Here is a 50,841-nt window from a genome sequence, read left to right on the forward strand (position 1 = left end):
CTGTGTCCCGCGGGGGGGGGGGGGGGGGGGCCGGCGTCGCGGCCCCCCCCCCGCGGCGGGCCGGGGGGGGGCCGCGCCCCCCCGCGCGGGCGGGGGCGGGCGCCCGGGCCGGCGGCTCGCTGCCGCCGATCGCGCGGATCCCCGTGGCTGAGAGCAGGTAGCTGACCGCATTGGCCACCACGGTCATCACCGGGCCGAACAACCCGATCGCGGCCGTGCCGACCGGCGGTCCGAGCACGGTGGCGGTCCAGGTCGTGGACTCGAACCGCCCGTTCGCGACGAGCAGGTCCTCCGGCCGCACGAGCGCTTTCAGATACGCGCCGCTGGCCGCGTTGAAGGCGATGTCGGCCGCCCCGACGACGACGGACACCACCAGGAGCTGGACGAAACTGAGCAGGCCGAACGCGTACGCGGCGGGGACGCTCATCAGTGCCACGAACCGGGTCAGGTCCATCGCGACCATCACCGGCCGTTTGCGGCGAAACTCCACCCACGGCCCGAGCGGCACCGCCACCGCGGCCCCCACCGCCAGCCCCGCGGCCGCCAGCGCCGACACGGCGGTCGGCCCGGCGTGCAGCGCGAGGATCGCGATCAGCGCGAACGCGTCGAACGCGAGCCACGTGCCGAACGTGCTGACCCCGTACGCCGCCCACAGCCACCCGAACTGCCGGCCCAGCCGTCTCTTGCCCACCATGCTCAGCGCACCCCTCAAAGTCCCACCTGAACAAACCAACGTTGACCAGTGAGAGCAAAGCCCGTGGCACGACAGCAGGTCAAACAACCAATCTGCCAGCACGTCACAACCAGACGTTGTGCACTGAGGTGGATCGGCATGGACCGCACGGACCGCGGCGACTCCGAGGCCGGCCGGGCGACGATCGAACGCGCCCGAGCGCTGATCGGCCACCGCGTACGGGTCTACCGGCTCGACGAGCGGATGGCGTCGAACCACAAGTTCGAGGCACGCGTCGTCGCGCACCCCGCCGGCTCGCGACTACCGGCTGAGCGAGCCGAGTGCCGCCGCGTCGTACGGCTTGAGCTCGTCGAAGCGGTTGCCGAGGACCTTCGCGGCCCACTGCGGGTCCTGGAGCAGGGCCCGGCCGACGGCGACCATGTCGAACTCGTCGCGTTCCATGCGGTCCAGGAGGTTGTCGATGTCGCCCAGGGCCGCTCCCTCGCCCGCGAAGGCGCGGATGAAGTCGCCGTCGAGGCCGACCGAGCCGACGGTGATGGCGGGCCGGCCGGTGAGCTTCTTGGTCCAGCCCGCCAGGTTCAGGTCGGAGCCCTCGAATTCGGGGAGCCAGTAGCGCCGGGTGGAGGCGTGGAACGCGTCGACGCCCGCCGCCGCCAGCGGGGCCAGGATCGCCTCCAGCTCCTCCGGGGTCTGCGCGAGCCGGGCGTCGTAGGCCTCCTGCTTCCACTGCGAGTACCGGAAGATCACCGGGAAGTCGGCCGCGACGCGCTCGCGGACCGCGGCCACGATCTCCGCGGCGAACTTCGTACGGGCCACCGCGTCGCCGCCGTAGGCGTCGGTGCGGCGGTTGGTCCGCTCCCACAGGAACTGGTCGAGCAGGTAGCCGTGGGCGCCGTGCAGCTCGACGCCGTCGAAGCCGATCCGCTCGGCCTCCGCGGCGGCGTCGGCGAACGCGCCGATGACGTCGTCGAGGTCGGCGCGGGTCATCGCCTTGCCGGTCCCCTCGGTGCCGTCGACGCGGATGCCGGAGGGGCCGACGGCGGGCGCGTCGGCGTACGGTGCCTCGCCCTGCTTGCGCACCATGCCTATGTGCCACAGCTGGGGCACGATCGTGCCGCCCGCCTCGTGCACGGCCGCGGCGACCTTCGCCCAGCCCGCCAGCTGGTCCTCTCCGTGGAACCGCGGCACCTGATCGCTCTGCCCGGCGGAGTCGTGACCGACGTACGTGCCCTCGGTGACGATCAAACCCACACCCGCGGCGGCCCGGCTGGCGTAGTACGCCCGCACGTCCTCGCCGGGCACGCCGCCGGGGGAGAACATCCGCGTCATCGGAGCCATCACGATGCGGTTGGGGACGGTCAGGCCGTTCAGCGTGATGGGGCGGGACAGGATCTCGGCCGCGCGGGAGGCGGTGGACGTGGTGACGGTCATGCGGGTCCTCCGGGGTGAGGCTGTGGCTCGTCGGAGCGATAACGAGAAGTGCATAGTACACATCTTATGTATCATGCATATTGCAGTGGTCGGCCCGCCCGCCCTCGCACGGAGCGGTCCGCGAAGACCACGTCGACCACGTCGGCAGAGGTTCGCCGGTGCGCGGGTCGGCGATAATGGAGCGCCGGAAGAGTGGGAGGCGCAGTGCTGGAGAAACTGGAGCGGGAGCTGATGCTGCTCTCGCGGCACCAGGTGCTTGCCCGGCGCGAGCGCGACACCGAACGCCTGGAGCGGTCGGCGTACCTGCTGCTCAGCCGGATCGACACCCAAGGCCCCATGTCCATCGGACAGTTGGCGGAGGCCTTCGGGCTCGACACCTCGACCGTGAACCGCCAGACGGCCGTACTGCTGCGCTGCGGACTGGCCGAGCGCGTCGCCGACCCGGACGGCGGCATGGCCCGCAAGCTGCGCATCACCGCTGAAGGCGGACGCCGGCTCGCCGAAGACCGCGAGGTCAACCGGTCCTGCCTGGCCCGGGTGGTCGCCGACTGGTCCCCCGAGGAGGTACGGGAGCTGGAGGACGCCCTGGTCCGGCTCAACCACAGCGCCGAGGCCCTCGAAGGTCGATGCTGGCCGCGTACGGAGGAAGACGGGACCCGCACCGCATGCCATCCGGCGGTCCCGCACGAATCCCCGAACCCTGTTCCGCAGGCACCCACGACTCCCGCCCCGTGACGTAGGCGCCGGCGCTGGCGCGGGTCCTGCTCCGCACCGATGGCGAGACGAGACGAGACGAGGAACGCCGAGCTGGACCCAGCACTGGCTCAACGACCTCCCGGAGCTCTATACGGCAGGCTCCTGAACGGGATCCGTGGATTCGGCGCGATCTGGACGGTCGGCCGGGGCGGCGGCACGCAATGCCGCCTCGACCCGGCGGTTGCTGGTCATGGTCGCGGTGACGGCGGTCATGGTGAGGAGGAGGCCGGCGGCGGCGTAGAGCGGGGTGCGCACGTCGTACGTGGTCGCCAGCCAGCCGCCGAGGAAGGCGCCGAACGGGGCGGCGCACATGGCGAGCATGCGCGAGGTGGAGGCGACCCGGCCCATCAGGTGGCCGGGGACGATCGACTGCCGGAGGGAGGGGGCGAGCACCATCGTGGCGCCCATGCCCGCCCCGCAGACGGCGAGCGCGAGGCCGGCGGCGAACGGGTTCGGGGCGGCGGCAAGGCCCACGACGGCGAGTCCTTCGACCGCGGCCGTGCAGGTCAGCGCGGTGCCGGTGCCGAGCCGCCGGCCGAGGAAGGAGGCGATGCCCGCGCCGAGCAGGCCGCCGGTGGCCTCCGCCGTGAGGAGCAGGCCGAAGCCGAAGGCGCCGATGCCGAGACGGTCGTGGGCGAAGAGGGCGAGTACGGTCTCCACGGCGAGGAAGGCGATGTTCCCGACGGCCGGACGCAGCGCGAGCCCGAGCAGCAACCGGTCCCGGAAGACGTACGAGGCCCCGGCGCGCGCCTGCCGGAGCAGCGACTCGCGGGCCTGCGGTACGGGCTTGGGCGCGGCGGGCAGTGACCGTACGAGCAGTGCGGAGAGCGCGAACGACACCGCGTCGGCGAGCAGTGGAACCGCCCGTCCGAGCGCGAGCAGGGCGCTGCCCGCGGGCGGCCCCGCGAAGCCGGACGCGGCGGTCTGGGTGCCGCGCAGGCGGGAGTTGGCGCGTTCCAGGAGCGCGGGGTCGCGGCCGAGCAGGTCCGGCAGGTAGGCGGTGGCGGCGGTGTCGAAGAAGAGTCCGCCGAGGCCGAGCAGGAAGGCGACGGCCGCGAGCAGTGGAATGCTCAGCACGTCGAGCGCGGCGGCCGCGGCCGGTATCGCGAGCAGCACCGCACGTGCCGCGTCCGCCACCCACATGGTGCGGCGGCGGTCCCAGCGGTCCACCAGCGCACCGCCGAGCACCCCGAAGAGCAGCCACGGCAGGGTTCCGGCGGCCGTGACGACGGCGAGCGCCATCGGATCCCGCGTCAACGTCAGCGCGAGCAGCGGCAGCGCCGCGTGCATGACCCCGTCACCGAGCGAGGACACCGTCTGCGCGGTCCACAGCCGCCCGAATCCGGTCGGCAACTTCCTTGTCTCTGACGTCACTTGGCGTCCCCCTCTACCTGCTGGCGCGGTGCCGGGTGGAACAGTGCGAAGACGAGCGACGCGTCCGGCAGCGACGGATCGGACAGCTCCCGGTACTCGTCCGCCAGCGCCTGCAGCCGCGCGCCCAGCTCCGCGAACTGCTCCCCGGTGAGCCGCAGGTGCGCCATCCGTACGTGCCGCTCGCCATCCGCCGGCGCCGCCTCCAGGTCCGCCACCGCATGCCGCATCAGCACGTCCGGCCCGCCCTCGCCCGGATCCGGCAGCACGATCGCCCGCGCCGCCATCGCGTAGTACCGCTCGGTGACCCCCCGGACCTTCCGCGTCCGCACCACCTTCACCAGGCCGGCCCGCTCAAGCAGCCGTACGTGGTAGCTGGAACTCCCCTTCGCGAGGCCCACCCGCTCGGCGATCTGCGTGATCGTCGCGGGCTCGAAGCGGAGCACGGCCATGATGCGGTGGCGCGTGAGGTTGGAGACGGCGCGTAGCTGCTCGTCGGTGGTGACGTGGAACGTCTCGGGAAGATCATCGGTAGGCATGGGTCTAATGGTCAACACTTCTTGACCATTAGACAAGGGCATTTTTCTCTTGTGGTGTGCGGGTCGGATGCAGGACTCGCCGGCGGCAAGGATCCGGCCGACGTCGTAGCGGGCGGCGGGCCGCTGGCCCTTCGAGCCGAGTGGGCGTCCGGGGCAGGGCGGGCGGGTCTTGGTGCACCGGCTGGCGCGCCCCATCTCCGCGTGCAGGTTCCTGAACCCCTGGCGGACGCGGGCGGGACCGAGATCCGCGCGCTCCCGGTCAGCCCGGCGGTCGTGTGCAGGACCCAACGGGACGCGGTCTGGGGGGTGGTCCGGTCGGATGAGGAGTCAATCCGGCAAAGGGCTCAACCTGCCGCTCATGAAACCGTGTTGTCGGCTCCGAGTTCGGCGTTCCTCCGAGGCGTCGCTCGACGACCCGTCTCAGGGCAGACCCGGAAGGCGGAACGCTGCCCGGGGCTGCCCTGAGGACCGGTTCACTTCCTCCAGAACAGGTGGTGCGTCACGCCGCTCGGGCTGGGAACGACCTCCAGGTGAAACCGGTCGAGCAGCTCGTCGGGGGATTCCCAGAGCCGTAGTCCCGACCCGAGCTTCACCGGCGAGACCACCACGTGCATGGTGTCGACGAGGTCGGCGTCGAGGAACTGCCGGATCGTGGTCACTCCGCCGCCGAGCCGGACGTCCTTGCCCCGCGCCGCTTCCCGGGCCATTTCGAGGACCGTGGCAGGGTCTCCTTCGACGAAGTGGAACGTGGTGTCGGAAAGCGTGAGCGAAGGACGCTTGTGGTGTGTCAGGACGAACACCGGAGTGCGGAACGGGGGCTCGTCACCCCACCAGCCCTGCCACTCATGGTCCTGCCAGGGCCCGCGCTGGGGCCCGAACTTGTTGCGGCCCATGATCTCCGCGCCGATGTCGCGCGCGTAGTCCCGCGTGAAGTAGTCGTCCAGGCCCCGGCTCCCCCCAGGCTCGGTGCGCACGGGCCAGCTGGCCGTGGCACCGGCCCAGGCGAACAGCCTCTCGGGCTCGACATGACCGAACGGCCTCTCAAGGGTCTGGTCCTCACCAGCACCGACACCGTCACTTGAGACGGTGAAATTCTGGACTCTCAATAGCTGAGCCACACGTTCCTCCTGCGATGGGGCGATAACAGTGGTGAGACTCTCCCGACCGGACAAACTCATCGTCGGATCCGGTGCCGACTCTAAGTCCGCCGGCGGGTCCGTTCCGGCATGCCGGCCCGGGCCCCTCCTGCTCGCCTCATACGCTCGACGCATGAGGGACAACGAGATCAAGCTCAAGGCCATCGCGGCACTCACCGGGCTGCGGAGCGGTGTGGGGACGGACTACGTGTCACGGCTGCTCGGGGAGGTGACTCCCACCGAGTTCCTCGTGCCCGCCACCGGTGATCCCGAGGAGATCGGACGCGCCGTGCTGGATCAGCTCTCCCGCCCGCTGAGCGCCCTGATCAATGGGTTCGTGCTGGCTTTCGAGGTGGTGGCGGACTCCTACGACGCCACGGACTCGCAGACCTCGACGGAGGAGCTCCTGCAGGCACTCGCACTTGAGCTGGCGAGCGACGCCGACTGACCGCCTCCGGCATCGGGGCCACGCCCGGCAAGGGCCGCCGTGCTCGCCGACCGGGCTCCTGCTATGTGCTCAGGTCGCACCGGACTGCCCGGCTCCGGTGGGCAGTTCGCGCCGTGGATATAGATTGAGCCGATGACTACCGCACCCGTGATCCTCTTGCTGTCCGGAAGCGTACGGACCGGCTCATCGAACGAATCCGTGCTGCGCACCGCCCAGGCCGTGGCCTCCTCGCGGTTGCGCACCGTCTTCTACGAGGGGTTGGCCGCGCTGCCCCACTTCAACCCCGACGAGGACACGGAGCCGCTCCCGGCACCCGTGGCCGCGTTGCGCGCGGCGATCGACGAGGCGACCGCGGTCCTGATCTGCACCCCGGAGTACGCGGGCACGCTTCCCGGTTCGTTCAAGAACCTGCTGGACTGGACGGTCGGCGGAACCGAGATCTGCGACAAGCCCGTGGCCTGGGTCAACGCGGCCGCCCCCGGCCGGGGCCTGGGCGCGCAGGCCACGCTGCGGACCGTACTCGGCTACACGGGCGCCGACATCGTGGAGTCGGCCTGCGTGACGATGCCGGTGGATCGCCGGATGGTCGGAGCGGACGGGACCATCACCGATGAAGGGGTGCGCGAAGAGCTCGGCAAGGTACTCGACCTGCTGGCGGCGTCCCCCGAGCCGGCGGGAGCGAACACTGGGTGAAGAATCCCTGGAGATCGTTCGAATCCGTCGGCCGGCCCTTAACCTGCCGTCATGCGAAGGCTGTTGAAGGTCGTATCGGTGCTCAGCCTGCTGCTGTGCCTGTTCGGCATCTTTCTGGTGTACAGGCACAGCGGGGCGACCCCCGAGTGCGGCGGTAAACCGATGAGTCCCGGGGACGTCTGCCGGCACATCGGGGGGAACGGCGGCGGTTCGGACACCTATGAGGAGCTCCAGGCCTCCCTGGAGGGGTCCGTTCCGATCGACCGGGGGATCGCCTACGTGAGCGGCGCGGTGTTCATCGCCTCGGTGGCCGCCCGGATGGCCCTGCGGCGGAGCGCGAACGGCGGCCGGTAGGACCGGCCGCAGGCCCGGTCCGCGGCCGACCGACCGCTTGGCTGAACGCTCCTCTTCATCGGCTGACCGTGACTTCGAGGGCCGACCGCAAGAGGTGGCGTTCGAGCGACGCCGCGACGCCGTCCTCGTCGTTGCTGGTGGTGATCTCGTCGGCGACCGCCTTGAGGCTGTCGTGGGCGTTGGCCATCGCGACCGCGTGGCCCGCCCAGGCGAACATGGGAATGTCGTTGGGCATGTCCCCGAAGGCGATGGTGCTCTGCGCGTCGGTGCCCAGGGCTTCCGCGGCCAGGGCCAGGCCGGTTGCCTTCGACAGGCCGAAGGGGAGGATCTCCACACAGGTCGGGCCGGCCATGACCACGGTGACGAGGTCACCCACGGCCTCGCGGGCGGCTTCGGTGAGCTGGTCGTCCGTCAGGTGCGGATGCCGGATCATGACCTTCCCGATCGGCCGGTCCCACAGCCGCGCCACGTCCTCGACCCGCTGCCCCTCGGCCGAATCCATCGGCGGCAGCGGGTACCCGGGGCCCACCAGGATGGGATCGGCGAGTTCTACGGGCATCACCGCGACGGCCAGGGGCCCGGTCAGGGCCTCCACTTCGGACAGCGCGTGTGCCGCGAGCCCGCGGTCGAGGGGGACCGACGATACGAGGGCGTCGCGCCCGGCATCGTAGAGCTGGCCGCCCTGTCCGCAGACGGCGAGGCCCTCGTAGCTGATCTCCGCCAGCGTCGGTTTGGCCCACTGGGCGACCCGCCCGGTCACCACGACGTGCCGGGCCCCGGCGGAGACGGCGGCGGCGAGGGCGGCCGTGGTGCGCGGGGAGACGGTGTGGTCGCTGCGTACGAGGGTGCCGTCGAGGTCGGTGGCGATGAGCTCGTAGGGGAAGGGGGTCATGGATCAGGTCTCCTGTGCGACGGCGGGGTCGAGGTCGGTGGGAAGCGCCGGGGGCCGCCGGCTCCGCGGGGTGGGCGAATGGCCGGCGGCCCGGGGTGGCGGGGATCAGAGCGCGCCGTTGCCCTTGATCAGCTGCTGGTACCAGAAGAAGCTGTCCTTGCGGATGCGGCGCAGCTCCTTGAGGTCGAACTCGTCGCGGTCCACGTAGATGAACCCGTACCTCTTCGCCACGCCCTGGTGGGTGGAGATCAGGTCCATGGCCGACCAGGGGTGGTAGCCGATGACGTCCACCCCGTCCGCGACGGCGAGGCGCATCTGCTCGATGTGCTCGGCGAGGTAGGCGATCCGGTAGTCGTCGTGGATCTCGCCGTCCTCGATCGTGTCGTATCCGCCCAGCCCGTTCTCGGTGACCATGATCGGCAGCCGGTAGCGGTCGTAGACGTCGCGCAGCGTGGTGCGGAAGCCGACCGGGTCGATCTCCCAGCCGAACTCGGTCCTGGCCAGGTGCGGGTTGCTCACGGCGCGGAAGACACCGGCCTCGCCGACCGCGAGCTGCTGGTCTCCGCCCTCGTAGGTGACCGCGCCGTCTTCGAGGGGCGCGGCGACGGTGGCGGTCGTGTAGTAGTTCAGCGCCAGGTAGTCGGCGCGCCCGGCCGCCAGGACCTCCAGGTCCCCTTCGGCGATCTCGGGTGCGATGCCCCGCTCGGTCATCCAGGCCCAGGCGGTCGGGTTGTAGGTGCCGTACGCGGCCATGTCGAGGTACAGCCAGTTGCGGATGGCGTTGTAGTCGGAGGCCGCGAGGACGTCCTCGGGCCTGCTGGTGGCCGGGTAGACGACGGAGATGTTCGGCGCGGGGCCGATCTTGGCGGCCGGGAGCATGTCGTGGCACGTCTTCGTCACACGGGCCTGGGCCAGCATCATGTGGTGGTTCTGCTGGTACAGCTCGCGCTTGGGGTCGTCCGAGGTGGTGGCGCTGGTGCCGATGGCGGCGCCGTGCAGGATCATCATGTTCTGCTCGTTGATGGTCAGCCAGTGCTTGACCTTGCTGCCGTACTCCTCGAACAGGACCTCGCAGTAGCGCGCGAAGGCGTCGATGGTCGAACGGGAGGTCCAGCCGCCCTTGTCCTGGAGCGCCTGCGGCAGGTCGAAGTGGTAGACGGTGACGACCGGCTCGATGCCGTGCGCGAGGAGGGCGTCGAAGAGGCGGTGGTAGAAGGCGACGCCGTCCGGGTTCACCGGGCCGTCGCCGTCCGGGACGATCCGGGTCCAGGCGATGGAGAGGCGGTAGGCCTTCAGTCCCAGCTCGGAGAAGAGCCGCACGTCCTCCTCGAAGCGGTGGTAGTGGTCGGCGGCGACCTTGAAGTCGGTGGTGCCCTCGGGGTAGTTGCCTCGGGCGTCCTGGACGGACGGGCCCTTGCCGTCGGTGTCCCAGGCACCTTCGACCTGGTAGGCGGAGGTCGCGGCGCCCCAGAGGAAGTCGGGGCGGAATGCGGCGGGGGTCTTGTGGTCCATGTGCGGATCTCCTTCGGGGGTACGTGGATCGGTGCGCGGGGCGGTGTCGTCGGGGTCAGCCCGCGGGGGTGAGCTCGCGTTCGGGGGTGAGGGACAGGAGCACCGTGCTGTGCTCGACTTCGCGGTCCTCGGTGGTCCGTACGACGCCGGTGCCGGCCGCGTCGAGGACGATCACCATCGTGGTGGTGTCGTAGCCGGCCGCCTCGACCGCGGCCAGGTCGACCTCGCAGAGCGGGTCCCCGAGCCGGACCCGGTCGCCCTGCTGGACGGCGGTGGTGAAGTGCTCGCCGCCGAGCCGCACCGTGTCGATGCCGATGTGGACGAGGACTTCGACGCCCTCGGGCGAGCGCAGCCCGTAGGCGTGCGGCAGCAGACTGACGACGGTTCCGTCGATCGGGGCGTGGACCGTGCCGGAGGTGGGGGCGACGGCCGCGCCGTCACCGAGGGTGCCGGAGGCGAACACCGGGTCCGGTACGTCGGCCAGGGCGACGACTCTGCCCTCGACCGGGGCGGCGACCTCGAAGGGCTCCCCGGCGGCGGGGCTGCCGTCGCCGGCCGCCTCCTCACCGGCCGCCTCCTCGCCGGGCTGGTCCGTGGCGTCCTCGGGGATGTCCTTGAAGCCCAGGGCCATGGTCAGGCCGAAGGACAGCGCGACGGCCACGCCGACGCCGATCAGCTGGAGGGCGAAGCTGCCGACCTCAAGGTAGGCGGAGAGGGAGAGCAGGCCCGGCATGATGTACGCGGTCGAGGCCGAGCCGCCCGCCGAGGCGATGCCGCCGCCGACCGCTCCGGCGACGCAGGCGTAGACGAAGGGCTTCTTCAGCCGCAGGTTCACACCGTAGACGGCGGGCTCGGTGATGCCGGCGAGGAAGCTGCTGACGGCGGCCGGGCCTGCGAGCTTCTTCAGGGTCTTGCTGCGGGTACGGAGCATGACGGCGACCACCGCGGCGCCCTGCGCGGCGGATGCGGCGACTAGCGGACCGTAGAGCAGCGAATGGCCCTGTACGGCGAGGTCGTTGGCCATCATCGGGACCAGGCCCCAGTGGATGCCGAAGACGACCATGATCTGCCAGGTTCCGCCGAGGACGGCTCCGGCGATGGCCGGGCTGAGACCGAAGAGCCAGCCGATGAGGCTGGAGGCGCCCTGGCCGGCCCAGTCCGAGGCCGGGCCGATGGTGAGGAGGGTCAGCGGGACCATGACGGCGATCGTCAGCATCGGGGTGATGAAGTTGCGGATGCTGGAGGGCAGCGCCTTGTCGAGGCCCCGTTCCACGAAGCCCTGCACGTACACCGCGAGGATGACGGGGATGACCGAGGAGGCGTAGGCGACCATCACCATCGGGATGCCGAAGAAGGAGACGGGGTCCCCGGCCTCGTTCATGGCGCCGATCGTGGGGTAGACCAGCGATCCCGCGATGGCCATGGCGGTCCACTGGTTGGACCCGAAGCGCTTCGCGGCGGTCACCGCCAGCAGCACCGGCAGGAAGTAGAACACGCCGTCACCGGCGGCGTTCAGGACGGTGAACTCCTGCGAGGTCTCGGCGACCAGGCCGAGCTTGGTTACCAGCACGATCGTGGCCTTGAGCAGGCCCGCGCCGGCCAGGGTCCACAGGAACGGCGTGAAGATGCTGGAGATGACGTCCACGAGCCGCGTCAGCGGATTGCCGCGCGGAGCCGAAGCGGGCGCCGAGCCGTCCTTCGACCGGGACGCGTCCGCGCCGAGGCCGGAGATCCTGGTGATCTCGGCATGGGCCTTGGCCACGTCGTTGCCGATGACCACCTGGAACTGGCCGCCGCTCTCGACGACCGTGATGACACCGGGGGTCGATTCGACGGCCGCCTTGTCGGCCTTGGAGGCGTCCTTGAGGACGAAGCGGAGCCGCGTGGCGCAGTGCACCAGGGACTCGACATTGGATTCGCCGCCGACGCCTTCGAGGACGGCGGGAGCCGTCTTTCCATAATCCACGATGAGTGCTCCCTGCATCGCGCTGTACCGAACTCGGAACGTCTTCGGCCCGAGGTGCCTCCAGTCTTGGCCAGGTCAAGGAATGGCAAAGGAGGGCGAAGGTCCCGAGATGGCGCGCCTTTATGCCCGTCTCAACGCACCTCCTAACCACCGCTCCCCACAGGGGAGTTCCTTGTGTGGCGACATCGCCCGGATCGGGCCCTTCACTCTTCGGGAAGGGGACCTTCGGCCCCTGTCCCGGGTGAGCGGGCGGCGGAAGAGTTCGCGGCGAGGGCCCGGTCCCGAGGCACGGCCTCCCGGGTTCCTCGGACACCCCGATCCACCGAAGGGAACTCCCCTCATGCGCCCCGCTCGTCGCAAGACCCTCGCCGTCGCCGCCGCCTGCCCCATGGCCGTCACCACCGGGGCGGCAGCCGCCTCCACCTCACCCGGGGCCGGGGCGGCGGGCCCGCTGGCCGGGATGCGCATCCTCATCTCCAACGACGACGGAATGCAGGCCGCCAAGCCCAACCACGCGGACGGCCTCGGCGCGTACGAGATGCGCCGCGCGCTGTGCGCCGCCGGAGCCGACGTCGTGGTGATGGCGCCGTGGCAGGTACAGAGCGGACGGGGCACCGCCGTCACGAACCACGGCGTACTGACACTCCAGCAGCGGGAGCGCATGCCGGCCGGATACGAGAACGACTGCGGCGGCGCCCCCTCGGGCGCCCCATCTTCGGTGTCTGCCTCGCCGACGGCGCCTGCGGCCCCGACTCGCCGAGCGCGACCCCCGCCGACTCCGTCAAGCTGGCACTGCGCGGCGGGCTGTCCGCCAAGGCCGGCTGGGGCAGTGGCCCCGACCTGGTGGTCACCGGCATCAACTCCGGGCTCAACGTCAGCTCTTCGGTCAACGACTCGGGCACGGTCGGGGCCGCGATCGCCGCCATCGACATCGGCGTCCCGGCGGTGGCCTTCAGCGCCGCCGCGAAGGCCGGACCGCCGGTCTGGACCCGAGTCGGCGCCGGCGCATACGCCTACCACGGCTACGTACCGAGCGGGAACGGGAACGGCTTCACCATCGCCCTCGGCGACTGCGAGTCGGCCAGCCCCGGCAGCGCGGAGTGCGTGGAGGGCCGCCCGGACGCCGACTCGACGGCCGCGCTCGGCGGGGCCATCTCGGTCACGCCCGTCACGTCGGACCGTACGTACGGCACACCGATCGACGGGAAGAAGGAGCTCAGGCAGACCGAGCAGTACGTGGAGTCGCCGGCTCTAACGGCGGAGCGACGAACCGTCCCAACCAGGTGCGGCCTTGGGGAATCACTCCGTCGTCGACATCCGCGAAGGCTCAACTCAGCCCTCGGGCGGATTCCAGGTGTCCGGCATGGAGCTGTGGTGCTCCACCGGGTCATCCGTCCCGAAACGGGCCCAAAGCAGGAACCCGCCAAGACCCAAGACAAGCATGCCACCCGGTATGAGCACGACAAGAAGCCAGTCCGGCATGCCGCCCCCATCCGCCGCCAAGTCGACAGCACCATCCGCGGGGCCACGGCGTGACACCCGTCGGGGCCTAAGACGTACGTGGACGCCCGGAAGGTTCTCCGACAAGCCGCCGACGCGCAGCGGCCAACGACCGGACCGTCGAGCTTGTCGAGCAGTCCGCGCGGGCGGTCGCTGTGCGGCTGGACGTCTGGAGTGTCAGTGGCTGCTGAGAGCATCGGGGCATGACTGACCGCACTGCTTCGATCGCCGCCTACTGGGATGCCGCTGCGGCGGCGTTCGACGACGAGCCCGACCACGGGCTGAGGGCTGACAACACACGGGCCGCGTGGGCCCGGCTCCTGCGCTCCTTGATGCCGGCCGGGCCAGTCGACGTTCTCGACATCGGCTGCGGCACCGGGTCCATGTCCTTGTTGTTGGCCGAGGCCGGGCACCGGGTGACCGGGGTCGACCTGGCGCCGCGGATGGTCGAGCAGGCTCGCACGAAGTTCGAGGCCGCCGGCCTTGACGGCCGTTTCCTGGTAGGTGACGCCATGGTGCCCCCGACCGGGGAACAGCGGTTCGGTGTCGTGTTGTCGCGGCACCTGGTGTGGACGCTGCCCGATCCAGAGGCCGCCTTGCGCGACTGGGTGACACGTTTGCGGCCGGGAGGCCGGCTGGTGCTGGTCGAGGGGCGTTGGCGTGAGGCGGGCCGGAGCGGCGTCCCGTATGTGGACGGATCCGAATCGCTGCCGTGGAACGGCGGAATCGACGCCGAAGACCTTGCTTCGGCCGTGCGCCCTCTTGTTGGCGCCGTGCGCATTGAACCGCTCAGCAGCGAGCCCGATTTGTGGGGTGGTCCGGTGCCAGACGAGCGGTACGCCCTCATCGCCGACCTCTGATGCGTTGAGGAGGGAGCAGGCAGAGGCGGCTTCATGTTCGGCGCGACGCGGTTCAGGCTATGAGCAGGCGGAGGCCGAGATCTGCCGCATCCAGGTCGGCGAGGTCGCGGTTGCGCTCGGTCCACCGGCCGGAATCGAGGTCGTCACCGAGGCTTCGTACCGCCCGCTGCTCGGCCTCCGGCCCGACCCTCGTCCATACCGACATCGCGCGGCGCACGTGATCCTCCAGATACGCCCCCGGTCGGCGCCAGTACGCTTCGAAGAGGCCGTCGGTGCAGTCCCACGGGATGGGGACCGGCTCCGCGCGGGCGCCGATCGCGTCGGCCATCCCGCCGAGCGAGGGAAATCCAACGAGGACGGCGGCGAACTCGGGCAGGTAGTCGCGGGTCAGCCAGAACCGGTCGGCCCATCCGGGCTCGTCGGTGTCGAACGTGAGCACCACCACGCGGCGGGCCACGCGCCGCATCTCGCGCAGCCCCGCTATCGGATCATCCCAATGGTGAACGGTGGAGACGGCCATCGCGGCGTCGAAGGACTGGTCCTCGAACGGCAGGCTCTCCGCGGTGGCGGCCACGCACGGCGCCGCGCCGACGGGCCGCTGCTCCCGCATGACCGCCGACGGTTCCACCGCAGTCACGTCCCGGTCGGAGGGCTCGTAGGAACCGGTGCCGGCCCCGACGTTCAGCACCGTCCGCGCGTCCCCGAGCGCGTCCAGGATCTGCGCGGCGATCCGCGGCTCGGTGCGCCGCGTCGCGGTGTACGCGCCGCCGATCGCGTCGTACAGTCGCGCACCGAGCATCTCCAGCCGTTCCTCCGGTGCCACCTTCAGTCCCTTCGCCCGGGCCTCCAGTTCCCTGTCGATGGCCGCCACCATGGCATCGGCGCTATCACGCCGTTCCAGCAGCAGACCGCGCAGCCGGCGCAGGTGCGCGACCGCGTCGGTGGACGGGTCGCCGACCAGTTCCGCGACCTCCGGCAGGCCGAAGCCCAGCCGCCGGTAGGCCAGCACCTCCCTCAACCGCTCCACGTCGCCCGCCGAGTAGGCCCGGTACCCGGCCGGGGTCCGTGCCGACGGACGCACGAGTCCGATCTCGTCATAGTGATGCAGCGTGCGGACGCTCACGCCACCCAGCTCGGCCACGCGCCCCACGGTCCAGTGATCTTCCACGGCACCGACTATGCAGCCTGACGCCACGTGAGGGTCAAGCCTGCGTTCGGGCCGGGCCGGGCCAGACCAGACCGGGCCAGACCGCCCGGCCGCCCGGCCGCCCCTGGAAACGGCGCATCAGCCATCGCGCCAGTCCCCCGCCGTACCTGCTGAGGATCAGCGGAAGGTACGCCGGCGGCGCCGGGCCAGGACGTAGGTTCCCGCGCCTGCGGCGGCCACGGCGGCTCCGCCGACGAGCCAGGAAGCCCGCCCCTTGGCCGCCTTGGCCGCCGGCTCTGCCACCTGGTCCCGGCAGGAGAGGCGGGCCGCCTCGTCGATCGGCGCTACCCGGTAGCGCGCCCAGACCTCGTCACGGCCGACCCAGCGGACCTCGTACAGGCCGGGTACGGCCTCGCAGCGGATCACCGCGGTGGCCGTCAGGACCGCCTTCTTCCCGCTCATGACGGGGCGGCCGGTGAAGCCCGGCGAGGTGAGGGTGTTCCCGTAGCCAAGGTCCGCGTCCGAGCCCGTGGGCGTCACCTCGTCGCCGGGCTTGAACGTCCGGACGTCCCAGGACGACTGCGGCCAGGAGTCACCCACGGGCCAGCGCTCATCCGGCTGTTCCTGGGGAAGGGCCGCCACCTTTCCGGGGCAGGCCTCGCGTTCGGCCTCGGTGATGTCCTCGACCTTGACGGTCACCCAGACCTCGCCCTTGGCACCCTTGGCGGGCCCGCCGGGCCCGGTCCGCTCGACCTCGTAGATGCCCGACGGGGTGTCACACGCCACGGTGGCCACGGCAGTGATGAGCGGATCGTTCATCCTCAGCGTCCCGTGCTCGATGAAGATCTCGGAGCTCACCCAGTTTCCGTTCATCCCGACCAGGTACGAGGCCTCCGTGAACGTGAGCCGCTCACCGGGGCGCGCCGACAGCTGCGCACCCACAGGTGGTGAGGGGGCCGGCGGATCCGCGGTCCGCGCCGCGAAGGCATTCCCCGCGGGCGGCATCAGCAGCAACGCCAGCGCGGTGGCCGCGACGAGCCTCACCGCCATTGCACCCATTTGCCGTCTTTCCATATCTGCCGAGGTCTTCCAGCTCTCAACACGGCCTGCCCTCTCGTGGAACTGACGCACCAGGTGTCACTCCCGGTGTCGTGGGCGGTCGGCGTACCAGTCGACGCGTGTCTGCGGAGTGACCGGCAGGGCTTCGAGCTCGACATCGTCCAGGATCTGCTCAGCGGTCCCCTTCGAGGAGCCGACGTAGGTGGACAGCAGGTCCGAGTCGGTGGTGACCACCCAGCTACGGTCCTGCGGCCACCAGAATTCAGGGCCGTCCGAACCCACCCTGTCCGCGACTTCTTCCCGTACGGATTCCAGACCGGCCAAGGAGGCACTCGGAGTGGAAATCGATGCCGGCATCCTCGGCCTCACGCCTGCCACCTGCGGATACGGCCCGACCCGTCCGTGGCTTCGAAGCCCATTCTCGTACCTGCGTCATGGCGCCCATTCTCCCGGCGCGTTGCCAGCCTGCTCGCGCAGTGCCAACCACTCCTGAAGCTCGATCAGGTTCCCTTCGGGATCCTCCAGGTACGCGACCCGTATCCGGTCGCCCATCGGGCCCGGGTCCCGAGCGAACTCCGCTCCCCGCGAGGTGAGTTCGGCGTGGGCGACGTCCAGATCGTGCACCCGCAACACTACCAGCGAGCGGAATCCTTCCGGCTCCGCCCCCAGCCTCTCCAGCACGTCGGCCATCTGTGCCCGGTCCTGCAGCGCGATCGCGGCGTGTCCGGTATCGGGGCTGAGCTTGGCGTACGGGCCGCTCTCGGCCTCGAATTGCGGCTTGAGCCCGACCACGTCCCGGTAGAAGCGGTAGACGGCGGGGAAGTCGGACACCAACAGGCGTATCTGGGTGAGTTCCATACTCATCTTTCTAGCCCAGTCCCGCTGCCCGCGCCTGCGCATCCGGTTGGGCCGTAACGCCCGCCGGTTGCATCGGGTCGACATCCGGCGTGACCCGGCTGGAGCGGCAGCGGTGCGGGCGGCCGACGACGGCAACGAGAGAGGTCAGGTGACCAGTCTGCGTTAGGTTCACCCCCATGAACTCGTTGGCACAGATATACGACAGAGAGTTTCGGGTGCGGGGTCTGCGTGAACAGGGGTGGGGCCGGGGCCTGATGGCCGTAGCCGCGCTCATCTGGCTATGGCTGGGCTACTTGCTCGTGTTTCCCTTCAGTGTCGATCAGGGCTTGAATCTCAAGCCCGTCGCGTGCGAGTCCCGTGCGTTCCACCAGGACGGGAAGCACGCGGAGTCGTACCGCGCGGACGCGGGAGAGCGTTGTGACGCCGAACGCGACTGGGGGCCGATCACCGCCGGCCTCCTCCTCTCCCTCCCCCTGGCAGCTCTCGGCACGGGCTTGTACGTGTCGGGCAAGTCGACGGTCCGTATCGCCACGTACGCCGCGGAGATCGTCCGGCTGAACGCCACCAAGGAGTTCTGAGAGGCTGGCTCGTTCTTGTCGGGTCGGGGGCTCGGTCTTGAGTATCCGCACTCATGCCGTCGGGCCGTTGACGGGCAAGGATGAGGGGTCCCCGCCCTCGATTCACCGGAGCCCTTTGATGCATCCGACGCACCCGGCCCGCGCGGTGCCCGCGCATCCCTACGGTCCGCCGTCACCCGCGCGGCGTCGCCCGCACGGCGGGTGGTACGCCGTACCGGCCGCCATGACGATCGGCTCGCTGCTGCTGTCCGTCTACGGCGTCCTGTGGGGCCTGGTGGCGAGGGCGGCCAAGCACATCGTGTGCGACTCGACCACGAGCTGCGCGGCGACACCGTACGAGGCGGGATACACCACCCCCGGGTGGCCCGGCTGGACGTTCGTCACGGCCGGGACGCTGTTCGCCCTGGCGCTACTGGTCTGCGCGGGGCTGCTCGCGGCCCGCCGCGGCGGGCCCTCGCAGGTGGCGGCACGAACGACAACGCCGTGAACGGCAACGCCGCGCAGGAGGAGACCGGATTGCCCGGCGGTACTGGACTGTTCCTAGCGGTGTGACCGGCCGGTTCGCGCGGTCGGGGTACCGCGCTGTACGCGGCACCCAGGCGCCAACGCCAGGCCGGCCGCCCGGGATGATGAGTACCGGACCCGGCCGACCTGAGTACGCCCACCCGTGCGACCGGCCGTTCGTTGCTGCTTGGCTGTCCCCATGCAGCACGAGACGGCCACCGCCCTGAACGCCGACCACTCCGACCACTCCGACCACTCCGACCGGGCTCCCGCCGCCCGCCAAGTGGCGATGTGGACGACAGCTCTGACCGTGACCCTGATCCCCGTGGCCTTCCTCTTCGGAGGGCTCGCCGGAATGGCCACCGAGGCCCGCCCCCAGAGCGTGGCCGTCATCACGGCCTGCTGGTGGGCATCCTGGACCGCCACCCCGCTCCTCGTAGTGACCTCCCGGCTCCCACTGCGCCGCGCCGCCTGGGCCGGGGCCTGCTACTGGGCCGGGTGGACCGCACCCCTCCCGCCGGCCGCCACGATCCTGCTGACGCTCACCCTGTAGCCCCCCCACACCGTCGGGCGAACCTACGAGCGCCTCGCCGGACGGACCCTTCGGCCATGACGGCTGGTCAGCGTCGTCTTCCAGGGACGCCGTTGTCAGTGGCGGGGGTTACGTTCGGGGTGTTGCGAGGGGCGTTTTCCGACAGGAGTGGACGATGATCGAGAGCAGTGTTCAGCCCGCGCTGAGGGTGGTGCTGACCGATGTGAACGAGCGCGTGGTGGAGGCATGGCGGGCGGCGTTCGCGGACACCCCCGGCATCGAGATCCGCAGGGGCTCGATCCTCGACGAGGACGTCGATGCCTGGGTCACCCCGACGAACTCCCGGGGCCGGATGGACGGCGGGGTCGACGCCGCCATCAAGCGTCACCTCGGATCCGCCATCCAGCTACGTGTGCAGCGCGCGATCCGCGACCGGTTCGCCGGAGCCCTCCCGGTGGGCAGCGCGGTCTGCGTCCCGTCGGGGGCAACCGCTCCCCGGTACCTCATATCGACGCCGACCATGGTGCGGTCCTCGCAGAACGTGAGTGCCACGCTGAACGTGGCACTGGCGTGCGCCGCCGCGTTCCAGGCCGTCCACCGGCAGAACCGGCAGGCGCCGGGCAGCATCCGCTCCGTGGCGCTGGTCGGGATGGGCGCGCAGACCGGTCGGGTCCCGGCCAGGGTGTGCGCCAACCTGATGTGGACCGGGTTCACGCTCTTCCACGACCACTGGTTCGAGGATGACGACGAGTTGCGCGCCACGATCATCGCTCAGCTCAAGGGCATCGAGAACGCCCCCGTCGAGGAACGGGTACGCATCGTGCCCCCGAAGGCCGTTGAGCCTGCCCCTGCCGACCACTTCGCCGACCAATCCTCCGATCACTCCCCCGGTCACTCCGCCGGCCAGCCCGACGCGAGCGACGACCCCTTGGTCCTCACCGAACTCTTCGACGGAGGCGGTGAGCCTTGGCTTCCGCTCCTGAAGCCCGTCATCGAGGGGCTGCCGGACGCCGCCCGCTTCATCGGGAAGGGCCGCAGTCCTGAGATCGTCCCGGTCCGTGAGCTGACCTTCCAGGCCCTCAAGCCCAACCCGCCGCACAAGTGGAAGGTGGTCGCCTTCGGCCAGAACCCCTACCCACGGCCGGAGAGCGCGACCGGCATAGCCATGTTCGACAACGCCTTCAACGACTGGAAGGACAGCCAGTTCGGCAGGGTCGTCAGCATCCGCTGCATCATCAAGGCGGCGGCGATGTGGAAGTACGGCATCGCCAAGAAGACGCCCATCGCCGACATCCGCGCGCTGTTGAAGGAGCGGGACACCGTACAGCCGCCGGAGTGGTTCCAGGCGATGCTCACGCAGGGCGTGCTGTTGCTGAACGCCTCGCTCACGGCCAGCGGCGACGGGGCGCTGGGCACCGACCAGCACACGGCGTTCTGGCGGCCCGTCGCCGAACGGATCGTGGAGGAGATCCTCAAGGCCAAGCAGGACGCCGACGAGGAGGACCGCGGGGTCGTCTTCGCCTGGTGGGGTGCGCACGCCCGCAACCTGAAGAGGGTCGTCCTGCGGCTCCAGGAGAAGTACCCGGACGTCGAGGTCCGACACATCGACCACACGAACCCGGCGGCGCAGGGCGACGTCTTCTGCGAGGGCGACCACTTCGCCATGGTGAACGAGGCTCTCGCATCGCTGGGCGCCGACGTGATCGACTGGCTGCCGAGCAAGGGGTGGAACGCGGGGGCGGCCGGTGCGGACGGGGCGGTCGCGGCGCGCATGGGCACTTTCATCGAGTCGACCATGAACCTGCACCAGCTGTACCTCGACCGCCTCACGAGCGTCAAGGACGAGGGCCTGGTCCTCCCCGCGATCACCGGCGTGTTCGATACCCCGCTGATGGACTTCCAGGACGCCGTCGCACCGGTCGCCGAGACGTTGTCCGGACTCGCCGGACACATCGTCCGGTCACGCGACTTCGGCAAGCGGCGGGCCGACGAGACGTCCGGCAGCCTGTCCGCCGACGCGATAGCCGCCCTCTACCTCTACACCTGCGAGTCCGCCTTCTACCGCGAGATCAACGCGGTCCTGCGCTCCCCCGACCGCAGCAGGGTCACGCCCTACCTGCCTTACCTGCGGCTGCTGTTCTCGGCGGTGTCGGCACTGCCCGCCCACACGCAGCCGCTGTGGCGCGGTGTGTCGCTGGACCTGCGGGCGCAGTACCCGGTGGGCCGGACGGTCACCTGGTGGGGCGTCTCCTCGTGCACCTCCGAGCTGAAGGTGGCCCGGTCCTTCCTGGGCAGCCGCGGCAAGCGGACGCTCTTCGAGGTGACGCCCGCCCAGGCGGTCGGGATCCGGAGCTTCTCCGCCTTCACCGGGGAGGAGGAGTACATCCTCACGCCGGGCACGCAGCTCAAGGTGACGGACGTGAAGAGCGAGCGCGGCGGACTGTGCACGGTCAGGCTGACCGAAGTGGACGCCGCTCCCGTGGTGTCCTGACCGCCCCTGCGGGCCACGCGCCCGCACTGCCCGGTGGGTCCGCTCACTCCCGGGGCGTGCCTTCGCTTCGTACGTCGGAGCCCTGCACCAGCAGGGTGGACAGTCCGTCCAGGAGGCGTTCGAGGCCGAACGAGAAGCGGGCCTCCATGGATGGGCCGGTCAGGTCATCGGCGAGGGCGACCAGGCTGGGGAAGGAGTCCTGGGGCAGCCGGCGGAGCTGCTCCCCCACAGCGCCGGCGGCCTCTTGGCGGCTGGCGCCCATGGCCTCGGACGCGGAGACCGGCCCCTGTTCCTGGAGCACGAAGCCCTGGACGAACGCGCCGGTCACGTAGCTGATCATGGCGGCGTCGGCGTCGGAGAATCCGGCCTCCCGCAGGCGGCCGAGCTGGTCCTCCATCAGGCGCAGCAGGTGGGGGCCCGGAGCGAGCCGGCCCGCGACGACCTTGGCGGCGTCGCGTTTGCCGAGCAGGTGCCGGCGGTAGCGCACGCAGTACTCGCGCAGCTGCTCGCGCCAGTCTCCCTCCCGGGGCGGCGCCTCGGCGTCGGCCATGAGCTCGTCGGTGAGCAGGTCGAGCAGTTCCTCCTTGTTGCGCACGTGCCAGTACAACGAGGCCGCCTTCACCCCCAGTTCGGCGGCGACCTTGCGCATCGACAGGCCGTTGATGCCCTCGCGCTCCAGCACCCGCAGGGCCGCCTGAACGAGCGCCGGTCGGGTCAGCCCCGGCTGTGACTGTCCGCCATCAGCACTGCTCTCCACGGCCATCGGCCACCTCCGTCCGCGGGTCCCGCCGGGAATCCCGCTTGCCAACTAACACCGTTAGGGGCAGTCTAGCCGCACCGACCAACCGACTAACACCGTTAGGGAGCGCGATGATGAAGCCGCCCGCCCCACACAAGGGGCTCGTGCTCGCCACACTGTGCGCCACGATGTTCATGGCGATGCTCGACAACGTCATCGTCAACAACGCACTGCCCCGCATCGGGCAGCAACTGCATTCCGGCGTCACCGGACTCCAGTGGGTGGTGGAGGGCTACAGCCTGGTCTACGCGGCCCTGCTGCTCACCGGCGGCACACTGGGCGACCGGTTCGGCCGCAGGCGGATCTTCCTCACCGGCCTGGCCGTCTTCACGGCGGGCTCCGCGGCGGCGGCGCTGTCCGGCTCGACCGGCACGCTGATCGCCGCCCGGATGCTCCAGGGCCTCGGCGCGGCACTGCTCACACCGGGCAGCCTGTCCATCCTGCGCCACGTGTTCACGGACGAGAAGGAGCGCGCCAGGGCCGTCGGCCTCTGGTCCGGCGTGTCCGCGCTGGGCCTGGCCGTCGGCCCGGTCCTGGGCGGGCCGATGGTGGACGCCTTCGGCTGGGCCAGCGTCTTCTGGATCAACGTCCCCATCGGGGTGGCGGGGCTGCTGCTCGCGGCCCGGGTGCTTCCCGAGTTCGCGACCCGCGCCAAGCGGCTCGACCTGCCGGGCCAGACGCTCTCCGCACTGGGATTCGGCTCGCTGGTGTACGCGCTCCTCGAGGGGCCCACCCGCGGCTGGACCGACACCCGAGTGCTCGCTCTCGCCGCCGTGGCGACACTGGCCCTGCCCGCCTTCGTAGCGGTCGAGGCCCGCAGCGCCGACCCCATGCTCGACCTGCGCTTCTTCCGGGACCGGGTGCTCACCGGCGCCGCGGTGAGCGGGTTCATGATCAGCTTCGGCATGTTCGGAGCCGCGTTCTTCCTGCCGCTGCTCATGCAGGACGTGATGGGCTGGTCCCCGTCGGACGCGGGCCTCGCGGGCCTGCCGATGACCGTGATGATCGTCGTCGCCGCGCCGCTGTCGAGCGCGCTCACCTCACGCCACGGCCCCCGCCTCCCGCTGGTCACCGGCCTGGCCCTGTGCGGCACGGCGCTCGGCGCCCTCTCGCTCTACGGCGCGGACGCCCGCTACCCGCAGTACGTCTGGGTGCTGCTCACCATGGGCCTCGGCATGGGGATGACGTTCACCCCCGCGTCCATCACGGTCATGCAGCGCGTCGACCCGGCGCGGGCCGGCATGGCCTCCGCGACCCTCAACACCCTGCGCGAGATCGGCGGCGTCATCGGCGTAGCCGTTCTCGGGGCCGTCCTCACCAGCCGACTCACCTCCAACCTGACCGAGTCGCTCCACCGGCTCGGCGCGCCCGCCGGGCTCGGCCACCACCTCCCCGGCACGGCCCCGGACAGCGCCGCCGCATTCCCCGCGCCCGTCCGCGACGCCGTGAACGCCGCGTTCATCGACGCCCTGCACCTGGCGCTGCGCTGCGGCAGCGCCGCCCTGGCAGCCGCGGCACTCCTCGTCGCACTACTCCTCCGCGCGCGACGGGGCGTCACCCCGCCGCCCACCGCCGGCCAACCGGCCCCGCGGCCGGAGGCGGCGCACCGGTAGGCACCACGGGGATGGACAGGTCGGTCATCGACATATGCCGGTTACCGAGCTATCGTGACGCTCGTGAACGATCAAGCTCTGCGCGAGCCGACCCTCCTCATCCTCACTGCGATCGCCGACGCCCCACGGCACGGATACGCGATCGCGCAAGAGGTCGAAAAAATCTCGGAAGGTCGCATGAAGATGCGTACCGGAACGCTGTACGGGGCCCTGGAGCGGCTCCTCGAACAGAAACTCATCGCCGTCCACGAGGAAGAGGTGGTCGACGGCCGCAGGCGGCGCAGCTACGCGCTGGCGCCGCACGGGCGCGAGGTGCTGGCCGCCGAGGCGGCCCGTATCGCCCGCACCGCCCAGGAGGCGACCCGGCGCCTGGGGCTCGGGGCGACGGCCGCGCCCGGCCTGCTCGGCTTCTCCGACGGGACGGTGTCGGCGTGACCGCTCTGCTGAAGCTCTACCCGGCCGCCTTCCGCCGGGAGTTCGGCGACGAGATCGCCGAGGCGTACCGCGAGGCCACCCACGGCGCGGGCCGGGCGGCCCGGGTGCGGGAGGCCCTGGACGTCACCGGGCACGCGCTGCGCATGCGACTCGGGCTCAGCTCGGCACGGCGCCCCGGGCGGCTCGTGGCGGCGCTGGCCCCGTTCGCCGCCGTCGCGGTCGGCGCGCACGTGATCTGGTGGATGGGGCTGATCCTCGCGACCGCCGGAGCACCCGACCTGCCCGGGGAGTTCGCCGTCCCCTACGTCCTGCTGGCAGCCGCCTGCTTCGTCATCGCGCAGGGCGCCGCGATCGCCCTCGGCGGCCGCTGGGCCGCGGGCACCTGGACGATGCTGACGGGCTTCGTGGCGATGGTCCTGCTCGACCTGCTCCGGTCGGGCGGCGGCCTCGCGGGAACGGTCTTCTTCAGAACACCCCTGCTCCTCGTCCTGCTTGTGGCCCTGCTCTGCCCGGCGGACCTGCGCCCGCAGCCGCGTATCCGTACGGCGGCCGGGCTGGGCGCCGTCGCGCTGTGGACGACGCTCCTGACCGCCGCGCTCACGCTGGGCCCCCTGCCCGACGGGGCCGGCGGACTCCGATTCGCCGTACCGGCGGCAGCCGGGCTGGCCCTGGCCGGGCGGCAGACGTTCGCGCGGCTGCGTACGGCGCCCGCCGTCCTCCTCGCGGCCCTGCCCTTCTTCGTCCTCGGCATGACGGTCTGGAGCGGGGACGTCTACACCGGCCCCGCGCTGCTCGGCCTCCTCCTCATCACTGCGGTCACGGTGAGCATCCGCCGACGCCGCGGCGGCCGGAACCCGGCCACCGAGGCCTGACAGCGAGCGCGAGCCGCCCAGCGATCGGCCGCACCCTGCCGTGGGCGGGCGACGCGGGGCGGCTCTGCCGCCCGTAGAGGCGGGGTGCGCACGGGCTTACCCCGCCTCTACGGGCGAAGGTCGCGTGGTCCGCGCGCGACGAGCGGGCGGCCGCCGTCCGTCGGTAGGAGAACGATGAACCGCCAAGAACCGTCCTCGACGCGGGCCAAGCCAATCGACGCAGCGGCATCAAACGCCTCGGCGGCGGGCGACGGCCTCCTTGCGGCACCGCAGGCACGACTGCAGGGCCTCGGCATCGAACAGGTGCAGGGAGCGGGTGACGCAACGCGCCGAGATACCGCACAGCGTCCCGCGCGAGCCGATCGCGTGGTCGACACCGCGAACGACCAGCCATCGTTCGTGACGGGGATCATGCGGAGGAGCTTCCCACAGCCGTCCGTCCGGGCCCCTGCGGAGGCGCGCTGGGAATGGTCGCACTGCGGGGAGCGTAGACGTGAAAAGTGAACTCGACTAGCGTTTCGCGGATGGACCCGGAGCGTGCCGCACGGCTCGACAACATCCGTACTCCGCGCGGCCGTTACGCGAAGGGCGTCCGCCGTCGCAACGAGATTCTCGCGGTGGCTCTGGAGGTCTTCGCGATGCTCGGCGAGAAGGGTGCGCTGATCAAGGAGATCGCCGACCGCATGGGCATGTCCCAGGCCGGCGTCCTGCGCTACTTCGGCTCGCGCGAGGGCTTGTTGATCTGGGCCCTGGCCGAGCGCGACAGGCTCGCCAAGGAACGGATCGCCCAGGAGTCCTACGGAGACCCGGTCTCACCGATGGCCGCGACGCTGCGCCGCAGCGGCGATGTGGCCGGTCTGGTGCGCCTGTACGTGAGCATGGCGGCCGCGTCCGGCTTCCCCGACCACCCGGCGCGCGATTTCTTCGAGGTCCGCACCGGCGACATCCTCATCGCCCTGCGCGACGGCCTCGCCGAACTCCAACGCGAGGGCCGCATGCGCCCCGACGTCGCCCCCGAGGCGATCGCCCGGCTGGCCCTTGCCGCCGCGGACGGCATCCAGCACCAGTGGCTGCTCGACCCCACCGTGGACATGGGGGGCGTCATCGACACGATCGTCGCGTTGGTCGTGGACGTCGCACCGCCCTCCTGACGCCCCCGCACTGCCCCGCACCGCACCGCCCAGGTCAGAGCCTCCATCCGGCGGCGCCGCACGGCAGCCGCGTACGCAAAGGAGATCGTCCTTGACGCACGGACCGAGCCACCTCCCCGGCACCGTACGAACGGTGCCGCTCCCCTCGCGTACACGGCCGGGCTCCCGGAGCGGACGCGGCAGGCGTACAGCGGCGTTGGCGATGGTCCGCGCGTCCCGCCGGGCCGCCGCCTGTGCGATCGTCGCGGTACTGGCGCTGTCGGGCTGCAGCCGAGCCGGCGGCGACCGGTCCCCGGAGGGACGGGCCGTGGCCACACCGGTACCCGAGGGCGACGCGTTCTACGACCCGCCGCATCCGCTGCCTCCGGGCAAGCCCGGCGCCGTAATCCGCCAACGCCCTTACACCCCGCCCGAGTTGAAGCTGACGCTGCCGTCGCACACCGTGCTGGTGATGTACCTGAGCACCGGGACCGACGGCAAGCCGGTGGCGGCGAGTGGGCTGGTGACCGTTCCGGACGGGCCCGCACCCGCCGGCGGGCGGCCCGTCGCCGCCGTGGACCACGGCACCATGGGCATCGGCACGACGTGCGCCCCGTCCCGCATGCCGGCCTTCGCCGGACTGGAGGACACGAGCGCGGTCGCGAAGCTCCTCGCGCGTGGATTCGCCGTCGTGCAGCCCGACTACGTCGGCCTGGGGGTGACCGGGGTCAGGCATCCGTACCTCAACGGCAAGTCCGCCGCGTACGCCACGCTCGATCTCCTCCGCGCCGCTCGCGGGATCGACCCGGGGGCGAGCACGACAGCGCTCGTCTACGGTGGATCACAGGGCGGGCACGCGGCGCTGTGGAGCGCGCACTACGCCGCCGAGTACGCGCCCGACCTCGACCTCAAGGGCGTGGTCGCCAATGCACCGGCGGTCGGATTCGAGTGGATGCCGGCCCTGTTCGCCCAACAGAGCCCGGTGGCCACGCCCTACGCCGGGATGCTGCTGATGCTCATCGACGGAGCCTCGGCGGCCGACCCGGCGGTCAAGCCCGCCGAACTCCTCACCCCCGACGCGCTGGCTGCCGCCGACCGCATCTGGACCGAGCCCTGCGTCACCGGCGACACCGAGGTCCCGCCCCCCACGGACATCCTGCGACCCGGCGCCGATCTGGGACCGCTCAACGCCACCCTCAAGGCCAGCGCCAGCAACGAAGTCACCACCAGCGTCCCGGTGTTGTTGCCGCAGGGCGGCAACGATGTGTTGAGCAACCTCAACCAGACGCTCGCCCGGGAACTGTGCGACAAGGGCGTGAACCTGGAGTTCAAGTACTACGCCGACCAGGGGCACACCATCAGCGACGGCCCGCTGGACGACGCGATCGCCTGGCTGGACGCCCGGCGCGCCGGTACGCCGACTACCGCGAGCTGCGCGTTCTGAACGGGGTTGATGCGGGTGCGGCTCATGCCGTCAGCGCTGGAGTCGCTCCGTCAGGGCGCGGAAGATGAAGAAGTTCGGGATCCGCCGTACGGGCGTGGTCGTGAGGCTGCTCCAGCGGCCCGCGACCCGGACCCTCACGAACCCGTCCTGTACCGAGACCTCCTCGATCTGCGGCCAGGGCACCGACTTGTCACCGGAGCCGATCTCCGCGGACGTCAGCCACAGGGGGCCGAAGTCGAGGCGCTGCCCTGCGATGATCCGGTCCGCCGCCTGAGGGAACTGGGCCTCGGTGACGGCCAGTTGGATCACCGGCCCCCATTCTTGGGGGTTGGCGAATCCGCCGCTCAGGGTCATCTGTTCGCCGGTGGTGTCGGTGACCGTGTACGCGTACGTGATGTTGGTGGTCTGGCCGTAGCGGGTGTGGCGCACGATGTTCTGGAGCACAGAGGTGTCGGCGTTGCGGACCGCCCGGACGCGCCCTCCATGGGCGATCGTGAGCCCGTGCTCGTACAGGTCGAGCCGTGAGCCCTCGTTCCGGCTCGCCGCGCCGCTGTATCTCACGATCGCGAAGAGGAAGATGAGAAGCGGTACGGCCAGGACCATCGCCAGGGCCGGGTATCCGGTCGCCAGGCTGATCACCGCGAGGACCGCGACGATCACCGCACCGACCGAGACGCAGCCCGCGTGTCTGCGCTGCGCCGCCGCGATCGACGGGTAGGCGGCCCGGTGCCGGCCCAGCCCCTCCCGTACCGCCAGCCGCCCGATCTCCTGAACGAGCGCATCCCCATGGGGCGCAGCCTGGCTCATCGTCGAATCCCCCGTACCCTCCGTGCGGCGAGCAACTGACCTTACGGTGATCCAACATTGGGCACGGGGTAGTGGTTGTCAATGAAACGAAGGCGGATGTGGCGGACACCTCTGGCCACGGCGGTGATGTGCGTGCGGGGCACGCAGGGGCACTGGCCCGGTGAGGTGAACCTGTACCTCGGACGGCGGCGGGGACGAGTCGCAGCGGTGGCAGACCCCCGAGGCGCATCCCACACTCGTTGCCGGAGACGAACACGACGGAAGGGCAGCAGCCAATGCCGCGAACCGGGGAGGAAGGCGGTACCGCGCGCCCGATCGGTACGGTGACCCGGCGTCGGAGCAGAGCCGCACACCTGCGGACCGCGATCAGGCGAACCAATCTGGTCCCGGCATTCCTGGTGCTCACGGTCATGATGGTGGCCCTGTGGCTCATGGGCATGCCGTTTCTTCAGGCCCTGACGATCTCGACCGCGGTGAAAATCGCGATGGCCCTCCTCGAACTCCGCCGACTGCCCGAACCTCCCCACAGCTGACGCGGCTCACCGAGGGTGATGCGACCGGGGCGACCGCGCTCTTCACGGTACCGCCACGACCTCCTGATGTAATAATCATTGAGGCAGTTCGTCTATTACCTACTCGGGGGGAACCTTGCCTTTCGCGCACACGGCCGAGGCCGCACGAGCATGGGTCCACGGCTGGACCGTTTCGCGCGGCGCAGCCGAACCCGTGACCCACGCCTGGGGGGTCACCATCGACGTCGGCCTCTCCGGACACGTCATGCGCCACGTCCTGCACTCCGCGGACGAGGCGACCGTCCGCAAGATCACCGACCACGCCACCGCGCCCGGCGTCTGGCTGAAGGCGTTCGTGCCGCCGGAAACGCTCGAACCCTGGCTCGCCCCCGGCTGGCACCTCGCCGGCGGAGCCGGCTACCTGATGTCCGCTCCGCTGCCCGCCGGCCAGGCCCAGGCCTTGGCCGAACCCGACGGCTACCGGCTGAGTACCTGGACTCGCGCCGGCGTCACCCGCGCCCTGGTGCGCACCGCCGACGGCGCCTTCGCCGCGCGCGGCCAGATCGCCGTCACCGGCCTCGGCGCCGTCGTCGACCAGGTGGAGACCGACCCGGCCCACCAGCGCCGCGGCCTGGGGCGCCTGGTGATGCGCAGCCTCACCGCCGCCGCCGCAGGGCAGGGCGCCACGGCAGGCGTGCTGGGCGCGACGCCGGAAGGGCGAGCCCTGTACGAGACGATGGGATGGCGCACACTGGCCCCGCTGACAGGCGCCATGCGGGGGCTGCCGACGGCGTCGCCGTCGAGGTGATGCGTACCACTCTGCGCGTGCCCCGGGATGGGCATCCGTGATCATGACCGCATGAACGCTCGTTTCCTCGGTATCCCCGATCTCGCCGAAGTCCCGTCCGTGGCCGTGGTGGTCGACGTCATGCGTGCTTTCACCGTGGCCGCCTGGGCCTTCGGCCAGGGGGCGGAGAAGATCGTTCTTGCCGGGTCGCTGGACGAAGCCCTCGCGCTCAAGGCCCAGCACCCGGATTGGGTGGCGCTCAAGGACGGTCCGCCCGCCCCCGGGTTCGACGCCGTCAACTCGCCAGGCCTCCTGCGGTCCATCGACCTCGGCGGACGGACCGTCGTGCAGAAGACCACGGCGGGGACGGTCGGCGCCCTCGCGGTCAAGGACGCGCCGCTGGTGCTGTGCGCCAGCTTCGTGGTGGCGGACGCGACGGCTCGGCTCCTGCGGACACGCACGGGTGACGGCGTCACGTTCGTCGTCACCGGCGAGGACGGACAGGCCGATGAAGATCTGGCGTGCGCTCAGTACATCGCCCGGAGAACCACCGAAGCCGGTACGGATGCCGCCGAGTTCCTCCGCCGCGCCGCCACGTCGCGCGCCGCCGCCGAGCTGACGGAGGGCGTACGTCAGGGGGTCCATCCCGATGACGTCGCACTCTGTCTTGAGCTCGACCGGTTCCCCTTCGCCATGGTGGCGACCTTGGAAGGCTCGCTCATGGTCCTACGTCCGCACCGCGTCCCCTAGGCCGCGCGCGCCTCGCCTCGTCGTCCGCGGGCCGGTGTCAGCAGGCGACGCTGGTGGAGGCGGCGGCCGCGGTCTCGTTCAGCTTCTGTATCTGGGGTCGTATGGCGGTGAGCGCGTCCTTGCCGGTGGTGTCTCCCGGCAGGCCCTCGTACGCCTTCTTCAGCCCGTCGGCGGCGCCGCTCACGGCGTCCTTCTTGGCACCCTTCAGGTCTCCCAGGTCACTGCTGACGGCGGCCCAGTCCTTCTGCACCGCCTCGTAGGCGTCCTTGATCTGATCCTTCGTGGCAGTGGCCGGGTCGAGGGCGTCGAGCTTGGCCGTGTCACCCTTGAGCGCCGACAGGTTCGTGCACAGCGCGCTCGCGGCCTGCGTGGCCTTGTCCTTGGGACTGCTGTCGTCGGAGCACGCGGTGAGACCGAGCGCGGCGGTGGCGCAGAGCATGGTGGTCGCCACGAAACGCTTCATGAAAGATGCCCTTCTCTACGGGAATCCGCTGCCTCCGCGAGAGCTTCGCGGATGAGGCACCGGACAGGTCCGGACAAACTTTCCATAACCCGTCAGATTCCGCATCCGATCACCAACCGCGCGCACAGGCTGTGTTGGGACCGTCACTGATCTGCGGTTTCGTCATCCCTCACCCGTATGGCCTACGTGTGCACGCGATCCCCGAGGTGCCCCTCAAGCGGCACGTGCCAGCGCTGACACGCCATCACTCCCGCTCCCCGCCCCGCCGGGATCGGACGCTCGCCGCTGTCGAAGTGCGGGGTTCGGCAAGTGGTGTTCGGATGGCAGCCGTGCGTCCTCCTCGGCAACAGGCCGGACGCACTCCCCCGGCCGCCACCCCGTGGTCTCCCCTCGCCTGTTCGAAGGAGAACGACATGTCGACGCTCACCGCCTGGAAGTTCGCCGATCCCAACGCCGCCGCCGAGGTCGAAGGCACCCTGCTGTCCCTCCAGAAGCAGGGGCTCATCCAGATCCACGACGCGGCCGTGGTGTCCTGGCCCGACGACCGCAAGCAGCCCAAGACCAAGCAGCTCAACAACCTGACGGCCGCCGGCGCCCTGTCCGGGACCTTCTGGGGCATGCTCTTCGGGCTGATCTTCTTCGTGCCCCTGCTCGGCGCCGCCCTCGGCGCCATCGGCGGGGCCCTCGGCGGTTCCCTCTCCGACGTCGGCATAGACGACGAGTTCATCGACGGAGTCCGCGCGGAGGTGAAGCCCGGCACCTCCGCCCTCTTCCTGCTCACCTCCGATGCCGTCGTGGACCGCGTGCACGCCGCCTTCCCCACGGGCAGCGCCCAGCTCCTCCGCAGCAACCTCTCCACCGCGGACGAGGCCAAGCTCCGTGAGGTCTTCGCCGCCTAGGCCTGGCCGGTCTCGAAGCGGCTCACCTGCCCGCCGGCGACGTCGAACCGCCAGGCGGTGCGCATCTCACCCCAGGTGTCGTTGCGGTAGTCGACGACCAGGGCCCGTCCGCCGTCGGCCTCGGAAGTGACGGCCATGTGCCCGCCGGAGGAGAAGATCTCCCTCTCCGCCCAGTCGGCGAGGTCACGGTCCGACCCGTCGTCGGACATGGTCGCGCCCGGGGTGAGCGCCGCCTGGAAGGCGGCCCGGTCACCGGCGTTGACGGCGTTGACGAAGGCGCGGACGGCGGGGTCGGAAAGCTGAGCCGGATCGATCACAGGGGCCTCCTGGTCGGCGTACGGAAACTGCTGCGCGACCAGGAAACACCAGCAGCGACGACCGGGGCGTCAGGACCCGCCAGGTCAGCAGCGCCGGCTGTCCTGCGTGACGGTGCCCTGAGCGGTGCTCACCGTGCGGTCGTAGCAGCCGCCCGGCGCCCCCGTCCCGTAGAGCCGGTAGCGGGCGGAGGTGGTCGCGATCGCGTGCCGCTGGTCGCGCGGCACGTTCGCCGTGTAGCTCGCGTCGCCCGTGTACTGGTCGTCCAGCCGGGACCGGTCGGTCTCCCGGCCCCCGCGCAGGGTGACGACGTCCGCACGGTCGCCGAGCGTGATGACGGTACGGAGCCGGTCGCCCGCGCCGAGCGTGGTCTCCCCGTCCATGGTGTACGTGCGGTTGGTCCGGGTGGTGGTCGCCCCGCGCGTCACGCTCTCCTCGTCGGTCCAGGTGGCGCTCAGCCCGTCGCGGTCCTCGCCCTCGGTCCAACGGTGCACCGAGGTGTTGTGGACGGTGCGCGTCACGGTCGTGGTGACCCGGCCGTGCGAGGTGTTCAGGTATCCGGCGACCGTCAGCCGGTGGCCGCCCTCGGTGTCCAGGCGGTGCTCGGCGCCGGGTGCGGCGGGCGTCCAGTGCGAGGAGTTGGCCGGATCGTTCTGCTCTTCGCGGGTGATCGCGCCGGTCACGACCTCGCGGGCCGCGTCCTGCCAGAGCAGCAGATTGGCGGGCGTGCTCCAGCCGCTCTGTCCGGCCGGTACTCCGGCGACGGATACGTCGATGCGGTGCGGGCGGCCGTCGTTCAGGAGGGCGGCGTACGGGGTGAGGTCGTAGCGGACGGGCTGGACGTCGAAGGCGCGGGGGCCGGGGGTGACGTACCAGAGGTATACCAGAGATACCCTCTGGAACAGGGGTCTGACCTGCGGTTTCTCGGGTGAGGGCCTGGTCGGCGGGGAGGGCGGGTTTCCCGCTGTTTCCCCCGCTTTCCTGGGGTTCCCGCGTGTCGGGGGCACCGTCATGTGCCGTGTAGTGCCCGGTATCCGACGGACCGTCAGTTTCTCCGTGGTCGCGGCTGTGGGCGTTCCCGCTCTCACGGCCGCACTTCCCACGGTCGTCCGCACGCAAGAAGGTCCGACCACCCCCGAAACGGGGCGTGCCCACCATCACGGGGCGCGGTCGGACCTTCATCGCGATGGAGTGATCCCCACCATGCGCTTCTCGCCCTTCCCGGGGCTCGAAGTGCTGCGTCGTGCGAGCTTCCCGGCTCCGCGACGCGCGGCCCACCGGAGTCAGACCTCCCGTGAACACCCCAATTTTGGCACAGGCGGGCTCAACCCGTCACGCCGTGGCCGGAGTTCGGCCACTCACATCACCCTGCGCATCCGCTCCGGCACAAGTTGTGCCGTCTGTCAGCGGACGCGGCGCCACATGTAGGCATGACCGTTCCGCCCCCGTTGGGCCGAATGGCCGAACTTCTGCGCGTCGTGGGGCGGTGGCCCAATGAGCGCCGCTCTCGCCGCCGCGATCCCGCAGCAGCGCCGGGCACGCCTGGAGCTGATCGCCGGGGACCTGCCGGACTCGCCACTCCGCCTGCTGCCGGGGATGCGGAAGCGCTTCCGCCGGGCTGTCGCCGCGCTACTCGATTCCGGCCCGAGGCTGTCCGACCCGGCCGCCCTGGTGCTGCTAGTCATCGTGGCCAAGCTGAATTTCGCGTCGGGCCGGCTGGAGACTTCCGTGCCTGAGCTTTCCGACTGGACCGGCACGAGCGGGCGCACGGTGGACTCGGCGCTGGCTGAACTCCGTAACGGCGCCCGGATCGAGTCCCAGCAGATCCGCGAGGACAAGAAGGTCGTCGGCCTCAAGGTCCGCATCCCCGCCGTCGACAACGCCCAGCGCTGCCCCGGCTCCGCCCTCGCCCTGACCCGGGTCGAGCTGTCCGTGCTGCTGCGGTTCCTGGAGGCCGTCATCGGCCCCGGCTGGGAGTCCAAGGGCATCACCCCCGGCCTGATGGCGAGGCGAGAGGGCAAGGGCGCCTGCACGGACCGCCTCGCCGCCGTACGCGTCATCCTCTCCGCCCGCTCGAACGGTCGTCTGCGCATGGCCGGGGGCAAGCTGACTGACACCCGCCGCTCCCGCGCCGCGCACGCAGTGGCCCGGCTCATGGGCTGCACCCCGCTGGCCGCGGACCATATCCTGACCCGGCTCGAAGCGCACGGCCTGGTCGTCGCGCTCCGCACCGCCACCACGTCCGGCATGGTCGCCGGCACGGTCTACGAGATCCCCGCGATCAAGCCCTCGACCTCGGTTTCTCGGTCCCGCCGGTACTTCGGTCAGCTTTCTCCGGCCGCGGCCGAACCTGTGACCAGGGAGAACGCGGGGGAATCCTTGAAGGGGCGGTCCCGCCGGTACTTCGGAGCTACACACCTCCACGCCCCACTGGCTGACGTAGTTGTTCAAGTTGAGGAAGTGGATGGTTCATCCGCCGAAGGCGCTCTTCGGCTGAGCCACGACGGCGGCTATGCGCGCGAGGCAACATCGGGGGACGGCGCGCTCCGCGCGGAGGCCAGCAGCCTCTTCACCGTCTCGCAGGGCGTCCACCACGTCGTCTCCGAGATCCCGGGCCTGATGGACCGGCTGAGCAAGGGCCAGAAGCTCAAGGCCCGCTCGATGATCCGCTCCGTCCTCACCGCGCACGGCTACACCGCGCAGGACCTGGCCGACCACCTGACCAGCCGCCTCGCCTGCATGAGCCTGACCGACGCCGAATTCAGCGGCTACATCTCCAGCCCCTTCGGCTGGCTGCGCATCCAGCTCCCGGACCTCGTGCGCTGCTCCTGCTGCTCGCGGACCACGAGCGCCATGGCGGGTTCGACGACCACGGTGTGCGGCCTGTGCTGCGAGGCCGAGCAGCGCCCGCAGGTGCCCGACGTCGACCCGGCCACTGCCTGCGCGGCCGTACTGGAGCGGTGGGCGGCCGAGAAGCCCCGGGACGTGCCTGAGACGCCGCTGGAGCCTGCGGGTCAGCCGCGGACGGTGTCGCTGACCGACCGTCGCCGAGCCCGGCGCGGGGTTGCCGCCGGGGCTCCCGAGCGCAATGTGGCCCGGCTCGCCCGCTACCTCGAAGGAGGCATCCAGTGAGTTCCGCGCAGCGAAAAGCCCCCGCCGTGGTGTCGACGGGAGCCTGGCAAGAACCCCTGCTACTCAGCGGTGGCCGGCTGGGTCTTCTCGAACCATGCGACCGGGACAACGACGGCGGCCGGGGCTCCATGTCGGTGCAGCCGCACGCGGGCGCCCTCGAACTGAACCCGGCGCAGGATCACGGCGAGTCCGGCCCGAAGGTCGTCCACGGTGTGCGGCCCGTCGTCCGGCTCACCCTCCTCGCCCAGCGCGGAAGCGGCCTCGGCGTACCGGCCGGGCGGCAGCAGCACGACGGCGGCCCTGCCCCGGCGGGTGACCGCGACGGGGGTGTTCTCCAACTGGGTCCGGTCCAGGACCCGGGCCAGGCCCCGGCGGGCGGCCTCCAGCGCGATCGACTCCATGGCAGGAATCGTAAGCCACCGTAGGGTTCCGTGAGTATCCTTGCGAATCCGTAAGGTTCAGTGGCACACTCGATCCGCAGCAACAAGGGCCCATCTGGCCCGAGTTGAAGACACGGCACCGCACCTGACCAGCGAAAACAGCGCCCGGAAACGGCTCACAAGGCCGCGAAAGGAAGCGCACGAGGTCTTGAGAACTCCACAGGCACCGTCAGAGCCCCCCGCAACGAACGGGGGGACGGCCTCAGCGACGGAGAACTTGCCACGGGCGGCCCCAGCGGGGCGCTTCAACAGGCGGAGGTGCGACACCTCTACCGCCCGCGACCCACACGAAAAGCCCTGGTCAGCGACGCAACCGCTGCCAGGGCCAGGAACCCACAATCAAGGGATTCGATGTGAAGAAGGTACCGCTCCTCGCGGCCAGCGTCGTCCTCGGCGCGGCCACGCTCACCGGATGCGCGGGCACCGCGTACGCCGGGAACGACTGCCTGATCGGGCAGCCGACGATCCAGGCGCTCAGCCCCGACCGCGTGTCGGGCTACGTCACGGTGACCTGCAAGACCCAGCCGAAGACGCAGACGCTGGCGCTCAAGATCCAGCACCAGCGCGCCGGTGCCTCCGCCTGGTCCACCGTCAGCACCAACCCGCCGGACTCCAACCCCGTGGGCCCGGAGCGGCGGTTCTCGATCACGGCGCCGTGCTCGCCGGGGAAGTGGCGGATGGTCATCGCCGTCAGCGGCGTCTCCTCCACCGGCAAGCAGTTCGACAGCGGCGAGCAGCCCTCGCCCAAGGAGACCGAGATCAAGAAGTGCTGACCCTGCGGACCTCCTTCACCAGGAAGAGAATCCGCCACCGGACCGACAGCCAGGTCTCCACCAGCGGGTGATACCGCGGCCGGGGGCCGTACGCGAACCAGACGTCCTCGACAACGGGCCCGCGTCGGACCGTACGGGCGATGTCCCGCAGCTCAGCACTCGTCATCGGTCCAGGCTCCCACCGCCGGCCCGGACACCGCACGAGAACACGCAAAAACCCCGGAGGGTGCAGCGAACACCTTCCGGGGCCTTGAACACGAACCCCCTCATACCCAGGGAGATCGCTTTGAAGAAGGTACCGCCCTCCGTGCCGCCGGTTGACAGGGGCACTGCCAAGAAGACCGCCACCCGCCTCGCGAAGGGGTGGACCCGATGACCGCCGCCGAGCACGAGCAGGCCCGCGAGCAGGAGCGCGACGACATGGTCCGGCTCGCCCGCACCAAGACCGAGCGCGTCCTCACCGAGCATGGCGTGGACCCCGCCGAGATCGCGCTGATCATCGGCGGCGCCGAGTGAGGCGCCACACCGCGGTCATCCTCGGCCAACTCAGCCTGGACGACGTCCCGCTGGCCACCGGCCGCCGCACCCTGACCGCCGCGGACCGCGCCCGGGTCGCTGAACTCCGGTCCCGCCGAGCCGCCCGCGAGTGGCACCGCATCGCCGCCGACTTCTTCCGGGGGATCGGATGAGGCCCCAGCGCCGTCAGGCGGGATGCGGAACAGCCGTACTCAACATCGCCGCCGTCCTCTTCGTCATCTGGCTGGCCCTGCACATGGGGACCGGCCAGTGATTCCCCGACCGCCGCTGAATCAGCGGTACCGATCCATGGGCGCCTACTTCGCCGGCGCCCGCCACGCACGTGCACGACTCAGAAAGGGGGGCCGGTGAGCACCACCATGGCCACCGACATGATCCAGACGTACGGGCCGTGGGTACTTCTCGCGGGAATGACCGTCGCCCTGGCGCTGGTCTTCTTCAAGGCTCGCCGGCCCGAGAAGTCGAAAAGGAAGTTCTCCGCCGGAGTCGTTTCCGCGGGCTTCGCGTTCATCGTCTGCACGGCGGTGTCCCTCAACACCTCGTACCGGTTCACCCTCGACGGCCTCGCCATGACCGGGACGCCGGAGCGGGTCCTGGCCTGCGCCGGGTTCGAGGCGCTGATCATGATGTGCGTCCTCGGCGCGCGTGAGCGTCTGGCGAGCGAGGAGAAGACGCCCGGCTGGTACGGAACCGCCGTGTGGGTCTTCGCCGCCCTGGCAGCGGTCCCGGCCTGGCACGAAGGCCACGGCCTCACCACCGGGACCGTCGTCCGGATCATCGTCGGCTCCTTCGGGTCCGCGCTGTCCGCCCACGCCGCGCTCGGCCTCGACCTCAAGCACCGGACCGGCCAGGAGTCGCAGGGCCCCATGGCGGTGCTCCTGCGGGATCTGCGCGAGCGGGTCATGGCCCGGCTCGGCCTGACCGTACGCAACCGCACCGCCCAGCAGATCGCCGCCGACCGCGCCCTGACCAAGGCCGTGGAACTGGCCGACGAGCACGCCCGCATGACCGACGAGGAGCGCAAGGGCAAGGACGGCCGCAAGCTCTCCGGCCGTCTCGCCGCCCAGCTCGACCGCTCCGGCGTCGCCCTCGACGGCGCCCAGAAGGAACGGCTCCTCGCTCAGCTCGCGGTCCGGCGTCACGCCGCCGCACTGCACGCCCTCGACCTCCCGTCCCCCTGGGCGGAGACCCCCCTGGAGGACGCGCACGATGCCGTTACCGATACCCGCCCCGAGGAGATCGAGGGGCCGCTGGAGCACCCGCCTCACTCCGTTGGTCCGGTACCGGTTACACCCGCCCCGGTGGTCAACACGACGGCATGGAAGGGGCCCGAAAAGGGTGGCCTCCCCGCCTTCATCGCTCTGTCGACAAAACCGCTGGTGGCATACCCGCCAAGCGCGCTGAACGGCGGTCAGGCGGATACCGGCCCCGAGCCCGAGGGGAACACCGCCTCGGTACCCGCCCCGGCCGAGCCGGAGCCCGAGGAAGAGGTGCCCGCCAAGGTGCCGGAGCCGGTGCTGGCGGCTACCGCCCCGAAGCCTCCCGCCGTCCGCGCCCGGGTCGAGGGAGTACCCGCCAGGCGCCGCCCCGCCCTCACCCACGAGGAGCGCGTGGAGGCCATCAGGGCGGCATTCCCGGGGAACGGTCTGCTGTCCGTCTACCAGGCCCGCCAGGAGGTCAGCGGCCGGGATGACGCGGTACGCGCGGCTCTCGTTGAACTGGGCCGATGGAAGGGCGTCGGGGCGCCGTGATGTCCCCGCAGTGCAAGCCGAAGGAGAAGGAATGGCCAAGGAAGTACGACCCGTGACCTGGCTCGCCAGATGGGTGCTCGCGCCGGTGACGACCTGGAGGGCGAACCGCTACATGGCCGCGCACCCCGGGACGGACGCCGAAACGGCCTGGCGAACGGTGCGCCTGGTGAACCACCCCTACGAAGCCCACTACCAGCGCATGCGCGACACGAAGGACTGACCGGCTGCACATGGTCCCGCTCGACTCTGCACTCCGGGGTCGAGCGGGAGCCACGGGCCAGCCGGCCCGCGCAAACGAAACGACGCCCGAGCCCACTTCTCACGGCCGGCTCGGGCGTCTGTGTCCCAGAAAGGACAGAGAGAGTGTCCCAGATACTGAACAGGCGCCGTCGCCCGGCGTACCGCGTCACCCGTACGGGCTACTTGCTCCACAGCGTGCCCTCCGCCCCGCTCCACACCTCCGTGCCCGGCGCCGACGAGATCGCCGTGCAGAACCGGCTGTTCCGAATGGGCGTCGGCCGGTGAGCGACAACATCGCGTGGCACAGCATCCCCGAACCGGACCAGGATGATCCCCCGCAGACCGTCACCTACCCCCCGCCCTACCCCGCACACGAGGAGAGGGAGGGGGGCCAGGCTGGCTGTCTCGTCGCCGTCGGACGCCACGTCGGGGCGCTCCTCGCGGGCTGGCTGATACCGCTGCCCGCGCTGCCGGGCACCGTCCCCGGGCCGCTCGCCATGCAGTGCGCCGCTGCCGGGGTGAGCCTGCCGTTCCAGTGGGCCGGTACCGCCCTGGTGGCCGTGTTCGTCGTCCTGGTCGCCGGGACCGTGGTGGGGGCCGTCACCGGCGGGGAGTGGCTGGCCGCCTTGTTCACGCTCTTCGCGCGGGTGGTGTCCGCCCTCGGCGCCCGGCTCCTGGCCGTGCCGGTGGTGCGGCGGGTGTTCGGCTTCGCCCTGCTGGCCGCGGCCTGGTCGATGTTCACGGGCGCGCTGCTGTGGGCGCCCTTCCAGCACTTTCTCATCGGGGGAAATTAAATGGTCGTCACACTCGGATCGCTCACCGTCGGACTGGTGCTCTTCTTCACGAAGATCGTCCGCGCGTCCAGCGGCGGGGGAGGCGCTCCCACAAAGGGTGCCAAGGCCACCGCCGGGAAGGCCTTGAGCTTCGTCAAGCTCAACTGGCGTGGGCTGCTGCCGTTCTTCGCGTCGACCGCACTATTCGCCCTGGCCGGCGGTACGGCCGGAGGGTTCATCGGGACGGTTCTGGGGTGGTTCCGGGGCGGGATCGGCGCGGCAGGTGACTGGCTGATCGAGCACGTCTTCGGCCAGTCCACCGTCTCCGGCACCGGCAACGGCACCCACGGCCTCCTCACCCCCTTCGGCGGGGCGGTGATGATCGTGGCGTTCGCCCTGATGGTGACCTGCTGGAACAAGCTCCCCGCAAGCTGGAAGCTCGATCTCCGGTGGGGCATCCCGACCGGGATCACCCTCGGCCCCTTCGTCAACGGCGTGATCCTGGTCGACGCCGCCAACTGGGCGGGGGAAAACACGATCGGCTACCTCTTCACCCACGGGGTGGGATGATGACCGACCGGAGATTCGCCGTCATCCCGGGCGCCGCCCACACCGGGCGCCAGCTCGGCCGCTGGTGGACCGGGGACGACCTCTCGGATCGGTGGCTCCACGCCGAATGGCTCAACGGCCAGTACGTGGGCTGGTTCAACCGCAACGCCCGCCGGACCCACGACGCCGAGAAGACCGTCACCGAGCTGGAGGCCTCCTACACGCAGGCCGAGGAGGACGGCAACACCAAGAAGCGCGAGAAGCTGCGGGAGAAGATCCTCACCGCCCGCGAGCTGCGCGACGTCTACCGGGCCGAGGTCTTCGATCCGCTGCCGTTCACCGAGGACGACCTGAACGACACGCTGGGCGGGGCCGTACGCCGCCGCAGGTTCTCCTTCCTGGCCGGCGTGGCGGCCTTGGTCATCCTGACCCGGTACACCGGGGGCTCCGTGCTCCTGGCCGTCGGGGGAGCCGGGTTCGTGGTGGCGTGGATCCAGGGCCGGTGGCCCCGCACGCTGGAGGCGGCCGTGAAGCTGCGCGAGGAGATCGACCCGGCCCTGATGGCACCCCCGGAGCCCGAGCCCGAGCCGGTGCCGGCCATCGCGGAGGAGCCCGAAACCGTCGTCTCCCAGGCCGCCCTGGTCGACGTCGTACGCCGGGGAATCGGAACCCGCAACGGCGTCCACCTGGTCGACCTCATCGCCCCCCTGAGCAAGCTCGGGGCGCTCGGCGAGGAGACCGTTACCGGCGTTCGCACGGTCCTCTACGCGGCGGGGATCCCGACGAAGGACAGCGTGAAGTACCACCTTCCCGACGGGAAGCAGAGCGTGAAGGAAGGCGTCAACGCGAAGGAGTTCCAGGTGTGGCTGGACGCTCCCGAATCGGGGCCCGAGCGTATGCCGATCGGGCAGTCCGGTTACGTGGTGTATCCGAACGGGAGGTCCGGCGGGAGCCCTCCGGACTCCGCTCCCCCGCTGCCAGATCCCGCGTGAATCCTGGTAGTTCCTACCTACCTACCGAACCTACCCGGCATATCGGACGAAATTCGAGGCGGCCGAGAGGGGATGCCGATCGTAAACACTGCTGCCCTCACATCACGCATTGTGACGTTTCTCCGGTGGCACCCAAGACGCCCCAAGGCGTGGCACCATCCCCTCAACACCACGTTAAGGAGGGCAAGTTGAGTACCTGGGACGACCTGATAGACCCCGGCAAGGTCAAGGCGCTGTGCATGTACGGCACCCTCGGCCTCGCCATCGGCATCACCGCCGTGTTCTCCCCGCCGGCCGCCGGGATCGCGGTCTGCACCGTCCTCTTCGGACACTGGGCCCTCGCCCAGATCATCCAGAAGCGGAACGGCCCGGCCCACCCCTTCGACGGCCCCGCCGAGCTGACCCACCGCGCCCGCCTGGAGGTCGACGACCTCGCCCACCACGACCCCGCGTACCGCGAAGCCGCGGGATACCTCGACCTCGCCGAGGAGGCCCTCAAGCGCGCGGCCCTGCCCCTGCCACCCGCGTAACCGCGCCATCAGCACACCCAGTAGCCCCCGGCCCTACGCAACACCGCCGGGGGCTTCGTCTTGCCCGAAAGGACCCTCGTGTACAACCCCTACGCCGCCCCGCCCGCGTACGCCCCGGCACCGGCCCAGAGCAACGACAAGACCGTCATACGCGTCTGCGGCGTCGTCATCGCTGCCGGACTCCTCACCATCGGCGGGTTCGTCGCCTACGCCGCGAGCGACGGCAACGATGCATTCGACGCCTTGCGCCCGACGCCCCCGAGTGCCGACTACCTCGCCGGCTACCAGATGGGCAAGGAGGGCCGGATCGCGGACGGACAGTACGCATACCTCATGGACGCCCCCACCGCCGACCAGGTCTGTGGCCAGGAACTCCTGGCCGGGAACTACGAGCACTCCACCGGCAAGCAGGGCAGGGACTGGCTCGACGGCTGCATCGACGGCGAACTCGGCCATCCCTCCCGCTGACTGACGGCACACCGCGCCAACCGTCCGGCTCAGCGCCCAACATTCACACGAACGGATTAATCGGATGAAAATCCCCTCCGACCACGCCATCACGGCGGCCGACGCGATCCAGAAGATGAACCACGCGCTGATCAACAGCGGCAACACATCGGCTCCCGAGATCAGCGCCACCGTCCAGGCCCTGATCACCCTCGTGGACCGCCTCCCCGAGGCCCTCGGACGCCTCTCCAACCACCTGGTCCGCGAGGAGAAGGCGGCCCGCGTGCGGATGGACGACAACAGTGACCCGGCGAAGGCGGTGGTGTGGGTCGACACCTTCCTCACGGACGCCGACAGCGACCTAGCCGATGTCTCCAAGAGCCTCCACGCGGCCGGGTCCCTGCTGTTCAAGATGGGCCAGCCGTACGAAGGGGAGGACGAAGTCCGATGACGGCCCGCACCTCCACCGCGAAGGCCTTGACCGACCTCGTCGACCTGGTGCGCCGTACGCCCGGCTGGAGGGTCATCGACCAGCGCAAGGGCAGCGGAGTCACCGTCCAAGCGCCCAACGGCGAGCAGGCCAGTTTCAACATCGCCGGGGCCGCGTCCAACGCGAAGCTGCCGAACGTCCAGGGCCGTCTCAAGCGGATGGGCTGGGACCCCACCGCCGCCGACCGGGCCAAGGAACGCGCCGCGAAGAAGCGCCTGGCCGCCACCCGCCAGCGCAGCGACGACGCCATAGCCCACGCCCAGCGCGACGGCGAACGCCGCGCCCACGCCGAGCGCCTCGACAAGGCCCGCACCGAGCTGACCCGCGCCGAAGCCGAGCTACGGGCCTCCCGCCTCGCCTTCGAGCGCGCCGAGTCCGCCCACCGCCGGGCCGCCGCCCGGCTCCAGCACCTCGAAGGAGTAACTCCATGACCCAGGTCACCCGTTGGCAGTGCGACCAGCTTCATGACGGCCTGAGCGCCCCCGTCTTCTCGATCCATAGCTCACGCCCCGAGTTCCTCCGGGACGCCGTCGACCGCCGGTCCTGCGAGCACATCACCGAAGCCGAGCGCGCCGAGCTGTCCGCCGGCCGCGTCCCCGCCCGCCTGACCCCGAAAGAGGAGTCCGCGTGACCACCACACAGCCCGAGCCGACCGTGAAGGTCTGGAAGTGCGACGAGCCGGGGTGCACAGTCAAATTCCGGTCCGCCAGTCCCGCCCTGCTTGACCGCCTCGCACAGGCCCACGCCGCCCGTCGCCACGGCGGTGGCCAGTGACCGAGATCGAGACCTCCCCCGTACGCCCCGAGGGCGGCGGCACCGAGGTCACCGACACCATGTGCACGAGGTGCGGCTGGACGTACTCGATGCTGTGCCCTGAGTGCCCCGGCTGCGGATGTTTCACCGGCTCGTGCACCGGCTGGCGCCACGGCGAGTACCAGCAGGACGAGGACGACGAGCCCGGCGACTGCGGAGACGACGACTGTGAGGGCTGCGACGAGTGCAGCCCGTACGGGATGGCCTATGGGGAAGCGGGCTGGTGATCACGGCCAGCATCGCGCGATGAGACGATCTTGAGATCGTTGCTGGAAGGCCGGTACGCGTCTTCCTACCCGAACGGCAGTGATTTACCGTCCACGGATGCGTGAAGACGAAGGAAGTTTCGGCGAGGCCATGGCCATCCTGTCGAGCTTCGCCTCCTACGACATGAAGCAGGATGCCACCCGGATGCTGGTCTGGCTCGACCAGGCGAAGCTCGATGTCCGCACCGGCCTGCCTATTCGGGACTACACCCGTCGCGTACCGAACCGGGCCTTCACGGCCTATACCGTCGCCCGGCTTCTTGCCGACGACGGGCTGATCGTTACGCCCCCTGGCTGGGACAACGGCACTGCCGACATCAGCCTTACCGCGCGGGGACGCGCGTGCGTCAACCACTACGGAGGAAACGTGAACGAGTACACCCGGGACAACCCGCAGCAGCAGCCCAGCATCCGCATCGGTAACGTCGGCGAGGGGTCGGCCGTCAACTTCGGTTCCGGTGCCATCACCGCGGCGAAGGGCGCGACGGTCAACGCCGGTGCAGGAGCCCAGCAGAGCACCTCCGGAGTCGACAGCGGCGACCTCATCGCCGTCCTCTCCCTCATCCGCGCCAACATGCCCATGCAGACCGACCAGGACTTCATGGACGAGGTGATCGCCGACGCCCAGGGCCAGGAAGACACCCCCTCGCTGCGCCGCAGGATGTGGCAGGCCATCACCGGCTACATCGCCCGCAACGAGGTCATCGTCGCCGACAGCGTGAACGGCGTCCTGGAGCAGCTCAACAACAACTTCTAGGCCCCCGGCTTCCCGATCCTCCGACGCAGCCCCCGCCCCCGGCAGCAGCCCGGACCAGGCGGGGGCTGCGTCATTTCCGGCACCGATGGCGCAGGCCCGGGTGGGCGCCTATTTTCGAAGGGCACCACCACGACCCGGGAGCCGCACATGCCGACGACGCTCTACCCTCGCCGCCGCCGGAACGAGACCCCCGAGGCCCTCGCCTTCGCGTACAAAGACCCGGGCGGCCCCTGGACGATCGCGGCCCGCTGCCCGTACTGCTGCCAGGACCACAGGTACGGCGCCGGACACGGCCCGGCTCCCAGCTTCCCGGCCGGCACCGTCCGATGCCGCGGGCGCAGTTACTCGCTCACGTTGCTGGACTTTGCAGCGTCTTGATCAGCCCAAGGCGAGGGCAGCGCGCTTGACGCCTTGCAGCGTCCACGGCGGACAGCTCTTGTCCCCCTCCAGGGAAGGGAGCGTCGCCCACCGGATATCGGCAACCTCCTCCGGAGAAGCGATGAGGGGCTGCGCGTCCGCGGGCATCTGCGCGGCGAGCACCACGTTGATCACCGGATTGCCGGAGTCCGTCACGAAGAACACGCTCTCGGCGTAGCTGAGATCGGCCTCCGCCAGATCGACGCCGATCTCCTCCAGCACTTCCCGGCGGGCGGTGTCCGTCAGAACATCCCCACCGGGCGAGTCTGCGTCCACCGTCCCACCGACCAGAGACAACTGCCCGGCCGCGTGCTCCTCGTTCAGCCCGCGCACGATGAGCAGCCATTCGTCCCCGCGGCGCAGTGCCACATCCACGTTGATCGCGTACTTCAAGGGGTCTCCTTCGCGGCGGCGCAGTTACTCGCTCATTCCGCTCAACTTCGCAGGGTCCTGACCATCACCGCGTACAGGGGAGAGTCGTCGGAGGGCTTCGCCTCGTCCCGCTTCTCGTAGCCCCACTTCTCGTACAGGGCTTGTACCTTCGGGTGCGTGGAGTCGACGAGGAGCGTCACGTAGTCGACGTCGAACGATTCGACCAGCGCGTCATGTATCTGCTGTGCCCGGCCGGTGCCCTGCCACTGGGGCAGCACCATCAGCTCGGACAGGGCGAGGATCCGGCCGAGCACGCCCTTGGGCCGGTCCGATCCTTTCCACCAGCCGCCGGGCTTGAACTTCGAGCCGTACGCGTACCCGACCGGGCCGCCGTTCTCCCACCCCGAGACGCAACTCCAGTCCTCGCGCCCTGACCATGTGTCGACGAAGTACGAGAACCGCTCGCGCGAAGTGAACGGGTCGGGATCGTTGGCGTACACCTCGTCGTGGATGTCCAGGAGCAAGGAACGGACGTCCGGTGCGTCGGCGTGCGTGTACGTCTTCAGATCCATTGGCGTGACTCCTCGATCCAGCTCAAAACCTCGGGCGCCTTCGTGCCCGTGGCCGCGATGACTTGGCGCGTTCTGGCAAGCGTGTTCGTCGTACGCTGCGACCCGGACTCCGGCAGCAGCATTCCGTAAGCCCGCCTCCCGGTTGCGCACGCCAGCTCCACCTCCCCCTGCCTCACCTGGGACAGGGACAGGTGCGCCGTGAAGAGTGCCCTGTTGCGGACCATGTCGTCGGGGAGGGCGGCGAGGGTGCGGTGAAGGCAGGACTCGGCCCGCGCGTGCTCACCCAGCGCCGTCCAGACGTACGACGACAGGGCGCCGAACTCGGCGGGGCTGTAGAACGTGATCCACTCCGACGGCCGCTCACCCCCTGCCCGTCCGAACGCCTTCTCCGCGAGGTCCAGGGCCCGCAGCGACTCCGCGGGCTGACGCAGCCTGGCCAGGGCGTTGGCGTGCCGCATGTACCCCAGCGACGCGTACAGCGGGTCACGCCGGGCAACCGAAGACTGCTTCATCACCTCCGCGCCGGCCGCCGCCTCGGCATGGTTCTCCCGCTGGCTGGAGGCGAGCATCAGGTGGTCCCAGACCCGGTACATGGCCTCGCCGTCGCGCGCGAGACCCGCGAGGGTGAGGGCCTTGTCGAGGTGGGCGCGTGCACGCTGCGGAGCGCGTGCGTCGATTGCGGCGAACGCCGCCAAGCACGTGACGTCGGACGCGAGCCGGTACATCCGACGCCGGATGCGGTCCGAGGCGCCACCGCCGGCGAGCGACGACTGGGCACGCGCCGCCAGCTCGACGGCCTTGTTCTCCATCCGCCGCGTTCCGCCGAGCCGCGAGTCGTCGCGCAGCAGCTCGGTGTACTCCCGGTGGAACCGGTCGGCGTCGGACTGCCCCAGCCGCAAGGGACGTGCAGGGATGACAGCAGCGGCAGCAGTTCCGGTCGCTGCGAGAAGCAAGGTACGGCGGTGCAATGGGTCCTCCGCTGATGCTGCGGAACGTGGTGGGGCGAACCCTAAATCCGCGACCGGGCGTCCGAATACCTCCTCCAGCGCGATGCAGGTCCGGCCAATCGGCCGCCGGGTGGCGCCGTTCAGCAGGTTCCTCACGGTGCGTGCGGAGACATCGCCTGGTCTGCCGGTGAGGTTTTGGAGCGCGGTGTTCATCTGGCGTGCCAATTCGTCCTGCTTGAGCCCGAGTTCATCCATCTGGGCCTTGAGGACGGCGTTCACTCCCATGCGACAGAACGTAGCCGCACGGGCACTGTCCGAACCACCCGCCGGGCAATGCGGGCGCAAAGTTTTCCGGTCGACTGCGGGCAACTCGGCAGCAACCCTTCCTGTCCACGCACGCTCGACGGTCGTTGAATTGTCATCACGCCGCCCCCGCAGGGCGGTTCCCCTGGCCCCGCCGCTGTCGACCCCCTTCGTGGCGGGGCCGGGCACCACCTCATCAAAGGAGCACACCGAGATGAGCACGAGCACCCTGCCCACCCCTGCTGAGATCGCCGGGCGCGCGGTCGAGATCCTGGCCGCGATCCGCGCCGACCCCGAGTTCGGAGCCTTCGAGGCCGCGACGCTGGAGTACTCCTCCGACTGGCAGTGCTTCACCGGCTTCCCCGTGATCGAGCGCTGGAACCTCGACACCGACAAGGCCCCCCTGTTCACCGAGGGGCTCCGCGCCCTCGCCCTCAAGGCCGCGGTCTTCAACCTCACCGGTGACGAGCGCCTGGCGGAGATCCCCGTCGCGGTCCCGGTCGACGAGATGACGCACGCGATGATCGCCCAGCCGCAGCTCTTCGCGCGGATCGCGGAGCGCACCGGGTTCGCCCTGATCCACCAGACCGACCAGGAGCACACCGACTACACCGACGGCGACTTCACCCACCGGGCATACCGCCTCGCGTGGGGCGAGCCCCCGGCCCGGTACTGGCTGGTGAAGGAGGAAGTCGACCGGCGGGTGAAGATCCTCACCGCGCGGTACGCCAGCATCGGCATGGACCGCGCCGGCCGCGAGCACGACATCGAATTCGCCGCCGCGTAGGTCACCGGGAACGGAACAACGACCAACGCCTCCGCGGTGGCTCCTGCTCGACAACGACCCGTTCGGGCGGAGGCGCGATCCGGTCCGGCGCGACCCCGACCTTGTCCGGGTGCACGCAGGCGGGAGTCCCGTCTGAGGTGTAGCGGTGACCGTCGGCCGGGTTGAACGGGCACTCGCGCGAAGGCCGGTCGTAGACGACGAAGGCGTCCCTGGGAAGCCGCAGCGAGGGACAGATCCCGCACGCCGGGTGGTCGCTGTCCTCAGTGATGAACGGCTCGGCCATCCCCGCACGATACCCCCGAGCAACGGGCCGCGATCCCGTCCTCGCAAACGCACCCGCGGCCCGTTGCACCCTCCAGCCTGAGGAGAGCGCCATGACCCAGCCCCTGCCTTGCCGCCCGCTCGCCCGCCAGATCGAGGACCAGCCCACATACGGCACCCTCAGTCCGCGTATGCGGAAGGTCGCCGAAGAGGGATGGGCGAAGTTCCTGGCCCGCGCGGCCGGCGGGGATGAGGACCAGCACGAGCGAGCCGAGGACAACGGCGACCGCCCATGAGCGGCTTACGCGAGCGTGACCCGTGGGGCTGGCGCCAGCAGCTCGCCGCCCTGGTCTACGTGATCGGGGCCAGCGCCGTGGTCATCACGCTCGCCCTGGCCGGAAGATCCGGCCGGTAACCCCACCGACTCCCCGCTCCGCGCTTCCACCGCCCGGGGCGGGACGCACCACCGTCATGCACCACTCGCAGTACGATGAGAGGAGCACCACCATGACCGACACCATCGAGCGCACCGAACTGGGCAAGTTCTTCACGGTCACCGCCCGCCGGTTCGCCGAGGGACACGGAACGGTCGAGATGTTCTCCGGCGCGATCGACGCCGAGTGGCACCGGCTGATGGAGACGCCCGAGTACGCCGACTTCAGCACCGCCCACGCCGGAACCGTGCTGGGTCACGGGGCCAACTGCGGCACCGGTCCCGTCACCTGGGTCACCGCGTACGAGGAGATGTACGGCACGCTCCCGGCGATCTGGTTTACCCGCGAGGACGGCACCCTCGACGAGGAGGGTCTGGCCCACTACCGGGAGACCGGCACCGTACGCGGTGAGTGGAACTGCAACCCCACCGGCGGAGATGGCGACGACGTCGCCCCCGCGCCGAAGAAGTCCGCCACCGCATGATCCCGACGCACACCGACGTAGCGTCCCGGCCCACCGCCGGGGCGCTTCGCCTCGTTGAGCCCCGCACCACCCAGCCCCGCTCGGTGGACATCAGCGGCTACGTCCAGCAGATGAGCACGCACTGCCCCTACCTCGCCCCGTCGGTCGAGCGAGGGCTGACCGGCTGGACCGTCTACGAGGTGGCCGGCGAGGCGGACGCGGTCGAGGCGGAACTGTTCTGGTCGGGAAGCCGCGCCGCCGAGTGGGTCCGGCCCTTGGCCTCCCGCCTCCACGGTGCGCTCGTGTGCGAGAACGTCGTTCTCCTGGGCGGTGGCCGTGACGTGACCGGCTGGCCGCACTGGGCCTTGAAGAACCTCTACGCGCCGGTGGGGGTGATGTTCGGGAAGTTCCACGCGGGCGAGGAGGAGGTGGCACAGGATGGCCGGAGCATCCCCGCCGCTCCTGTCTCGTTCATCCCGGTGCGGCCCGCAGTCCGCAGGCGCGACCCGCGTTTCCTCCACGACACCCCGGACCTGGCCGACGCGCTCGCCGTGGCGTCCGACGACGGCCGCGACGTATTCGAGCACCTGCCCCACGACTGGAAGGCGGTACGGGCATGGTCCCGGACGAAACTCCCCCCTGTCCCCCGGAAGCAGTAGCCGCCGCCGAGACGCTGTGCGGCGGCCCGGTCGAATTGAAGAGCATCACCGACCGGCGCGGGTCCGCGGTGTGGAAGGCGACCGGCCCGGCCGGCCCGGCGGCCGTGAAAGCCGGATTCGGCGAAGGCGCCCAGATCACCGCGCGTGAGGCCGAGGTTCTCGGCAAGCTGCCCGAGTACAACGTCGACTCCGGCACCCATGAGGGCACGGTGTGGATGGTGACACCTTGGTTCGAGGGCCCTTCCACCTGGGGCGTGTTCAAGACCGTGCGCGAAACCGGGGAGGGCCTGGACACGGCCAAGGCGGGCGCGGTCACCCTCTGCCGCACCGTCGCCGCCCTCCACGAATCCGGATGGGTCCACTCCGACCTCCAGCCCGCCCACGGCGTCCACACCCCCGACGGCGTGAGACTGCTCGATCTCTCATGGGCATGGAAGGAAGACTTCGTTCCCGGCCCCGAATTCCGCGGCGGCATCGTCCACCTCGTCGCGCCCGAACTCGCCGCCTCCATCAACGTCGGCATCATGCCCGTCACCCCCAGCAAAGCCGCCGAGGTGTACGCCCTCGCCGGATCCCTGTGGACCTGCATCACAGGCCGCTGGCCGCTCGACTACAAGACCGCCGGCATCGACACAAAAGAGATCGGCCCGGCCAAAACCCGCGCCCACATCGCCAACCGCCGCATCCCCCTGGACACCTCAACACCATGGCCCGCCGTTCAGGACGTGCTGCGCCCCGTACTGCTGGGCGGGCCCGGCGACCGCCCGACCGCTGCCGAACTCGGCGATCTCCTGGCGGCGCTGTGACCATCCCCGTCACCCTGCGGGACCTCGTGTCCGACGACGCCCCCGCCATCCAACGCATCTACAGCGGAAAGTCCGTCGCCTTCACCACCGGCAAGCCCATCACGATCGAAGAGGCCACCGCCAAGATCTCCGCATGGGGACGCAGCGCCTTCGGAATCACCGTGCACGGCGACTTGCTCGGCG

66 protein-coding genes and 2 pseudogenes (1 of these 68 running past the window's edge) are annotated in these 50,841 nt (G+C 70.5%); 45 read left to right on the forward strand and 23 right to left on the reverse strand.

Going from position 1 to position 50,841, the window contains the following annotated elements; genetic code table 11:
- Together ACFXDJ_RS06460 and ACFXDJ_RS06465 are read right to left on the reverse strand one after the other, a co-directional pair.
- The coding region (locus tag ACFXDJ_RS06460; RefSeq protein WP_384848004.1) for an MFS transporter at positions 1–694 on the reverse strand (694 nt) is incomplete at its 3' end.
- A gap of 300 nt (positions 695–994) precedes the next feature.
- On the reverse strand, positions 995–2,125 hold the full coding sequence (locus ACFXDJ_RS06465) for an NADH:flavin oxidoreductase (protein WP_384848007.1): 1,131 nt from the start codon (positions 2,123–2,125) through the stop codon (positions 995–997).
- A 231-nt stretch (positions 2,126–2,356) separates the two neighbouring features.
- Here ACFXDJ_RS06465 and ACFXDJ_RS06470 point away from each other — a divergent pair, with 231 nt between their 5' ends.
- Complete coding sequence (locus tag ACFXDJ_RS06470; protein WP_384848334.1) at positions 2,357–2,860, forward strand: MarR family winged helix-turn-helix transcriptional regulator; 504 nt, start codon at positions 2,357–2,359, stop codon at positions 2,858–2,860.
- A 108-nt stretch (positions 2,861–2,968) separates the two neighbouring features.
- On the opposite strand, the gene ACFXDJ_RS06475 is transcribed toward ACFXDJ_RS06470, so the two are convergent.
- The 3 genes from ACFXDJ_RS06475 to ACFXDJ_RS06485 form a co-directional block, all read right to left on the reverse strand.
- Complete coding sequence (locus ACFXDJ_RS06475; RefSeq protein WP_384848010.1) at positions 2,969–4,255, reverse strand: MFS transporter; 1,287 nt, start codon at positions 4,253–4,255, stop codon at positions 2,969–2,971.
- Complete coding sequence (locus ACFXDJ_RS06480) at positions 4,252–4,791, reverse strand: ArsR/SmtB family transcription factor (protein WP_384662797.1); 540 nt, start codon at positions 4,789–4,791, stop codon at positions 4,252–4,254. Before ACFXDJ_RS06480 ends, ACFXDJ_RS06475 begins: the two co-directional genes overlap by 4 nt.
- A 473-nt stretch (positions 4,792–5,264) precedes the next feature.
- Positions 5,265–5,909 carry a dihydrofolate reductase family protein gene (locus ACFXDJ_RS06485; protein ID WP_384848013.1) on the reverse strand — a complete coding sequence of 215 codons (645 nt, stop codon included), beginning with the start codon at positions 5,907–5,909 and terminating at the stop codon, positions 5,265–5,267.
- Between the two features lie 151 nt (positions 5,910–6,060).
- On the opposite strand from ACFXDJ_RS06485, the gene ACFXDJ_RS06490 reads away from it, so the two are divergent.
- From ACFXDJ_RS06490 to ACFXDJ_RS06500, 3 genes are all read left to right on the forward strand, one after another.
- On the forward strand, positions 6,061–6,375 hold the full coding sequence (locus ACFXDJ_RS06490) for a hypothetical protein (protein WP_384848016.1): 315 nt from the start codon (positions 6,061–6,063) through the stop codon (positions 6,373–6,375).
- Positions 6,376–6,507: 132 nt separating this feature from the next.
- A complete protein-coding gene (locus ACFXDJ_RS06495) occupies positions 6,508–7,068 on the forward strand; it encodes an NADPH-dependent FMN reductase (RefSeq protein WP_384848020.1) in 561 nt (186 codons plus the stop codon).
- A gap of 51 nt (positions 7,069–7,119) precedes the next feature.
- Positions 7,120–7,422 (forward strand): hypothetical protein, encoded by a 303-nt coding sequence (locus tag ACFXDJ_RS06500; protein WP_384662809.1) that lies wholly within the window; start codon positions 7,120–7,122, stop codon positions 7,420–7,422.
- A 55-nt stretch (positions 7,423–7,477) separates the two neighbouring features.
- Here ACFXDJ_RS06500 and ACFXDJ_RS06505 read toward each other — a convergent pair whose 3' ends face one another.
- The 3 genes from ACFXDJ_RS06505 to ACFXDJ_RS06515 form a co-directional block, all read right to left on the reverse strand.
- Positions 7,478–8,314, reverse strand: a complete 837-nt coding sequence (locus ACFXDJ_RS06505; RefSeq protein ID WP_384848023.1) for an HAD hydrolase family protein — start codon at positions 8,312–8,314, stop codon at positions 7,478–7,480.
- Between the two features lie 105 nt (positions 8,315–8,419).
- Positions 8,420–9,826: a glycoside hydrolase family 1 protein gene (locus ACFXDJ_RS06510; protein ID WP_384848026.1), complete on the reverse strand. Its 1,407-nt coding sequence runs from the start codon at positions 9,824–9,826 to the stop codon at positions 8,420–8,422.
- A 55-nt stretch (positions 9,827–9,881) separates the two neighbouring features.
- Positions 9,882–11,792 carry a beta-glucoside-specific PTS transporter subunit IIABC gene (locus ACFXDJ_RS06515; protein ID WP_384653258.1) on the reverse strand — a complete coding sequence of 637 codons (1,911 nt, stop codon included), beginning with the start codon at positions 11,790–11,792 and terminating at the stop codon, positions 9,882–9,884.
- 490 nt (positions 11,793–12,282) lie between these two features.
- Here ACFXDJ_RS06515 and ACFXDJ_RS06520 point away from each other — a divergent pair.
- The 3 genes and pseudogenes from ACFXDJ_RS06520 to ACFXDJ_RS06530 form a co-directional block, all read left to right on the forward strand.
- Positions 12,283–12,420 (forward strand): annotated as a pseudogene (locus ACFXDJ_RS06520) (hypothetical protein); the annotation flags it as partial.
- Positions 12,381–13,328 (forward strand): 5'/3'-nucleotidase SurE, encoded by a 948-nt coding sequence (locus ACFXDJ_RS06525; protein WP_384653260.1) that lies wholly within the window; start codon positions 12,381–12,383, stop codon positions 13,326–13,328. The pseudogene ACFXDJ_RS06520 and the gene ACFXDJ_RS06525, both read left to right, overlap by 40 nt.
- 167 nt (positions 13,329–13,495) lie before the next feature.
- Positions 13,496–14,152 (forward strand): class I SAM-dependent methyltransferase, encoded by a 657-nt coding sequence (locus tag ACFXDJ_RS06530; protein ID WP_384653262.1) that lies wholly within the window; start codon positions 13,496–13,498, stop codon positions 14,150–14,152.
- A gap of 52 nt (positions 14,153–14,204) precedes the next feature.
- Here ACFXDJ_RS06530 and ACFXDJ_RS06535 read toward each other — a convergent pair whose 3' ends face one another.
- The 4 genes from ACFXDJ_RS06535 to ACFXDJ_RS06550 all read right to left on the reverse strand — a co-directional run bounded on the left by ACFXDJ_RS06535 (position 14,205) and on the right by ACFXDJ_RS06550 (position 17,216).
- Positions 14,205–15,302 carry a MerR family DNA-binding transcriptional regulator gene (locus tag ACFXDJ_RS06535; protein ID WP_384653309.1) on the reverse strand — a complete coding sequence of 366 codons (1,098 nt, stop codon included), beginning with the start codon at positions 15,300–15,302 and terminating at the stop codon, positions 14,205–14,207.
- Positions 15,303–15,476: 174 nt separating this feature from the next.
- Entirely contained in the window at positions 15,477–16,358 is an 882-nt protein-coding gene (locus tag ACFXDJ_RS06540; RefSeq protein ID WP_384653264.1) for a hypothetical protein, read from the reverse strand.
- Positions 16,359–16,436: 78 nt separating this feature from the next.
- The gene (locus tag ACFXDJ_RS06545; RefSeq protein WP_384653266.1) at positions 16,437–16,592 is read right to left on the reverse strand and encodes a hypothetical protein; all 156 of its coding nucleotides are present in this window, start codon (positions 16,590–16,592) and stop codon (positions 16,437–16,439) included.
- 198 nt (positions 16,593–16,790) lie between these two features.
- Positions 16,791–17,216, reverse strand: coding sequence for a VOC family protein (locus ACFXDJ_RS06550; RefSeq protein WP_384653268.1), 426 nt, complete (start codon positions 17,214–17,216; stop codon positions 16,791–16,793).
- A 176-nt stretch (positions 17,217–17,392) separates the two neighbouring features.
- Here ACFXDJ_RS06550 and ACFXDJ_RS06555 point away from each other — a divergent pair, with 176 nt between their 5' ends.
- The 4 genes from ACFXDJ_RS06555 to ACFXDJ_RS06570 all read left to right on the forward strand — a co-directional run bounded on the left by ACFXDJ_RS06555 (position 17,393) and on the right by ACFXDJ_RS06570 (position 21,321).
- Positions 17,393–17,794 carry a hypothetical protein gene (locus ACFXDJ_RS06555; protein WP_384653270.1) on the forward strand — a complete coding sequence of 134 codons (402 nt, stop codon included), beginning with the start codon at positions 17,393–17,395 and terminating at the stop codon, positions 17,792–17,794.
- 118 nt (positions 17,795–17,912) lie between these two features.
- Positions 17,913–18,281 (forward strand): hypothetical protein, encoded by a 369-nt coding sequence (locus tag ACFXDJ_RS06560; RefSeq protein WP_384653272.1) that lies wholly within the window; start codon positions 17,913–17,915, stop codon positions 18,279–18,281.
- A gap of 216 nt (positions 18,282–18,497) precedes the next feature.
- Positions 18,498–18,851, forward strand: a complete 354-nt coding sequence (locus ACFXDJ_RS06565) for a hypothetical protein (protein WP_384653274.1) — start codon at positions 18,498–18,500, stop codon at positions 18,849–18,851.
- 154 nt (positions 18,852–19,005) lie between these two features.
- Positions 19,006–21,321 carry a macro domain-containing protein gene (locus tag ACFXDJ_RS06570; RefSeq protein ID WP_384653276.1) on the forward strand — a complete coding sequence of 772 codons (2,316 nt, stop codon included), beginning with the start codon at positions 19,006–19,008 and terminating at the stop codon, positions 21,319–21,321.
- 43 nt (positions 21,322–21,364) lie between these two features.
- Here the strand turns inward: ACFXDJ_RS06570 and ACFXDJ_RS06575 are convergent, their stop codons facing one another.
- Positions 21,365–22,084, reverse strand: coding sequence for a TetR/AcrR family transcriptional regulator (locus ACFXDJ_RS06575; RefSeq protein WP_384653278.1), 720 nt, complete (start codon positions 22,082–22,084; stop codon positions 21,365–21,367).
- 140 nt (positions 22,085–22,224) lie between these two features.
- Between ACFXDJ_RS06575 and ACFXDJ_RS06580 the strand changes: the two genes are divergently transcribed.
- The 5 genes from ACFXDJ_RS06580 (at position 22,225) to ACFXDJ_RS06600 (ending at position 27,614) form a co-directional block, all read left to right on the forward strand.
- Complete coding sequence (locus tag ACFXDJ_RS06580; RefSeq protein WP_384653280.1) at positions 22,225–23,733, forward strand: MFS transporter; 1,509 nt, start codon at positions 22,225–22,227, stop codon at positions 23,731–23,733.
- 63 nt (positions 23,734–23,796) lie between these two features.
- Complete coding sequence (locus ACFXDJ_RS06585) at positions 23,797–24,168, forward strand: PadR family transcriptional regulator (RefSeq protein WP_384653282.1); 372 nt, start codon at positions 23,797–23,799, stop codon at positions 24,166–24,168.
- Complete coding sequence (locus tag ACFXDJ_RS06590) at positions 24,165–25,040, forward strand: hypothetical protein (RefSeq protein ID WP_384653284.1); 876 nt, start codon at positions 24,165–24,167, stop codon at positions 25,038–25,040. The genes ACFXDJ_RS06585 and ACFXDJ_RS06590 overlap by 4 nt, the downstream gene beginning before the upstream one ends.
- Before the next feature lie 524 nt (positions 25,041–25,564).
- Positions 25,565–26,191 (forward strand): TetR/AcrR family transcriptional regulator, encoded by a 627-nt coding sequence (locus ACFXDJ_RS06595; protein WP_384653286.1) that lies wholly within the window; start codon positions 25,565–25,567, stop codon positions 26,189–26,191.
- Between the two features lie 307 nt (positions 26,192–26,498).
- Positions 26,499–27,614, forward strand: coding sequence for a lipase family protein (locus tag ACFXDJ_RS06600; RefSeq protein ID WP_384653288.1), 1,116 nt, complete (start codon positions 26,499–26,501; stop codon positions 27,612–27,614).
- A 30-nt stretch (positions 27,615–27,644) separates the two neighbouring features.
- Here the strand turns inward: ACFXDJ_RS06600 and ACFXDJ_RS06605 are convergent, their stop codons facing one another.
- Positions 27,645–28,421: a DUF6585 family protein gene (locus ACFXDJ_RS06605; protein WP_384653289.1), complete on the reverse strand. Its 777-nt coding sequence runs from the start codon at positions 28,419–28,421 to the stop codon at positions 27,645–27,647.
- A 239-nt stretch (positions 28,422–28,660) separates the two neighbouring features.
- On the opposite strand from ACFXDJ_RS06605, the gene ACFXDJ_RS06610 reads away from it, so the two are divergent.
- The 3 genes from ACFXDJ_RS06610 (at position 28,661) to ACFXDJ_RS06620 (ending at position 30,470) form a co-directional block, all read left to right on the forward strand.
- Complete coding sequence (locus tag ACFXDJ_RS06610) at positions 28,661–28,954, forward strand: hypothetical protein (protein ID WP_384653291.1); 294 nt, start codon at positions 28,661–28,663, stop codon at positions 28,952–28,954.
- A gap of 193 nt (positions 28,955–29,147) precedes the next feature.
- Positions 29,148–29,741, forward strand: a complete 594-nt coding sequence (locus ACFXDJ_RS06615; RefSeq protein WP_384653293.1) for a GNAT family N-acetyltransferase — start codon at positions 29,148–29,150, stop codon at positions 29,739–29,741.
- Between the two features lie 51 nt (positions 29,742–29,792).
- A complete protein-coding gene (locus ACFXDJ_RS06620; RefSeq protein WP_384653295.1) occupies positions 29,793–30,470 on the forward strand; it encodes a 2-phosphosulfolactate phosphatase in 678 nt (225 codons plus the stop codon).
- 37 nt (positions 30,471–30,507) lie between these two features.
- On the opposite strand, the gene ACFXDJ_RS06625 is transcribed toward ACFXDJ_RS06620, so the two are convergent.
- Positions 30,508–30,933, reverse strand: a complete 426-nt coding sequence (locus ACFXDJ_RS06625; RefSeq protein WP_384653296.1) for a hypothetical protein — start codon at positions 30,931–30,933, stop codon at positions 30,508–30,510.
- 413 nt (positions 30,934–31,346) lie between these two features.
- On the opposite strand from ACFXDJ_RS06625, the gene ACFXDJ_RS06630 reads away from it, so the two are divergent.
- The gene (locus ACFXDJ_RS06630; protein WP_384653298.1) at positions 31,347–31,832 is read left to right on the forward strand and encodes a DUF1269 domain-containing protein; all 486 of its coding nucleotides are present in this window, start codon (positions 31,347–31,349) and stop codon (positions 31,830–31,832) included.
- On the opposite strand, the gene ACFXDJ_RS06635 is transcribed toward ACFXDJ_RS06630, so the two are convergent.
- Both ACFXDJ_RS06635 and ACFXDJ_RS06640 read right to left on the reverse strand, forming a co-directional pair.
- Positions 31,829–32,149 carry a nuclear transport factor 2 family protein gene (locus tag ACFXDJ_RS06635; RefSeq protein ID WP_384653300.1) on the reverse strand — a complete coding sequence of 107 codons (321 nt, stop codon included), beginning with the start codon at positions 32,147–32,149 and terminating at the stop codon, positions 31,829–31,831. The two genes, ACFXDJ_RS06630 and ACFXDJ_RS06635, sit on opposite strands and share 4 nt — an antisense overlap.
- Positions 32,150–32,233: 84 nt before the next feature.
- A pseudogene (locus tag ACFXDJ_RS06640) lies at positions 32,234–33,028 on the reverse strand (peptide-N4-asparagine amidase); the annotation flags it as partial.
- Positions 33,029–33,641: 613 nt separating this feature from the next.
- On the opposite strand from ACFXDJ_RS06640, the gene ACFXDJ_RS06645 reads away from it, so the two are divergent.
- Entirely contained in the window at positions 33,642–35,279 is a 1,638-nt protein-coding gene (locus tag ACFXDJ_RS06645; RefSeq protein ID WP_384848029.1) for a hypothetical protein, read from the forward strand.
- A gap of 59 nt (positions 35,280–35,338) precedes the next feature.
- On the opposite strand, the gene ACFXDJ_RS06650 is transcribed toward ACFXDJ_RS06645, so the two are convergent.
- Complete coding sequence (locus tag ACFXDJ_RS06650) at positions 35,339–35,680, reverse strand: type II toxin-antitoxin system Phd/YefM family antitoxin (protein ID WP_384848032.1); 342 nt, start codon at positions 35,678–35,680, stop codon at positions 35,339–35,341.
- A gap of 392 nt (positions 35,681–36,072) precedes the next feature.
- On the opposite strand from ACFXDJ_RS06650, the gene ACFXDJ_RS06655 reads away from it, so the two are divergent.
- Positions 36,073–36,492, forward strand: coding sequence for a hypothetical protein (locus ACFXDJ_RS06655; protein WP_384848035.1), 420 nt, complete (start codon positions 36,073–36,075; stop codon positions 36,490–36,492).
- Here the strand turns inward: ACFXDJ_RS06655 and ACFXDJ_RS06660 are convergent.
- Complete coding sequence (locus ACFXDJ_RS06660) at positions 36,479–36,658, reverse strand: hypothetical protein (protein WP_384848038.1); 180 nt, start codon at positions 36,656–36,658, stop codon at positions 36,479–36,481. The two genes, ACFXDJ_RS06655 and ACFXDJ_RS06660, sit on opposite strands and share 14 nt — an antisense overlap.
- 206 nt (positions 36,659–36,864) lie before the next feature.
- Here ACFXDJ_RS06660 and ACFXDJ_RS06665 point away from each other — a divergent pair, with 206 nt between their 5' ends.
- The 16 genes from ACFXDJ_RS06665 (at position 36,865) to ACFXDJ_RS06740 (ending at position 44,637) form a co-directional block, all read left to right on the forward strand.
- A complete protein-coding gene (locus tag ACFXDJ_RS06665) occupies positions 36,865–37,008 on the forward strand; it encodes a hypothetical protein (protein ID WP_384848041.1) in 144 nt (47 codons plus the stop codon).
- Positions 37,005–37,181, forward strand: a complete 177-nt coding sequence (locus ACFXDJ_RS06670) for a hypothetical protein (RefSeq protein ID WP_384848044.1) — start codon at positions 37,005–37,007, stop codon at positions 37,179–37,181. Before ACFXDJ_RS06665 ends, ACFXDJ_RS06670 begins: the two co-directional genes overlap by 4 nt.
- Positions 37,182–37,376: 195 nt before the next feature.
- Positions 37,377–38,780 (forward strand): hypothetical protein, encoded by a 1,404-nt coding sequence (locus tag ACFXDJ_RS06675; RefSeq protein ID WP_384848048.1) that lies wholly within the window; start codon positions 37,377–37,379, stop codon positions 38,778–38,780.
- A gap of 31 nt (positions 38,781–38,811) precedes the next feature.
- The gene (locus ACFXDJ_RS06680) at positions 38,812–39,000 is read left to right on the forward strand and encodes a hypothetical protein (protein ID WP_384848051.1); all 189 of its coding nucleotides are present in this window, start codon (positions 38,812–38,814) and stop codon (positions 38,998–39,000) included.
- A gap of 143 nt (positions 39,001–39,143) precedes the next feature.
- Entirely contained in the window at positions 39,144–39,305 is a 162-nt protein-coding gene (locus ACFXDJ_RS06685) for a hypothetical protein (RefSeq protein ID WP_384848054.1), read from the forward strand.
- Positions 39,302–39,814 carry a hypothetical protein gene (locus ACFXDJ_RS06690; protein ID WP_384848057.1) on the forward strand — a complete coding sequence of 171 codons (513 nt, stop codon included), beginning with the start codon at positions 39,302–39,304 and terminating at the stop codon, positions 39,812–39,814. The genes ACFXDJ_RS06685 and ACFXDJ_RS06690 overlap by 4 nt, the downstream gene beginning before the upstream one ends.
- Positions 39,815–40,363, forward strand: coding sequence for a hypothetical protein (locus ACFXDJ_RS06695; RefSeq protein WP_384848060.1), 549 nt, complete (start codon positions 39,815–39,817; stop codon positions 40,361–40,363).
- Entirely contained in the window at positions 40,363–41,334 is a 972-nt protein-coding gene (locus tag ACFXDJ_RS06700) for a hypothetical protein (protein ID WP_384848063.1), read from the forward strand. Before ACFXDJ_RS06695 ends, ACFXDJ_RS06700 begins: the two co-directional genes overlap by 1 nt.
- 188 nt (positions 41,335–41,522) lie before the next feature.
- A complete protein-coding gene (locus ACFXDJ_RS06705) occupies positions 41,523–41,864 on the forward strand; it encodes a hypothetical protein (RefSeq protein ID WP_384848066.1) in 342 nt (113 codons plus the stop codon).
- Between the two features lie 78 nt (positions 41,865–41,942).
- Complete coding sequence (locus ACFXDJ_RS06710; protein ID WP_384848069.1) at positions 41,943–42,332, forward strand: hypothetical protein; 390 nt, start codon at positions 41,943–41,945, stop codon at positions 42,330–42,332.
- Between the two features lie 64 nt (positions 42,333–42,396).
- The gene (locus tag ACFXDJ_RS06715) at positions 42,397–42,762 is read left to right on the forward strand and encodes a hypothetical protein (protein ID WP_384848072.1); all 366 of its coding nucleotides are present in this window, start codon (positions 42,397–42,399) and stop codon (positions 42,760–42,762) included.
- Entirely contained in the window at positions 42,759–43,232 is a 474-nt protein-coding gene (locus ACFXDJ_RS06720; protein ID WP_384848075.1) for a hypothetical protein, read from the forward strand. The genes ACFXDJ_RS06715 and ACFXDJ_RS06720 overlap by 4 nt, the downstream gene beginning before the upstream one ends.
- On the forward strand, positions 43,229–43,432 hold the full coding sequence (locus tag ACFXDJ_RS06725) for a hypothetical protein (RefSeq protein WP_384848078.1): 204 nt from the start codon (positions 43,229–43,231) through the stop codon (positions 43,430–43,432). Before ACFXDJ_RS06720 ends, ACFXDJ_RS06725 begins: the two co-directional genes overlap by 4 nt.
- Positions 43,429–43,575, forward strand: coding sequence for a hypothetical protein (locus ACFXDJ_RS06730; RefSeq protein WP_384848081.1), 147 nt, complete (start codon positions 43,429–43,431; stop codon positions 43,573–43,575). The genes ACFXDJ_RS06725 and ACFXDJ_RS06730 overlap by 4 nt, the downstream gene beginning before the upstream one ends.
- The gene (locus ACFXDJ_RS06735) at positions 43,572–43,841 is read left to right on the forward strand and encodes a hypothetical protein (protein ID WP_384848084.1); all 270 of its coding nucleotides are present in this window, start codon (positions 43,572–43,574) and stop codon (positions 43,839–43,841) included. Before ACFXDJ_RS06730 ends, ACFXDJ_RS06735 begins: the two co-directional genes overlap by 4 nt.
- Before the next feature lie 97 nt (positions 43,842–43,938).
- On the forward strand, positions 43,939–44,637 hold the full coding sequence (locus ACFXDJ_RS06740) for a hypothetical protein (RefSeq protein WP_384848087.1): 699 nt from the start codon (positions 43,939–43,941) through the stop codon (positions 44,635–44,637).
- Positions 44,638–45,015: 378 nt separating this feature from the next.
- Here the strand turns inward: ACFXDJ_RS06740 and ACFXDJ_RS06745 are convergent, their stop codons facing one another.
- From ACFXDJ_RS06745 to ACFXDJ_RS06755, 3 genes are read right to left on the reverse strand one after another with little or no spacing between them, the layout of a single operon-like run.
- Positions 45,016–45,447: an NUDIX hydrolase gene (locus tag ACFXDJ_RS06745; RefSeq protein WP_384848090.1), complete on the reverse strand. Its 432-nt coding sequence runs from the start codon at positions 45,445–45,447 to the stop codon at positions 45,016–45,018.
- 41 nt (positions 45,448–45,488) lie between these two features.
- On the reverse strand, positions 45,489–45,998 hold the full coding sequence (locus ACFXDJ_RS06750) for a GNAT family N-acetyltransferase (RefSeq protein ID WP_384848093.1): 510 nt from the start codon (positions 45,996–45,998) through the stop codon (positions 45,489–45,491).
- Entirely contained in the window at positions 45,989–47,230 is a 1,242-nt protein-coding gene (locus tag ACFXDJ_RS06755; protein ID WP_384848096.1) for a helix-turn-helix domain-containing protein, read from the reverse strand. The genes ACFXDJ_RS06750 and ACFXDJ_RS06755 overlap by 10 nt, the downstream gene beginning before the upstream one ends.
- 232 nt (positions 47,231–47,462) lie before the next feature.
- Between ACFXDJ_RS06755 and ACFXDJ_RS06760 the strand changes: the two genes are divergently transcribed.
- Positions 47,463–48,035 carry a hypothetical protein gene (locus ACFXDJ_RS06760; protein WP_384848099.1) on the forward strand — a complete coding sequence of 191 codons (573 nt, stop codon included), beginning with the start codon at positions 47,463–47,465 and terminating at the stop codon, positions 48,033–48,035.
- A gap of 1 nt (position 48,036) precedes the next feature.
- On the opposite strand, the gene ACFXDJ_RS06765 is transcribed toward ACFXDJ_RS06760, so the two are convergent.
- A complete protein-coding gene (locus ACFXDJ_RS06765; protein WP_384848102.1) occupies positions 48,037–48,318 on the reverse strand; it encodes a hypothetical protein in 282 nt (93 codons plus the stop codon).
- A gap of 91 nt (positions 48,319–48,409) precedes the next feature.
- Between ACFXDJ_RS06765 and ACFXDJ_RS06770 the strand changes: the two genes are divergently transcribed.
- The 6 genes from ACFXDJ_RS06770 to ACFXDJ_RS06795 all read left to right on the forward strand — a co-directional run.
- Complete coding sequence (locus ACFXDJ_RS06770) at positions 48,410–48,592, forward strand: hypothetical protein (protein ID WP_384848105.1); 183 nt, start codon at positions 48,410–48,412, stop codon at positions 48,590–48,592.
- Positions 48,589–48,711, forward strand: a complete 123-nt coding sequence (locus tag ACFXDJ_RS06775; protein WP_384848108.1) for a hypothetical protein — start codon at positions 48,589–48,591, stop codon at positions 48,709–48,711. Before ACFXDJ_RS06770 ends, ACFXDJ_RS06775 begins: the two co-directional genes overlap by 4 nt.
- A 92-nt stretch (positions 48,712–48,803) precedes the next feature.
- Positions 48,804–49,214 carry a hypothetical protein gene (locus ACFXDJ_RS06780; RefSeq protein ID WP_384848111.1) on the forward strand — a complete coding sequence of 137 codons (411 nt, stop codon included), beginning with the start codon at positions 48,804–48,806 and terminating at the stop codon, positions 49,212–49,214.
- On the forward strand, positions 49,211–49,852 hold the full coding sequence (locus ACFXDJ_RS06785) for a hypothetical protein (protein ID WP_384848114.1): 642 nt from the start codon (positions 49,211–49,213) through the stop codon (positions 49,850–49,852). Before ACFXDJ_RS06780 ends, ACFXDJ_RS06785 begins: the two co-directional genes overlap by 4 nt.
- Positions 49,810–50,658: a hypothetical protein gene (locus ACFXDJ_RS06790; protein WP_384848117.1), complete on the forward strand. Its 849-nt coding sequence runs from the start codon at positions 49,810–49,812 to the stop codon at positions 50,656–50,658. The genes ACFXDJ_RS06785 and ACFXDJ_RS06790 overlap by 43 nt, the downstream gene beginning before the upstream one ends.
- Positions 50,655–50,841 carry the 5' end (the start) of a GNAT family N-acetyltransferase gene (locus ACFXDJ_RS06795; protein WP_384848120.1) on the forward strand. It continues 266 nt past the right edge of the window, so only the first 187 of its 453 coding nucleotides appear in the window; its start codon is at positions 50,655–50,657; the stop codon falls past the right edge of the window. Before ACFXDJ_RS06790 ends, ACFXDJ_RS06795 begins: the two co-directional genes overlap by 4 nt.

Source organism: Streptomyces sp. NPDC059443, from assembly GCF_042750105.1.
Lineage (GTDB): Bacteria > Actinomycetota > Actinomycetes > Streptomycetales > Streptomycetaceae > Streptomyces.

What these genes read in the sequence shown, in the direction of transcription:
- ACFXDJ_RS06465 (WP_384848007.1), bottom strand. Translation starts at nt 2,125, where the DNA reads ATGACCGTCACCACGTCCACCGCCTCCCGCGCGGCCGAGATCCTGTCC.
- ACFXDJ_RS06470 (WP_384848334.1), top strand. Translation starts at nt 2,357, where the DNA reads ATGCTGCTCTCGCGGCACCAGGTGCTTGCCCGGCGCGAGCGCGACACC.
- ACFXDJ_RS06480 (WP_384662797.1), bottom strand. Translation starts at nt 4,791, where the DNA reads ATGCCTACCGATGATCTTCCCGAGACGTTCCACGTCACCACCGACGAG.
- ACFXDJ_RS06490 (WP_384848016.1), top strand. Translation starts at nt 6,061, where the DNA reads ATGAGGGACAACGAGATCAAGCTCAAGGCCATCGCGGCACTCACCGGG.
- ACFXDJ_RS06495 (WP_384848020.1), top strand. Translation starts at nt 6,508, where the DNA reads ATGACTACCGCACCCGTGATCCTCTTGCTGTCCGGAAGCGTACGGACC.
- ACFXDJ_RS06500 (WP_384662809.1), top strand. Translation starts at nt 7,120, where the DNA reads ATGCGAAGGCTGTTGAAGGTCGTATCGGTGCTCAGCCTGCTGCTGTGC.
- ACFXDJ_RS06505 (WP_384848023.1), bottom strand. Translation starts at nt 8,314, where the DNA reads ATGACCCCCTTCCCCTACGAGCTCATCGCCACCGACCTCGACGGCACC.
- ACFXDJ_RS06510 (WP_384848026.1), bottom strand. Translation starts at nt 9,826, where the DNA reads ATGGACCACAAGACCCCCGCCGCATTCCGCCCCGACTTCCTCTGGGGC.
- ACFXDJ_RS06530 (WP_384653262.1), top strand. Translation starts at nt 13,496, where the DNA reads ATGACTGACCGCACTGCTTCGATCGCCGCCTACTGGGATGCCGCTGCG.
- ACFXDJ_RS06540 (WP_384653264.1), bottom strand. Translation starts at nt 16,358, where the DNA reads ATGGGTGCAATGGCGGTGAGGCTCGTCGCGGCCACCGCGCTGGCGTTG.
- ACFXDJ_RS06550 (WP_384653268.1), bottom strand. Translation starts at nt 17,216, where the DNA reads ATGGAACTCACCCAGATACGCCTGTTGGTGTCCGACTTCCCCGCCGTC.
- ACFXDJ_RS06555 (WP_384653270.1), top strand. Translation starts at nt 17,393, where the DNA reads ATGAACTCGTTGGCACAGATATACGACAGAGAGTTTCGGGTGCGGGGT.
- ACFXDJ_RS06560 (WP_384653272.1), top strand. Translation starts at nt 17,913, where the DNA reads ATGCATCCGACGCACCCGGCCCGCGCGGTGCCCGCGCATCCCTACGGT.
- ACFXDJ_RS06565 (WP_384653274.1), top strand. Translation starts at nt 18,498, where the DNA reads ATGCAGCACGAGACGGCCACCGCCCTGAACGCCGACCACTCCGACCAC.
- ACFXDJ_RS06570 (WP_384653276.1), top strand. Translation starts at nt 19,006, where the DNA reads ATGATCGAGAGCAGTGTTCAGCCCGCGCTGAGGGTGGTGCTGACCGAT.
- ACFXDJ_RS06575 (WP_384653278.1), bottom strand. Translation starts at nt 22,084, where the DNA reads ATGGCCGTGGAGAGCAGTGCTGATGGCGGACAGTCACAGCCGGGGCTG.
- ACFXDJ_RS06595 (WP_384653286.1), top strand. Translation starts at nt 25,565, where the DNA reads ATGGACCCGGAGCGTGCCGCACGGCTCGACAACATCCGTACTCCGCGC.
- ACFXDJ_RS06605 (WP_384653289.1), bottom strand. Translation starts at nt 28,421, where the DNA reads ATGAGCCAGGCTGCGCCCCATGGGGATGCGCTCGTTCAGGAGATCGGG.
- ACFXDJ_RS06620 (WP_384653295.1), top strand. Translation starts at nt 29,793, where the DNA reads ATGAACGCTCGTTTCCTCGGTATCCCCGATCTCGCCGAAGTCCCGTCC.
- ACFXDJ_RS06625 (WP_384653296.1), bottom strand. Translation starts at nt 30,933, where the DNA reads ATGAAGCGTTTCGTGGCGACCACCATGCTCTGCGCCACCGCCGCGCTC.
- ACFXDJ_RS06630 (WP_384653298.1), top strand. Translation starts at nt 31,347, where the DNA reads ATGTCGACGCTCACCGCCTGGAAGTTCGCCGATCCCAACGCCGCCGCC.
- ACFXDJ_RS06645 (WP_384848029.1), top strand. Translation starts at nt 33,642, where the DNA reads ATGAGCGCCGCTCTCGCCGCCGCGATCCCGCAGCAGCGCCGGGCACGC.
- ACFXDJ_RS06650 (WP_384848032.1), bottom strand. Translation starts at nt 35,680, where the DNA reads ATGGAGTCGATCGCGCTGGAGGCCGCCCGCCGGGGCCTGGCCCGGGTC.
- ACFXDJ_RS06660 (WP_384848038.1), bottom strand. Translation starts at nt 36,658, where the DNA reads ATGACGAGTGCTGAGCTGCGGGACATCGCCCGTACGGTCCGACGCGGG.
- ACFXDJ_RS06665 (WP_384848041.1), top strand. Translation starts at nt 36,865, where the DNA reads ATGACCGCCGCCGAGCACGAGCAGGCCCGCGAGCAGGAGCGCGACGAC.
- ACFXDJ_RS06680 (WP_384848051.1), top strand. Translation starts at nt 38,812, where the DNA reads ATGGCCAAGGAAGTACGACCCGTGACCTGGCTCGCCAGATGGGTGCTC.
- ACFXDJ_RS06695 (WP_384848060.1), top strand. Translation starts at nt 39,815, where the DNA reads ATGGTCGTCACACTCGGATCGCTCACCGTCGGACTGGTGCTCTTCTTC.
- ACFXDJ_RS06700 (WP_384848063.1), top strand. Translation starts at nt 40,363, where the DNA reads ATGACCGACCGGAGATTCGCCGTCATCCCGGGCGCCGCCCACACCGGG.
- ACFXDJ_RS06715 (WP_384848072.1), top strand. Translation starts at nt 42,397, where the DNA reads ATGAAAATCCCCTCCGACCACGCCATCACGGCGGCCGACGCGATCCAG.
- ACFXDJ_RS06720 (WP_384848075.1), top strand. Translation starts at nt 42,759, where the DNA reads ATGACGGCCCGCACCTCCACCGCGAAGGCCTTGACCGACCTCGTCGAC.
- ACFXDJ_RS06725 (WP_384848078.1), top strand. Translation starts at nt 43,229, where the DNA reads ATGACCCAGGTCACCCGTTGGCAGTGCGACCAGCTTCATGACGGCCTG.
- ACFXDJ_RS06740 (WP_384848087.1), top strand. Translation starts at nt 43,939, where the DNA reads ATGCGTGAAGACGAAGGAAGTTTCGGCGAGGCCATGGCCATCCTGTCG.
- ACFXDJ_RS06750 (WP_384848093.1), bottom strand. Translation starts at nt 45,998, where the DNA reads ATGGATCTGAAGACGTACACGCACGCCGACGCACCGGACGTCCGTTCC.
- ACFXDJ_RS06755 (WP_384848096.1), bottom strand. Translation starts at nt 47,230, where the DNA reads ATGGGAGTGAACGCCGTCCTCAAGGCCCAGATGGATGAACTCGGGCTC.
- ACFXDJ_RS06760 (WP_384848099.1), top strand. Translation starts at nt 47,463, where the DNA reads ATGAGCACGAGCACCCTGCCCACCCCTGCTGAGATCGCCGGGCGCGCG.
- ACFXDJ_RS06765 (WP_384848102.1), bottom strand. Translation starts at nt 48,318, where the DNA reads ATGGCCGAGCCGTTCATCACTGAGGACAGCGACCACCCGGCGTGCGGG.
- ACFXDJ_RS06770 (WP_384848105.1), top strand. Translation starts at nt 48,410, where the DNA reads ATGACCCAGCCCCTGCCTTGCCGCCCGCTCGCCCGCCAGATCGAGGAC.
- ACFXDJ_RS06775 (WP_384848108.1), top strand. Translation starts at nt 48,589, where the DNA reads ATGAGCGGCTTACGCGAGCGTGACCCGTGGGGCTGGCGCCAGCAGCTC.
- ACFXDJ_RS06780 (WP_384848111.1), top strand. Translation starts at nt 48,804, where the DNA reads ATGACCGACACCATCGAGCGCACCGAACTGGGCAAGTTCTTCACGGTC.
- ACFXDJ_RS06785 (WP_384848114.1), top strand. Translation starts at nt 49,211, where the DNA reads ATGATCCCGACGCACACCGACGTAGCGTCCCGGCCCACCGCCGGGGCG.
- ACFXDJ_RS06790 (WP_384848117.1), top strand. Translation starts at nt 49,810, where the DNA reads ATGGTCCCGGACGAAACTCCCCCCTGTCCCCCGGAAGCAGTAGCCGCC.